Source organism: Sulfuricurvum sp., from assembly GCF_031427015.1.
In the GTDB taxonomy this organism is placed as follows: domain Bacteria; phylum Campylobacterota; class Campylobacteria; order Campylobacterales; family Sulfurimonadaceae; genus Sulfuricurvum.
The window spans coordinates 172,145-229,815 of the sequence record NZ_JASJOW010000003.1 but is presented as its reverse complement, the minus strand read 5'-3'; the positions used below and the strand labels follow the sequence as shown (position 1 = coordinate 229,815).

At 42.2% G+C, this 57,671-nt stretch carries 54 protein-coding genes, 1 tRNA gene and 1 pseudogene (2 of these 56 running past the window's edge); 31 read left to right on the top strand and 25 right to left on the bottom strand.

The window, feature by feature from the left end; translation table 11 throughout:
* The 4 genes in view from ftsY to RMO68_RS06405 are tightly spaced (at most 45 nt apart) and all read left to right on the top strand, a layout consistent with a single transcriptional unit that may run on beyond the window.
* Positions 1 to 725, top strand: the 3' portion of a protein-coding gene (gene ftsY, locus RMO68_RS06420) for a signal recognition particle-docking protein FtsY (RefSeq protein WP_310439898.1). It extends 163 nt beyond the left edge of the window; the window shows 725 of its 888 coding nt (coding positions 164–888); the start codon falls outside the window, past its left edge; the stop codon is at positions 723 to 725.
* Positions 725 to 2,077 carry a DNA repair protein RadA gene (radA, locus tag RMO68_RS06415; protein ID WP_310439897.1) on the top strand — a complete coding sequence of 451 codons (1,353 nt, stop codon included), beginning with the start codon at positions 725 to 727 and terminating at the stop codon, positions 2,075 to 2,077. The genes ftsY and radA overlap by 1 nt, the downstream gene beginning before the upstream one ends.
* A gap of 45 nt (positions 2,078 to 2,122) precedes the next feature.
* Positions 2,123 to 2,395: a hypothetical protein gene (locus RMO68_RS06410; RefSeq protein WP_310439896.1), complete on the top strand. Its 273-nt coding sequence runs from the start codon at positions 2,123 to 2,125 to the stop codon at positions 2,393 to 2,395.
* The gene (locus tag RMO68_RS06405) at positions 2,386 to 3,066 is read left to right on the top strand and encodes a carbonic anhydrase (protein WP_310439895.1); all 681 of its coding nucleotides are present in this window, start codon (positions 2,386 to 2,388) and stop codon (positions 3,064 to 3,066) included. Before RMO68_RS06410 ends, RMO68_RS06405 begins: the two co-directional genes overlap by 10 nt.
* 3 nt (positions 3,067 to 3,069) lie before the next feature.
* Here the strand turns inward: RMO68_RS06405 and RMO68_RS06400 are convergent, their stop codons facing one another.
* Complete coding sequence (locus RMO68_RS06400; protein ID WP_310439894.1) at positions 3,070 to 3,864, bottom strand: ABC transporter permease; 795 nt, start codon at positions 3,862 to 3,864, stop codon at positions 3,070 to 3,072.
* A gap of 113 nt (positions 3,865 to 3,977) precedes the next feature.
* Here RMO68_RS06400 and fliL point away from each other — a divergent pair, with 113 nt between their 5' ends.
* The 3 genes from fliL to RMO68_RS06385 are packed head-to-tail and all read left to right on the top strand — an operon-like array spanning position 3,978 to position 5,205.
* Positions 3,978 to 4,544, top strand: a complete 567-nt coding sequence (fliL, locus tag RMO68_RS06395) for a flagellar basal body-associated protein FliL (RefSeq protein ID WP_310439893.1) — start codon at positions 3,978 to 3,980, stop codon at positions 4,542 to 4,544.
* Positions 4,541 to 4,903, top strand: coding sequence for a holo-ACP synthase (acpS, locus tag RMO68_RS06390; protein ID WP_310439892.1), 363 nt, complete (start codon positions 4,541 to 4,543; stop codon positions 4,901 to 4,903). Before fliL ends, acpS begins: the two co-directional genes overlap by 4 nt.
* Positions 4,904 to 4,908: 5 nt before the next feature.
* Positions 4,909 to 5,205, top strand: coding sequence for a hypothetical protein (locus RMO68_RS06385; protein ID WP_310439891.1), 297 nt, complete (start codon positions 4,909 to 4,911; stop codon positions 5,203 to 5,205).
* A 1-nt stretch (position 5,206) separates the two neighbouring features.
* On the opposite strand, the gene thiS is transcribed toward RMO68_RS06385, so the two are convergent.
* Genes thiS through RMO68_RS06350 form a run of 7 tightly spaced genes read right to left on the bottom strand, consistent with a single transcriptional unit; the run spans position 5,207 to position 11,784 of the window.
* Positions 5,207 to 5,407, bottom strand: a complete 201-nt coding sequence (thiS, locus tag RMO68_RS06380) for a sulfur carrier protein ThiS (protein WP_310439890.1) — start codon at positions 5,405 to 5,407, stop codon at positions 5,207 to 5,209.
* A gap of 8 nt (positions 5,408 to 5,415) precedes the next feature.
* Positions 5,416 to 5,928: an ankyrin repeat domain-containing protein gene (locus RMO68_RS06375; protein WP_310439889.1), complete on the bottom strand. Its 513-nt coding sequence runs from the start codon at positions 5,926 to 5,928 to the stop codon at positions 5,416 to 5,418.
* 3 nt (positions 5,929 to 5,931) lie between these two features.
* Positions 5,932 to 6,921, bottom strand: a complete 990-nt coding sequence (locus RMO68_RS06370; protein WP_310439888.1) for an SAM-dependent methyltransferase — start codon at positions 6,919 to 6,921, stop codon at positions 5,932 to 5,934.
* Positions 6,911 to 8,131, bottom strand: coding sequence for a TolC family protein (locus RMO68_RS06365; protein WP_310439887.1), 1,221 nt, complete (start codon positions 8,129 to 8,131; stop codon positions 6,911 to 6,913). The genes RMO68_RS06370 and RMO68_RS06365 overlap by 11 nt, the downstream gene beginning before the upstream one ends.
* Positions 8,088 to 9,263 carry an aspartate aminotransferase family protein gene (locus RMO68_RS06360; RefSeq protein ID WP_310439886.1) on the bottom strand — a complete coding sequence of 392 codons (1,176 nt, stop codon included), beginning with the start codon at positions 9,261 to 9,263 and terminating at the stop codon, positions 8,088 to 8,090. Before RMO68_RS06360 ends, RMO68_RS06365 begins: the two co-directional genes overlap by 44 nt.
* Positions 9,260 to 10,996 (bottom strand): molybdopterin-dependent oxidoreductase, encoded by a 1,737-nt coding sequence (locus tag RMO68_RS06355; protein ID WP_310439885.1) that lies wholly within the window; start codon positions 10,994 to 10,996, stop codon positions 9,260 to 9,262. Before RMO68_RS06355 ends, RMO68_RS06360 begins: the two co-directional genes overlap by 4 nt.
* Positions 10,993 to 11,784: an HlyD family secretion protein gene (locus RMO68_RS06350; RefSeq protein ID WP_310439884.1), complete on the bottom strand. Its 792-nt coding sequence runs from the start codon at positions 11,782 to 11,784 to the stop codon at positions 10,993 to 10,995. The genes RMO68_RS06355 and RMO68_RS06350 overlap by 4 nt, the downstream gene beginning before the upstream one ends.
* An 82-nt stretch (positions 11,785 to 11,866) precedes the next feature.
* On the opposite strand from RMO68_RS06350, the gene RMO68_RS06345 reads away from it, so the two are divergent.
* Positions 11,867 to 12,862 carry a chemotaxis protein gene (locus tag RMO68_RS06345; protein ID WP_310439883.1) on the top strand — a complete coding sequence of 332 codons (996 nt, stop codon included), beginning with the start codon at positions 11,867 to 11,869 and terminating at the stop codon, positions 12,860 to 12,862.
* A 21-nt stretch (positions 12,863 to 12,883) separates the two neighbouring features.
* Here the strand turns inward: RMO68_RS06345 and RMO68_RS06340 are convergent, their stop codons facing one another.
* Both RMO68_RS06340 and RMO68_RS06335 read right to left on the bottom strand, forming a co-directional pair.
* Complete coding sequence (locus RMO68_RS06340) at positions 12,884 to 14,716, bottom strand: biotin/lipoyl-containing protein (RefSeq protein WP_310439882.1); 1,833 nt, start codon at positions 14,714 to 14,716, stop codon at positions 12,884 to 12,886.
* An 11-nt stretch (positions 14,717 to 14,727) separates the two neighbouring features.
* Positions 14,728 to 15,012 carry a hypothetical protein gene (locus RMO68_RS06335; protein ID WP_310439881.1) on the bottom strand — a complete coding sequence of 95 codons (285 nt, stop codon included), beginning with the start codon at positions 15,010 to 15,012 and terminating at the stop codon, positions 14,728 to 14,730.
* A 158-nt stretch (positions 15,013 to 15,170) separates the two neighbouring features.
* Between RMO68_RS06335 and ppa the strand changes: the two genes are divergently transcribed.
* Together ppa and RMO68_RS06325 are read left to right on the top strand one after the other, a co-directional pair.
* The gene (ppa, locus tag RMO68_RS06330; RefSeq protein ID WP_310439880.1) at positions 15,171 to 15,692 is read left to right on the top strand and encodes an inorganic diphosphatase; all 522 of its coding nucleotides are present in this window, start codon (positions 15,171 to 15,173) and stop codon (positions 15,690 to 15,692) included.
* A gap of 6 nt (positions 15,693 to 15,698) precedes the next feature.
* Entirely contained in the window at positions 15,699 to 15,995 is a 297-nt protein-coding gene (locus RMO68_RS06325; RefSeq protein WP_310439879.1) for a hypothetical protein, read from the top strand.
* A gap of 2 nt (positions 15,996 to 15,997) precedes the next feature.
* Here RMO68_RS06325 and RMO68_RS06320 read toward each other — a convergent pair whose 3' ends face one another.
* On the bottom strand, positions 15,998 to 16,462 hold the full coding sequence (locus tag RMO68_RS06320; RefSeq protein ID WP_310439878.1) for a hypothetical protein: 465 nt from the start codon (positions 16,460 to 16,462) through the stop codon (positions 15,998 to 16,000).
* Between the two features lie 313 nt (positions 16,463 to 16,775).
* Between RMO68_RS06320 and RMO68_RS06315 the strand changes: the two genes are divergently transcribed.
* From RMO68_RS06315 to RMO68_RS06295, 5 genes are all read left to right on the top strand, one after another.
* The gene (locus RMO68_RS06315) at positions 16,776 to 17,303 is read left to right on the top strand and encodes a transglycosylase SLT domain-containing protein (RefSeq protein ID WP_310439877.1); all 528 of its coding nucleotides are present in this window, start codon (positions 16,776 to 16,778) and stop codon (positions 17,301 to 17,303) included.
* 41 nt (positions 17,304 to 17,344) lie between these two features.
* The gene (locus RMO68_RS06310) at positions 17,345 to 17,533 is read left to right on the top strand and encodes a hypothetical protein (RefSeq protein WP_310439876.1); all 189 of its coding nucleotides are present in this window, start codon (positions 17,345 to 17,347) and stop codon (positions 17,531 to 17,533) included.
* Positions 17,530 to 18,477, top strand: a complete 948-nt coding sequence (locus tag RMO68_RS06305) for a DUF523 and DUF1722 domain-containing protein (protein ID WP_310439875.1) — start codon at positions 17,530 to 17,532, stop codon at positions 18,475 to 18,477. Before RMO68_RS06310 ends, RMO68_RS06305 begins: the two co-directional genes overlap by 4 nt.
* Positions 18,478 to 18,479: 2 nt before the next feature.
* Positions 18,480 to 19,853, top strand: coding sequence for a deoxyribodipyrimidine photo-lyase (locus RMO68_RS06300; protein ID WP_310439874.1), 1,374 nt, complete (start codon positions 18,480 to 18,482; stop codon positions 19,851 to 19,853).
* Between the two features lie 76 nt (positions 19,854 to 19,929).
* Complete coding sequence (locus tag RMO68_RS06295; RefSeq protein ID WP_310439873.1) at positions 19,930 to 21,531, top strand: methyl-accepting chemotaxis protein; 1,602 nt, start codon at positions 19,930 to 19,932, stop codon at positions 21,529 to 21,531.
* 44 nt (positions 21,532 to 21,575) lie between these two features.
* Here the strand turns inward: RMO68_RS06295 and RMO68_RS06290 are convergent, their stop codons facing one another.
* Positions 21,576 to 22,877 carry a DEAD/DEAH box helicase gene (locus RMO68_RS06290; RefSeq protein WP_310439872.1) on the bottom strand — a complete coding sequence of 434 codons (1,302 nt, stop codon included), beginning with the start codon at positions 22,875 to 22,877 and terminating at the stop codon, positions 21,576 to 21,578.
* A 214-nt stretch (positions 22,878 to 23,091) separates the two neighbouring features.
* Here RMO68_RS06290 and RMO68_RS06285 point away from each other — a divergent pair, with 214 nt between their 5' ends.
* From RMO68_RS06285 to RMO68_RS06275, 3 genes are read left to right on the top strand one after another with little or no spacing between them, the layout of a single operon-like run.
* Complete coding sequence (locus RMO68_RS06285) at positions 23,092 to 23,826, top strand: class I SAM-dependent methyltransferase (RefSeq protein ID WP_310439871.1); 735 nt, start codon at positions 23,092 to 23,094, stop codon at positions 23,824 to 23,826.
* A 21-nt stretch (positions 23,827 to 23,847) separates the two neighbouring features.
* Entirely contained in the window at positions 23,848 to 25,314 is a 1,467-nt protein-coding gene (locus tag RMO68_RS06280; protein ID WP_310439870.1) for a flagellar hook-length control protein FliK, read from the top strand.
* Entirely contained in the window at positions 25,311 to 25,562 is a 252-nt protein-coding gene (locus RMO68_RS06275; protein WP_310439869.1) for an EscU/YscU/HrcU family type III secretion system export apparatus switch protein, read from the top strand. The genes RMO68_RS06280 and RMO68_RS06275 overlap by 4 nt, the downstream gene beginning before the upstream one ends.
* A gap of 171 nt (positions 25,563 to 25,733) precedes the next feature.
* Here the strand turns inward: RMO68_RS06275 and RMO68_RS06270 are convergent.
* Positions 25,734 to 27,194: pseudogene (locus RMO68_RS06270) on the bottom strand (methyl-accepting chemotaxis protein); the annotation flags it as partial.
* Positions 27,195 to 27,282: 88 nt separating this feature from the next.
* The gene (locus tag RMO68_RS06265; RefSeq protein ID WP_310439867.1) at positions 27,283 to 27,732 is read right to left on the bottom strand and encodes a YcgN family cysteine cluster protein; all 450 of its coding nucleotides are present in this window, start codon (positions 27,730 to 27,732) and stop codon (positions 27,283 to 27,285) included.
* Between the two features lie 92 nt (positions 27,733 to 27,824).
* Here RMO68_RS06265 and RMO68_RS06260 point away from each other — a divergent pair, with 92 nt between their 5' ends.
* Positions 27,825 to 28,283, top strand: coding sequence for a hypothetical protein (locus RMO68_RS06260; protein WP_310439866.1), 459 nt, complete (start codon positions 27,825 to 27,827; stop codon positions 28,281 to 28,283).
* Positions 28,284 to 28,333: 50 nt separating this feature from the next.
* Here RMO68_RS06260 and RMO68_RS06255 read toward each other — a convergent pair whose 3' ends face one another.
* From RMO68_RS06255 to RMO68_RS06235, 5 genes are all read right to left on the bottom strand, one after another.
* Positions 28,334 to 28,690, bottom strand: a complete 357-nt coding sequence (locus tag RMO68_RS06255) for a DUF86 domain-containing protein (protein WP_310439865.1) — start codon at positions 28,688 to 28,690, stop codon at positions 28,334 to 28,336.
* Positions 28,683 to 28,976, bottom strand: coding sequence for a nucleotidyltransferase domain-containing protein (locus tag RMO68_RS06250; RefSeq protein ID WP_310439864.1), 294 nt, complete (start codon positions 28,974 to 28,976; stop codon positions 28,683 to 28,685). The genes RMO68_RS06255 and RMO68_RS06250 overlap by 8 nt, the downstream gene beginning before the upstream one ends.
* A gap of 96 nt (positions 28,977 to 29,072) precedes the next feature.
* Positions 29,073 to 29,149: transfer RNA gene (locus tag RMO68_RS06245), tRNA-Gly, on the bottom strand.
* Positions 29,150 to 29,206: 57 nt separating this feature from the next.
* Entirely contained in the window at positions 29,207 to 29,665 is a 459-nt protein-coding gene (locus RMO68_RS06240) for a DsrE family protein (RefSeq protein WP_310439863.1), read from the bottom strand.
* A 60-nt stretch (positions 29,666 to 29,725) separates the two neighbouring features.
* Entirely contained in the window at positions 29,726 to 30,538 is an 813-nt protein-coding gene (locus tag RMO68_RS06235; protein WP_310439862.1) for an aldo/keto reductase, read from the bottom strand.
* A 110-nt stretch (positions 30,539 to 30,648) separates the two neighbouring features.
* Between RMO68_RS06235 and RMO68_RS06230 the strand changes: the two genes are divergently transcribed.
* From RMO68_RS06230 to RMO68_RS06220, 3 genes are read left to right on the top strand one after another with little or no spacing between them, the layout of a single operon-like run.
* Entirely contained in the window at positions 30,649 to 31,407 is a 759-nt protein-coding gene (locus RMO68_RS06230) for a TerB family tellurite resistance protein (protein ID WP_310439861.1), read from the top strand.
* Positions 31,408 to 31,424: 17 nt separating this feature from the next.
* Positions 31,425 to 31,835 (top strand): rhodanese-like domain-containing protein, encoded by a 411-nt coding sequence (locus tag RMO68_RS06225; protein WP_310439860.1) that lies wholly within the window; start codon positions 31,425 to 31,427, stop codon positions 31,833 to 31,835.
* Positions 31,836 to 31,862: 27 nt separating this feature from the next.
* Positions 31,863 to 32,228 (top strand): hypothetical protein, encoded by a 366-nt coding sequence (locus RMO68_RS06220; RefSeq protein ID WP_310439859.1) that lies wholly within the window; start codon positions 31,863 to 31,865, stop codon positions 32,226 to 32,228.
* Here RMO68_RS06220 and RMO68_RS06215 read toward each other — a convergent pair.
* Both RMO68_RS06215 and RMO68_RS06210 read right to left on the bottom strand, forming a co-directional pair.
* Positions 32,225 to 34,036, bottom strand: coding sequence for a diguanylate cyclase (locus tag RMO68_RS06215; RefSeq protein ID WP_310439858.1), 1,812 nt, complete (start codon positions 34,034 to 34,036; stop codon positions 32,225 to 32,227). The genes RMO68_RS06220 and RMO68_RS06215 overlap by 4 nt on opposite strands.
* Positions 34,033 to 37,587, bottom strand: coding sequence for an EAL domain-containing protein (locus RMO68_RS06210; RefSeq protein WP_310439857.1), 3,555 nt, complete (start codon positions 37,585 to 37,587; stop codon positions 34,033 to 34,035). The genes RMO68_RS06215 and RMO68_RS06210 overlap by 4 nt, the downstream gene beginning before the upstream one ends.
* A 167-nt stretch (positions 37,588 to 37,754) precedes the next feature.
* On the opposite strand from RMO68_RS06210, the gene RMO68_RS06205 reads away from it, so the two are divergent.
* Together RMO68_RS06205 and RMO68_RS06200 are read left to right on the top strand one after the other, a co-directional pair.
* Positions 37,755 to 38,474 carry a PAS domain-containing protein gene (locus RMO68_RS06205; protein ID WP_310439856.1) on the top strand — a complete coding sequence of 240 codons (720 nt, stop codon included), beginning with the start codon at positions 37,755 to 37,757 and terminating at the stop codon, positions 38,472 to 38,474.
* A gap of 6 nt (positions 38,475 to 38,480) precedes the next feature.
* Positions 38,481 to 39,788, top strand: a complete 1,308-nt coding sequence (locus RMO68_RS06200; protein WP_310439855.1) for a diguanylate cyclase domain-containing protein — start codon at positions 38,481 to 38,483, stop codon at positions 39,786 to 39,788.
* On the opposite strand, the gene RMO68_RS06195 is transcribed toward RMO68_RS06200, so the two are convergent.
* From RMO68_RS06195 to RMO68_RS06185, 3 genes are read right to left on the bottom strand one after another with little or no spacing between them, the layout of a single operon-like run.
* Positions 39,785 to 41,047, bottom strand: a complete 1,263-nt coding sequence (locus tag RMO68_RS06195) for a diguanylate cyclase (RefSeq protein WP_310439854.1) — start codon at positions 41,045 to 41,047, stop codon at positions 39,785 to 39,787. The two genes, RMO68_RS06200 and RMO68_RS06195, sit on opposite strands and share 4 nt — an antisense overlap.
* Positions 41,048 to 41,064: 17 nt before the next feature.
* Positions 41,065 to 43,389 (bottom strand): diguanylate cyclase, encoded by a 2,325-nt coding sequence (locus RMO68_RS06190; protein ID WP_310439853.1) that lies wholly within the window; start codon positions 43,387 to 43,389, stop codon positions 41,065 to 41,067.
* Positions 43,390 to 43,432: 43 nt separating this feature from the next.
* Entirely contained in the window at positions 43,433 to 45,712 is a 2,280-nt protein-coding gene (locus RMO68_RS06185; RefSeq protein WP_310439852.1) for a diguanylate cyclase, read from the bottom strand.
* Between the two features lie 147 nt (positions 45,713 to 45,859).
* Between RMO68_RS06185 and RMO68_RS06180 the strand changes: the two genes are divergently transcribed.
* Positions 45,860 to 47,965, top strand: a complete 2,106-nt coding sequence (locus RMO68_RS06180) for a WD40 repeat domain-containing protein (protein ID WP_310439851.1) — start codon at positions 45,860 to 45,862, stop codon at positions 47,963 to 47,965.
* 119 nt (positions 47,966 to 48,084) lie between these two features.
* Positions 48,085 to 50,184, top strand: a complete 2,100-nt coding sequence (locus tag RMO68_RS06175; RefSeq protein ID WP_310439850.1) for a WD40 repeat domain-containing protein — start codon at positions 48,085 to 48,087, stop codon at positions 50,182 to 50,184.
* On the opposite strand, the gene RMO68_RS06170 is transcribed toward RMO68_RS06175, so the two are convergent.
* Positions 50,173 to 51,480, bottom strand: a complete 1,308-nt coding sequence (locus RMO68_RS06170; protein WP_310439849.1) for a response regulator — start codon at positions 51,478 to 51,480, stop codon at positions 50,173 to 50,175. The two genes, RMO68_RS06175 and RMO68_RS06170, sit on opposite strands and share 12 nt — an antisense overlap.
* A gap of 132 nt (positions 51,481 to 51,612) precedes the next feature.
* Between RMO68_RS06170 and RMO68_RS06165 the strand changes: the two genes are divergently transcribed.
* The 5 genes in view from RMO68_RS06165 to RMO68_RS06145 are tightly spaced (at most 50 nt apart) and all read left to right on the top strand, a layout consistent with a single transcriptional unit that may run on beyond the window.
* Positions 51,613 to 52,800 (top strand): HAMP domain-containing sensor histidine kinase, encoded by a 1,188-nt coding sequence (locus tag RMO68_RS06165; RefSeq protein WP_310439848.1) that lies wholly within the window; start codon positions 51,613 to 51,615, stop codon positions 52,798 to 52,800.
* A complete protein-coding gene (locus RMO68_RS06160) occupies positions 52,790 to 54,514 on the top strand; it encodes an EAL domain-containing protein (RefSeq protein WP_310439847.1) in 1,725 nt (574 codons plus the stop codon). Before RMO68_RS06165 ends, RMO68_RS06160 begins: the two co-directional genes overlap by 11 nt.
* 50 nt (positions 54,515 to 54,564) lie before the next feature.
* Positions 54,565 to 55,752: a hybrid sensor histidine kinase/response regulator gene (locus tag RMO68_RS06155; protein WP_310439846.1), complete on the top strand. Its 1,188-nt coding sequence runs from the start codon at positions 54,565 to 54,567 to the stop codon at positions 55,750 to 55,752.
* On the top strand, positions 55,749 to 56,429 hold the full coding sequence (locus RMO68_RS06150; RefSeq protein WP_310439845.1) for a response regulator transcription factor: 681 nt from the start codon (positions 55,749 to 55,751) through the stop codon (positions 56,427 to 56,429). The genes RMO68_RS06155 and RMO68_RS06150 overlap by 4 nt, the downstream gene beginning before the upstream one ends.
* Positions 56,422 to 57,671, top strand: the 5' portion of a protein-coding gene (locus RMO68_RS06145) for an EAL domain-containing protein (RefSeq protein ID WP_310439844.1). 409 nt of this gene lie beyond the right edge of the window; the window shows 1,250 of its 1,659 coding nt (coding positions 1–1,250); the start codon lies at positions 56,422 to 56,424; the stop codon falls past the right edge of the window. The genes RMO68_RS06150 and RMO68_RS06145 overlap by 8 nt, the downstream gene beginning before the upstream one ends.

Below are 57,671 nucleotides of genomic sequence, written 5' to 3'. Positions count from 1 at the left end.
AAAACGATATTACCCGTGAACAGCTCCGCTCCAAACTTCTTGCTACACTCAATTTTGCCCAAAACACCCTCCCCGATAATCCCGATAAACCGACCGTTACTCTAATTATCGGTGTAAACGGTGCGGGAAAAACGACAACCATCGCCAAACTGGCGCAACACCATCTAAACAACGGTGAGCGGGTCATCCTTGGAGCAGGCGATACGTTCCGTGCCGCTGCTATCGAGCAACTCACGAGATGGGCGGATAAACTGGAAATTCCTATCGTATCTTCCCGACAGGGGCATGATCCGAGTGCCGTAGCCTATGATACCATCGAATCCGCAAAGGCACGGGGGTTTGAACAGGTCATCATTGACACCGCCGGACGGCTCCATACCCAAACCAATTTGGGTAATGAACTTAAAAAAATCGTCCGTATCTGTGATAAAGCCCATAGCGGAGCACCGCACCGCAAAATTCTTATCCTCGACGGTACACAAGGCTCATCCGCCATCGCCCAGGCCAAAGCCTTTAACGAGATGGTGGGAGTAGATGGAATTATCATTACTAAACTTGACGGAACGGCAAAAGGGGGATCGGTATTTTCCATCGCCTACGCCCTATCGCTTCCGATTCTCTACATCGGAGTCGGTGAACAACCGGAACATCTAATCCCGTTTGACAAATACGAGTTTGTTGACGGTATTTTGGATGCAATATTCGCAGAGGAACTAAACCCTTAATGGCTAAGAAAAAAAATGTTCTCTTCGAATGTCAGAATTGTGGGTTTACCACTCCGAAATGGATGGGAAAATGTACCAACTGCGGCGGATGGGATAGTTTTGTTGAACTGAGCGAACAACAACAAGAGGTGATAAAACTCACTTCAACCTCCTCCCCATCAGGCAATGTCAAAGCAAAAGAGATAACCCAGATCGTCGAAGAAAATACCGAGCGATTCACGAGTGATGATGCCGAACTCGATATGGTTCTCGGCGGAGGAGTCGTTCCCGGCTCGCTCGTTCTAATCGGAGGAAGCCCCGGGGTAGGGAAATCAACCCTGCTTCTGAAAATCGGTTCCAATCTGGCAAAGCAAAACCGCAATGTCCTCTATGTATCCGGTGAAGAGAGCGAAGGACAGATCAAACTCCGAGCAAATCGGTTAGGAGCCAATGTCGATAATCTCTACCTCTTAGCCGAAATTCGACTGGAGCAGGTGCTCGCAGAATTGCATGAGCGTCCCTATGAATGTATCATCATCGACTCAATCCAAACCCTCTATTCTGAAACTATTGCCTCTGCCCCCGGATCAGTTACACAAGTACGCCAGATTACCTTTGATCTGATGCGTATCGCCAAAGAGCGCCGCATCGCTATCTTTATCATCGGGCATATTACCAAAGAAGGTTCCATCGCAGGACCACGCGTATTGGAGCACATGGTTGACGTCGTCCTCTATTTTGAAGGGGACAGCGGCCATGAACTGCGTATATTACGCGGATTTAAAAACCGTTTCGGCCCCACCAGCGAGATAGGGGTATTTGAGATGCGTCATGACGGATTGGTCTCGGCGAAAGACCTCTCTTCACGCTTTTTTAACCGTAATAAATCCCAAAGCGGCTCGGCTCTCACCGTCATCATGGAAGGTACCCGCCCTATCGTCCTTGAAGTGCAAGCCCTCGTGAGTGACACCCATGCCCCGAATCCGAAACGTCAGGCAACAGGGTTTGAAAACAACCGTCTTAATATGCTCCTTGCCCTGCTGGAGCGTAAACTCGAAATACCCCTTAACAGTTATGATGTCTTTATTAATATCACAGGTGGGATCAAAATTACCGAAACCTCTGCCGATTTGGCAATTCTTGCCGCCATTATCAGCAGTTTCCGTAACCGTGCTATCTCCAAAGAGACGGTTTTTATCGGCGAAGTTTCTCTCGTTGGCGATATCCGTGAAGTATATCAACTTGATCAACGCCTGAAAGAAGCAGCCTCTCAGCAGATCACCAAAGCGCTAATTCCGAAAAAGCCGATTGAAAAAACTACCATTAAATGTTACGAAATTGACGAAGTTAGCAAACTTTTGGAGTGGTTTTAACCTAAATTTTCGTATAATAAACTCATCATAAACGAAGGATACTCTATGCCAGTATGTTCTATTTTTGCCGATCATAAATCCGAAGAGCGATACACCAAGCTCTCACTCGCTTATTCAACCGAAGAAGAAGAAAGAATGATCGAAAAAGCGATTGCAGAGTCTACTCTCCTTTGTTCACTTAAACCTAATATTTATGGCGGCTCCGTGACCGAGGGGAAACGGATGATAACCATAGAATATTATGATGATTGTGACCGTGAAGGGGGCAAAGTATATGAGGCTATTATCAAATATTTAGGAATTGAACAGTGCCACTAAGAAAAAATGCTGCTGATCAAAGTGTTCAACGTCTAAAAGAGTTTGCTGACGGTAACGAGACGTTTCAACAAACTTATTTTAAAAAACACGAAGCTCAGCTTTTAAATCTCGTCAAAGAGGGACAAAATCCAAGAGCTCTTTTTATCGGGTGTTCCGATTCGCGTGTTATTCCCGATCTGATCGTCCAATCTAATCCGGGGGATCTTTTTGTCGTCCGTAATGTCGGCAACTTTGTCGCCCCCTACAAACCCGATGAAGATTTCCACTCTACCGCGGCAGGGATAGAATATGCTGTATTGGTCTTGGAAGTATCCGAAATAATTATTTGTGGTCATTCGCATTGCGGTGCTATCGAAGCACTCTATAAATCTTCTTGTAATACCTCAATGATCCATACCGCTAAATGGCTTACTCTCGGAGAAAAAGCAAAATCGATGGCAATACTCGCATTAGGCGACAATGCTCCACGAGAAGAGTTATTACGCGCTACCGAACAACTCTCTATCGTAACGCAAATCGAAAATCTTCTCACTTACCCGTATGTAAAAAAACTGGTGGAAGAAGAAAAACTGTTTATCCATGGCTGGTACTATGATATTGAAACCGGTGCCATCGAATACTACGATCCGGATACTTATCAGTTTCGGCCTCTAAGCGAATTGGGAGATTGATTCCTACCAATCTAAATATAAGAATAGGGCGGACATAAAATAGTTGGTAATAAAAATTGCCACTGCCGAATAGACAACGGCATAAATTGTCGCTTGCCCTACTCCGCGTGCTCCACCGCTAGTGTGATACCCGATGTAACTTCCAATCGAACTGACAATAAATCCAAATACAGCCGCTTTAAAAACCCCGGTCATAATATCATCGAAATCACCCAAACGCATTAGTGTCTCCTGATATGAAATCGGATTAATTCCAAGCACACTGGTAGAAATCACATACCCCGAACCGATAGCGATAAAATCAAACCAAATGACCAGTAGCGGTAAGGAAATGACTGTGGCAATGATACGCGGCGTTATAAGATACTCTTTAGAATTAACTCCCAAAATATCAATAGCATCTATCTGCTCACTTACCCGCATTGTTCCAAGTTCTGCCGCCATCGCACTGATAGAACGGGAAATAAGCATCAAAGAGGCAAATACGGGACCGAGTTCACGGGAAATCGAAAAAAATACCGTATAGCCGATAAAGTTTTCAGCACCGAATTGATGAAATCCGTTATAAAGCTGAATCGCCAATACCATACCGGTAAACAATGCCGTGAGAGTAACAACTCCCATACATCCCAATCCGATCACTTCTATCTGTGTTAAGACTATTTTATACCGCTTAAGTGCAAGCGGATAGAGTTTAAAAAGTTTTAATTGAAATAAAATAAACAAACCAAATTTCTCAATTGTTTCAAAAACTTGGAGAAACGGACGACCGATATAACCTAAAAGTCTCTCTACCATAAGGATTTCCTTCTTTTCATCTGCTAAGTTTACCAAAATTTCCATTATGACACGTGGCAAATTTCATAAGTTTCTCGCTACAATAAAGAATTAACTTTACCTAGGAGCTATGGATGGCTGAAAAAGAAAAAGAAGATCACGAAAACGAAGAAGGGAAGAAAAAATCGGGAAATATGCTCCTGATTATTATTGTTGCCGTATTAGTACTTATTTTAGTAATCGGAGGTGTCGTTGCCGCACTCATGATGGGCAACCACGATGCTGAAGCCGAAGCCGGACATGGAGCCAAAACAGAAGTTTCCGCCGATGCACATTCAGAAGAAGGTAACGCAGCCGAAAGCAATTCACACAGCAGCGGCAGTGAGGCAACTACCGAAGTCGGACTCATGTACCCTCTTGATGGATTTACCGTTAACCTTTTAAGTGAAAGCGGCCGCCGTTATCTTAAATGTGAAATCAATCTTGAACTTGAAGGTGAAGAACTTTCACCGGAATTGGATACCAAAAAACCGGTATTTCGCGATATTATTATCCGTATTTTGAGTTCTAAATCGCTTGAAGAGATCTCTACCATCAAAGGCAAAGAGAAACTCAAAGAGCAAATCGTAAACGATTTGAATATGCGTCTTAAAGACGGCAAAGTGAAAAACGTCTACTTTACCGACTTCGTGGTGCAATGATCGGCATCGACCTCATCAAACTCGATCGGATGAAACGCTTTATTGAGCGTTTCGGAGATCGGGGTCTTCATAAATTTTTATCCGAAAATGAAATTCTTTTGGTCAAAAGTTATCGTAATGCAGCAGGTTTTTGGGCAGCCAAAGAAGCGTGTTCCAAAGCTCTCGGCTGCGGCATTGGAAGCGAATGCGGTTTTCATGACATCATCCTCTCTAAAACCCAAAAAGGGGCTCCATTGATTACCCTTTCCGAAGAGGTCACCCAACGATTCGGAGTCACAGCCCTCTCCGTTTCCATTACCCATGACGGAGATTACGCCATAGCCGTAGTCGCGTTAGAGTCCTATTTATTACTAAGGTAAATCCAATGCAAGAGCTTATAAGTATCCAAAAATACGCGGCAAAACATCATATCAGTATTTTTAACGTTATCAAAAAAACGATGAACGGTGAATTACCCACCGTTATCAAAGAAGAGAACGGCAAAGAGGTAACCTACATTGCTCTCAGTTCATCCTCAGCCCATGCCTCAATCGAATCTAAAGATACAAAGAGAGAAGAAGCGGCAGATATTGATTACAAAAAAGCGTATGAAGATTTGAATCAAGAGTATCTGATTTTAAAAACAAAGTATCAAAAACTCGTCGATATGCTGGAAGGGTAAATCACCCTCCTCCGACAAAATCGAGCAGTTCGATCGTGTCCCCCTCTTTAAGAAGAGCACTCCCCCATGCGTCTTGTTTGACGATCTCCATATTGAGAGCTGAGGCCATTACACGCTCCTCAACCCCTAAAGATCGGATAAGATCAAGCATAGTTGATCCATTAGGAATATCACGAATTTCACCGTTTACTTTTATTTGCATACTTGCTCCTACATTGACATTTTAATAAGTTGGGCGATTTGGAAATTTTTCTTCGCAATCGCAAAATCGTATGCAGTTGCGCCGTCATTGTTTTTGAGAGACGGATCCGCTTTTGCTTTGAGCAAAAAATCGACTACTTTCTCATTTGAGCTAAACGCGGCCTGATGCAGCGGTGTAATCCCATCATTATTGGCGAGATTAACATCGGCATGACGCATTACGACAAAGGTTACCAACTCCAAATCTTTTTTCTTGACCGCTAAAATCAATGGGGTATTACCTTGAAAATCCTGTGCATTGATGTCAGCACCGTTATCGATCAACAGTTGGGCTATCTTTAAGTCACCCATCTTTATCGCAACATGGAGAGCCGTAAGCCCGGCTTTGTTTTGTTCGTCAACACCTTTATGCATTCGTAAATGGGTACGTGTTTTTTCGATATTACCTTCAAATGCGGCGTCATGCAATACGCCGGCGAATACCACACCGCTTACCAACCATAAAAGCATCCACAAACGCATCATCTACTCCTTCACAAATCGTATCATTTTAAATCGTTCACCCATCAATGAAGGGGTGATTAGAATTTTTACTTTTTCGAGTTCTTGGGTATAAATTTCATCCTCGGCATGTTCTTTGAGCATTGCCAAAAGATCTAAAATTCCCATCTCCACCAACGCTACAAGTTGTGTGGCGTACTGAGCGCATTTGATCCCTTGAGATTCATATACCTCTTTGACGTGGGTAAAGTTGACATCATAAGTGATGTCGCTTTTCCCAAATGCTTCGGAGCGATTAAGCGCTTCATCAAATAGGGGAAATGTTTGATGTTCTTGATAAACACGGATGGAAAAATCGCTTCGAGCTGCAAGCTCTCCATAGTCAAAACTCATAAACTCAAAACGTTTTGCACACTTCGCCATCGCATCGGCAAACGATTCGTAGCCTACCGCTATCTCACCCCGATCTTGCTTATATTTTTCTGCCAATCCACTGATTTCAGGATCGTCAATATCGAAAGTAATCTCGTGATTTTTTACCTGCGCTATTTTTCCTTTGTAAAAAAGTTCACAAGGAAATGCATCAAAAATCTCATTCGCGATAAAAAAAACAGACGCTTCATCCAATTGAGATAAATCACTGTAGTGTTCTAACATAACTGCGTTGCCGAACGATTCGTCAAAATACGATTGTTGCGCGTTGCGGAGATTCTCAAACCGCTCAACAATCCCGAACCGAAGCGTTTGCAATAATTGCGGACGAAGGGTATGAAGAAACTCGATAATATCCGCCAAAAGGTACCCGTGATGGGCACCGATCTCACAAATTAGAGAATCACCGCGTAAAAAACCCTCATCAAGACGTTTAATGATATGATTGGCTATCGCTCCGCCGAAAAATTTCGATGTACTCACCGCCGTATAAAAATCCCCTTTTTTACCGATAGGACGATACGAAGCATAATATCCTTCATTACCGTAGAGCCATTCACTCATATAATCACTAAATCGCACCGTTCACCTTTTCATACAAATTGAGGAGTTCCAACTGCCGATCAACATCAATAATCTGAGTCTCGATCTCTTGAATTTTTGCCGAATTTGCGAGCATATTTACATCGTATTCTGTCTTGTATCCTGCTCGAAAAAGCTCACGCGTATCGCCCAGCAGTTTTTCGTAGAGTTTTTGGTTTTCCCGTGCCAACGCCATTTTTTTATCACTATTGGCTAGATTATGACGCACTTGCTGATACAAAGAACGAAGTTCTCGCTTTTTATCCGCCATCATAACGCCCGATTTCAACACATCGATTCTCGAAATTTCCATCTCACGAAACTCATTAAAATCCAGTGGCATAGAAGCGCTCACCCCATAAGTCGTATAACGGCTTTGCGCATGAATAGGCATAATACTCCCCGCAAAAGCCGGATTTTCGATTTTATTCCAGTTATACGCACCGTTGAGACTTATTTGCGGAAGATATTTAGCCCGTATCATATTGGCATTCCATCGATTTTTGTTAATATCGCTTTGCGCTAAGGCCAAATCAATCGCTTCAGACTCAAAACGCTCAACTTCGATCAAAGATAGCTTTGGAATCGTTGTCGTAGTGTAAGGGGCATCACTGATGCTCTCATACGCACTAATGAGCCGCTCTTTGAGCGTCTGCATATCGTACAATCCTTGAGTAAGGAGATTTTTTTCAATGATAGCATTATCCAAAAAACCGGAATCAAGTTCTCCGTGCAAATAGCTTTCTGTTTTCAACTCCAAATTGAGCCCCGAATTAGCAATCAAAAGTTCCTGTTTCGCCAAACGTAAATCACTTTGACGAATCTGCATCAGGAGTGACACGGCTTCTTTAATGAGCTTTTGGCGCGCCGCATCAATCGAGAGATTCGAATAACGGCGAGATGCTTCGGCAAATTTGATCCCGTAATAAATCCCGCCGCTTCTAAAAATAGGCTGGTCAATCGAAACCGTACCGTTCTCCGTCGTGCCGTCTCCATCATATTGATCACTTTTACTGTATGAATAGCGGAGTATTACCGGTTGAAGCCACGAATCACGAAGTATGTCGCTTTGCAAAGATGCTTTGCGATAGTCGAATCCGAACTGCTCCTCTTTGAGAGTAGAGAGGATCGGTTCACTCCCTAATAAAGGATATCCCGCTACGAGACTACAAAGAAGCCATCGCTTTTTCAAGACGTGCAAACCCTTCATCGATATCTCCTTTGGTAATCGTAAGCGGTGGAAGGAAACGGAGCGTATTGCGGCCTGCTTTAAGGACAATAACCCCTGCTTCACGCGCGGCATTTATGATTTTACCCAAGGTATCCGCATCAACAACACGAAGCCCGCGCATCATCCCGAGTCCCACATGGCTTAAAAAGATTGCCGGATGAGCGTTTGCAAATTTTCCTAACGCTGTTTCAAAATAGATAAGATGCTCATCTAATCCGCCGCTTTCTTTAAGCTCTTCAAGGATATCAAGCACCTCGTTTGCCGCGGCAGTTGAGAGATAATTTCCTCCAAATGTCGAACCGTGATCACCCGGGGCGAAAATATCTTTTTTGCTGGTCATCACGACACCGATAGGAACACCGCCGCCAAGCCCTTTTGCTAAAGTAATAACATCAGGTTCAATCCCGTACAGATTAGAAGCCAAAAACTCACCCGTGCGATAGATTCCCGTCTGAACTTCATCCACCATCAATAAAACATCTCGAGATTTCAGCATGGCCGCCAATGCTTGAATTTTAGCGCGATCTTGAGGCTGTACTCCCCCTTCTCCCTGTACCAATTCAATCATTACCGCAACCGTATGATCATCGATCAACGATTCAATCTCATCAATCGTTTTAGCATACACAAATCCATCAGGAAACGGCCCGAAATAGTTATGCATTGATTCTTGCCCCGTTGCTTTAAGGGCGGTAATCGTACGACCGTGGAAAGAGTGATCTAACGTAATAATTTTATAGCGCTTCGGTGTTCCTGCAACCTCTCCGTATTTTCGGGCTATCTTAATCGCCCCTTCATTGGCTTCGGCACCGCTGTTTCCGAAAAAACATTTCATATCGTAACCGCTTAGTTGGACGATGCGACGTGCACATTCGGCTTGAGGTTCGATGTAATAGAGATTTGAGACATGGATTACTTTATTGACTTGATCGCATATCGCTTTTGACAAACGCTCATTAGCGTGCCCGACACTGCAAACCGCAATACCTGCGGCAAAGTCGATATACTCTTTCCCTTCACTGTCGATCAAAGTCGCATTTTTCCCTGCTACGAAACTGACGTTTTGGCGTCCATACGTCGGTAATACGTAATTGTCAAAATTTTTAGTCATTTTTTAGTTACCTTTATTTTAATTTCTTGATACACAGCGTTTTCTCCCTCATAACTAAGGTACGGAGGAGTTAGCACGTTAACATTGGGTGTGCCTGAATAGATCAATAGACAATCGCGCCTTAAACACTCATTATGTTTTACTACCATTTCAACACTTCCAAAAGGTGATGAGAGTTGAACCGTTGTCCCCTCATCAAATCCTGCTTCAGGATGGAGCGAAACTCCATCCGCTCTTCTAAACTGTGAATTAAGTCCTTTGAGATATTTTAATGTGATAAGATTAAATCCCTCATCTTGATTGATATCCAAATCGACTTCATCCAAAAACTCAAATTCACCGCTTTCAAATCCCTCTTCATACGGAATATTAGGGGCATTTTTACGATACCCCACTCCCTCACGCATTTCCATCTGACGACGAAAAAAGTCTAAATAATAGGCTTCATTTTCGATGTTTATTTCAAAGGCTTTGCATAATCTATCGGTGAGTGCGTATTCACTAATCCCGATCTCACGCTCAAGTATCTGAGGCATCTCTTGGAGAGTATAATCCCCGTACGAACTGCGAAAATCATTTTTTTCCAAAAACGTTTTTGCCGGTATAACCAAATCAGCTTCTTGAGAAGTCTCATTTTCGTATAGCCCGAAATAGACGCTAAAGCCCGCATCCAAAAATGAACGTTTTACCGCTTCAGAACTCGGCATCTGCGCAAGAGGGTTAGCACCTTGAATGAAAACGCAATTATACTTCGAAAAATCGACAGTCGGTTTACTAACTCGATGAACCATAGAGTTAAACGGCAACTCTATGCCGCTCAGCGAGTTCCCCAAGTAGCTGACACCGCATCCGGGTTTCCCGAAGAGACCCATTAAGGCTCCAAAACTGTCAATCGCTCGAAGTACATCGGAACCGTTTCGATATTTTTGGACACCGACACCGACTAAAATTGCCGTCTTTTTCCCCCGTATAAGTTCGAGTATCGCCCCGATTTCTCCTAAACTCATATCGATAGTATCCAGAGTTGCTTTGATCCTTACCGTTTGGGTTAATTCGTAAAATTCACTGTATTCCGATCCGTATTCTTCTAAAAATTCCGTATCATGCAAACCTTCGATTATCGCAAAACGGCTCAATAATAGCGCTAAATGTAAATCGCAATGGGGTTTTATTTGAATATGTAAATCAGCTTTTTGGGCCATTGCCGTTTTCAACGGATCAATCACGATGATGGTTTTCCCTTCCAAAAAGGGCAAAAGGTGCGAATGCGTCGTATGTGGATTACGCCCCCAAAATACAACAACTTCACTCTCGCTTATCATCTGCGGCGTTAATACTTCGTTTCTCCCGCGCCCTAGAAGAACTCCCGCTTCACCGGCACCGTCACACAAAGAACCTGACGTTCCGACTGCTTTAATGGACGCAAAAAAATGTTCGCTTATGCGCTGCATCAAACCGACATTTCCACTCCCGCGATAATAAAGCGCTTGATCTCCCTTTGTGTTTTTTAACACACCGATGAGTGCTTCAATTGCCTCTTCCATAGAGATTTCTTTACCGTGCAGTCTTGGAACGAGCACACGTTCTTGTTCGCTAAAATGGTTAAGATTTGGACATAAATAACCGCGTGTTATCGGATGAGATTTATCTCCCTTTAACTTTCCGTTCTCATCGACAACGACTCGACAGGCATCGTAACAATCCAAAGGACACGCCGTTGTGGTAAAACTCATTTAAATTCCACTTTCATCAACTGAGAAAATTGGCCCGGAGGCGCTATCAAAATTTCGGCACGATAACTCGATAATTTCGAGGCATCGGCAATTTTCCATAACCGATTAATCTTGTACAAACTCTTTTGCCCGTTAAGATAAATTTTTTTGCTTTGAGCTTGCTGTGCTTCTTCCGCGCTTAGATAAAGGGTCAATTTTGCTTTACGTACATCGGCAATTTGTGCCAATAACGTTCCCGGATTTACAAAGGCAGAAGGCTTAACAGTAAGCTGATAAAGGACAAATCCGGGCGCACTAAGATGTTTGTCGGCGATACTTTTTTGCAGTTGCGAACGGCGAAGTTTCAAGTCCCCTAACTGGATAGTGAGCGATTCAATCTCTTTTTGAATACTTAAAAATGAGTTTCGGCTGCTAATAAGATCAAAATACTCACGATCTTTTTCGACGGAAGATTTGATTTTAAGCTCTTTAATGCGATCAAAATTTGCTTGTTTCATATCAATGATCTGCTGATAATTTTGTCCCATTTTAAGGTTATGTTCCAGCGTCTTTTGCACTGCGCTTATTTTGGTTTCGACACTGTGCAGCTCTATTTTATCGAGCTTGTCATCCATCACGATATAGGGCTTCTTGCCGAGTATTTTCCCCTGATGTGCGGTATCGGTATAGAGTACTTCTGCCGAAACGTTTGAAGAGACATTCAAAATTTCGTAAGGCTCAGCCTTAGCGTAATATTCTTTGGCAGATAGCTGGATAAAAAGGATCAAAATAACAATAAAAAAGCGCACATAATTCCCTGTCTAATCAATTTAACTATATTTTACACCGCTCACCCTTTAGAATTTAGTAAAAAAAACCCACGATTTGGATATGATTAAAGAATATAAATATTTTGAGGTCACTATGTCTCTTTTAGAACACGTCGACGCTGCAACAAACTTAGCCAAAAACAATGAAGTACAACTCTTGGTTTTTAAAATAGATATTGCTGAAGAATCTCCTTACTATGCTATCAATGTTTTTAAAACGAGAGAAGTGGTTGAGTCAAAACGTCATCATCTTACTCAAATTCCGGGTGCGCATCCGCTCCTAGAGGGAACCATTGTTTTACGTGAACTTCAAATACCGATTCTCAATCTTCCGAGATGGTTGGGGATTGAACTTGAGGATGAAAAGAGAAAAGCTTCTAATCTCCTAATTTGTGATTTCAACGGAATTATTATCGGGATTCGTATTATGTTTGCCTATCGTGTTATTAAAAAGAACTGGAATGAGATGCATTCTCCCGACAGTTACCGTTTAGGTGATGATGGACTTATTATTAACGATACACGACTTGATGATGGAAGCTTATGTCTCATCCTTGACTATGAAAAACTCTTAGCCGATGTCATTCCTCAAGCGATGGTGAATGTTGAAAACGCAACCAAGGCTCTGCGAAATATTACTATTCCCGATAAACTTAAAAACGGTGTCGTACTCATCGCAGAAGATTCCAAAACAGCACAGCGTCATTTACGTCAAATTTTCGAGCATGCTAATGTTGCGTATCAAATGTTTAACAACGGAAAAGATTTGGTTGACTTTATCATGAAACACCCGAATCCCTCTTCTATTCCTGCTATTATCACCGATATTGAAATGCCTGAAATGTCAGGTTTTACCGTAATTCAATACTTGAAAGCCAGACCGGAAACAAAAGCTATCCCTATCATTGTAAACAGTTCCATGACCGGAGAAAATAACAAACGCGAAGCCGCTTCATTAGGGGCAGATGGATTTATCGATAAAACAAAAAGTGAAAATATTCTCGCACTCATCATTGAAAAAATGGGTGAGGTAAGTACAAAACTTCTCCCTCGATAAGGGAAAAGAGAAGAAGAAAAATTATTCTACTACTGCCAATACTTGGCCTGCTTCGATTTTATCATTCACATTTACATTGATTGATGTTACTTTACCATTACGTGGAGCAACAACATCGATTTCCATTTTCATCGCTTCCAAAATCATAATTTTATCGCCGGCATTGACACTGTCACCAACTGCAGCAATAAGCTTGAATACTGACCCCGGAAGTTCAGCACAAATTGCATTTACATTTGTTGCCGGAGCCACTGGTGCTGCCGAAGGAGCTGCTACTACTGTCGGAGCTGCTACTGGTGCCACTGGTGCCGTACTCTGAACGGTTGCATTACCACCTACGATTTGTACATTATATTGTTGTCCATCTACGATTACCGTATAAGTTCCATTTGCCATAATAAGATTCTCCTGTAGTGTTGATTGAATTGTTTCTACTGCCGCTTTCGGGCTATTTTTTCGAACATTGACGGTTGCTTCCCCTTTGAGGAATGCAATCCCTTTAACATCACATGAAGCGGCGATGAAAATATTTTCATCTGTTACTTCAATGCCTTCATCGCTTAATCGTTTAGTCCAGTAAGCGATTGATTTTGTTTCATCACGATCGGCGATGTCAATTGCATGATCAGTAGTCGGTTCAAGTTTAAGCTGCTCATGTGCAATACGGACTACCATAGGATCAGGCTCAACCGGCGTCTTACCGAAATAGCCCAAAACCATTTTTCCATAACCTGGAGCGATTTTTTTCCACGGTCCCATAAGGGCATTATTAAGGGCTTGTTGAAAATAAAATTGTGAAACCGGAGTCACTGACGTACCGTATCCCCCCCGCTCAACCACTTCACGCATTGCACGGATAACTTCAGGGTAGCGGTCCAACATATTGTTATCACGCATCATTTGAGTATTCGCAGTTAATGCACCGCCCGGCATAGGTGAAAATGGGATGAGAGGCGATACTTGTGTTGCTTCCGGCGGCATAAAATAATCGCTTAAACAATCGCCCAAAACATCTTCGTATTGGAGAATTTTTTCGAGTTCAAGTCCGCCGAGATCGTAATTCATCCCCTTGGTTGCATGAAGCATCGTCAAAATATCGGGTTGTGACGTACCGCCGCTTACCGGAGCCGCCGCCATATCGATACCGTCAATACCCGCGTCAAGTGCCGCGAGATAGGCTGCAACACTCACACCCGCCGTTTCATGGGTATGGAGACGTAAATGGGTCCCCTCAGGAACAAGACGACGCGCCATTTTAATCGTTTCATGGATTTTATGTGGACTCGAAGTACCGCTCGCATCTTTGAAACAGATAGAACTGTATGGGATACCTGAGTCTAAAATTTCACGAAGCGTTTTTTCATAAAAAGCAACATCGTGTGCACCAACACATCCAGGAGGAAGATCCATCATTGTAACTACAACTTCATGTTTCAACCCATGATAAGCAATACGTTCACCGGAGTATTTAAGATTTTCGACATCATTAAGGGCATCGAAATTACGGATCGTTGTTGTTCCGTGTTTTTTAAACATTTTGGCATGCAAATCAACCATTTCACGACTACCCGTATCGAGCATTACCGTATTTACCCCACGTGCAAGGGTTTGAAGATTTGCATCCGGTCCGACAATGGCGCGAAAGCGATCCATCATATCAAACGCATTTTCATTTAGATAGAAAAAAAGGCTTTGGAAACGAGCACCGCCTCCAAATTCGAAATGTCGGATTCCCGCCTCTTTGGCCGCTTCAAGCGCAGGGAAGAAATCTTCCATTAACACCCGTCCGCCGAATACGGACTGAAAACCGTCTCGGAACGTAGTGTCCATCACATCGATGTATTTTTTTGCCATTTACGTAATCCCTACTTCTTTAGATTATTATGGTGGTGAATCACAGCTGCAAGAGCCGCGATTCCTAATAAACCGCCATTTTGAGAATTTTCCACTTCATGATGGTGGAGTGCAGCTGCAATGGCAGCGACTTTTGCCCGTACATCACTGTTTTCCGAATCATGGTGGTGCAATGCCGCTGCAATCGCCGCTACTTTAGCACCTTGGGCAACCTCACCTGCAAAGTTTTGAGATTCCGGGGCATTTTTGGATTGAAACATTGTAAAATATTTCATTACTTTATTCAGTAATTCCATTTGCTGTCCCCTATATTATATTTGCACGCGTAATCTTTACACGATGCGTGATTCTAGTATAAAGTTCATTAAAATAGATTTACTGTGTACGGTTTCAATGAACCTTTTAGTTTCTTTCGTTACAATCCGCCTCACTATTTTATACACAGAGGTGCCTTATGGATCTAAGCAAAATCGGTTACGGAGAAAATCCGGATAAAGTGAAAGCAATTATTGAGATTGCCTGCGGATCAAACATTAAATACGAAGTTGAAAAAGAGAGCGGCGCCCTCGTCCTTGATCGTGTTATGCATTCAGCAATGTACTATCCTGCAAACTACGGATTTGTAAACAAAACACTTTCCCAAGACGGTGATCCAGCGGATATTTTGATTCTTACCGAGTACCCGATGGTTGAGGGTTGTGTAACGAATTGCCGTTTAGTCGGTGTATTGATTATGGAAGATGAAAGCGGTATCGATGAGAAATTGCTCGCTGTTCCGACTTCAAAAATTGATCCTACCTTCGAAGAGATTAAAGACCTCGAAGATATCCCGAAACATACTTTGGCAAAAATCAAAAACTTTTTCGAAACCTATAAAATGTTAGAACCTAACAAATGGGTAAAAGTAAAAGGATTTGAAAATAAAGCCGTAGCGACTAAAATCCTTGAAGACGCTATTAAAAATTATAAAGAGTAATCAAAAATGATCGATTTCGGCTCCAATGATGTTTTTGCCTATTCCATTTTTGGATTAATTTTAAATTTTGTCTTCTCCATCGCGTTTGGGCTCTATTTAAGCAAAAACATCGGTGTCGAAGAGATGATGCTCTCAAAAGGTGAGCGGGAGCAACCTTGGTGGCTCGCCCTCTCACTGGCTATTCCCTATGCTAAAATGATTATTACCCTCTACCGTGTCGCTATATTACAGCTCTACTTTCTCGATCAAGGCAAAAGTCATAAAGAGTATTGGATCTATCTTACAACGAATGATGATAACTAATACTATTTCTCTTCTTTAATACAAAACTTCCGTATCTGCGTATCATGTAACCCTGTTTTCTGTATCTGAGCACCTTGCTGTGCACGTTTTAATTTTCCGTTCCACTCACTGTTATTAAATTTTGGATCTATCAATGCCAAACCCTGCCGTAGGAGCATCTCACTGTAGCTCTCAGGCCCGTTTGCGTAAAGTACGCACCCCTCGCTAATCGTTTCATAATGGTAAGACTGCTGAGTGTATAAATGTTCACGTGCAAATTGTTTATCATGCGGATGAGATTTATAATAGGTTTCAATAGCTGCGCGGCACTCTTGCGGACTGGCACCGTTAAGGGCCATCTTTTCCAACGTCATAATTCCAAACGGCTCACACATAACGGTAGCATTTTGATAGAGCAATCTCTGCTTCGAATTATTCTCTATGGACGTTAGCAGCCCAATCGTAATTTCTCCATACAAAGGTGTCATACAAATTACTATCCCAAGTAATCGGACAAAAAATGTTTCATTTTTACTCATGAGCTACTTTTTTAACCTTTTTTTTGATACTTTTAGGAAACTTTTTACCTTGAAACTTAAACGCATAGGTAAGTTTATAACTTAATTTAACAATTAAAACCCATAAATTGGCTCAATCTTAATCACAGGTTTCCCGCTGTGCGGTAGCATACATCCCTTTTCTATAACTTTTTCTTAACTGATTCATTTAAGAAGGTCACACCATTGTTATACGCTCACTTGTACCCTAAAATTTCACATTCCATTTTACGAGGTATAACTTTTGAGATTTCTTTCCCTAATGCTACTCTTTGCTCTATCACTTTTAGCTGATGCAATGACCCCTAAACAACTCCATGTATTACAAACCGTACGAGACGTCGCCAAATCGATCCCTGATAAACACGGAAATACCTATGAGAATACTGTTAGTGCCATTTGTTTAACAGAAAGCAGTGCAGGTAAAAATACCATTGGTGATTTTAAACATAAGAAATCATTTACAAAAGCTTCTCTCGGTCCTATGCAAATTCAAGTCGCAACCGCACGACATGTCTCCCAAAATGTCAAAAAACTCCGTTGGCTTAATAATCTAAGCGATGTTCAATTGGCAGGACGGTTATTGGGAGATATCAAACTTTCGGCAAAAATAGCGACACACTACGTTATCTTACTTCAAGAAAAGCGACTTGACCATTTTTATGCTATTAGCGGCTACAACGGAGGATTTCACAATCGTCCTTATTACAACCGCGTTATGAAAAACATGGAAGTGGTAAACCGTCTTATCTCTTCGGGCAAGCTGTCATAATTTTTAAGCTATAATACCTCGATAGAGATTCGGAGGTTTTTATGGAAGACGAAAAGCTTAAAATGGTATTAGCACTTCTAAGCGGTATTATTTTTAGTTTAGTGTTTATTCTTCTTGCCTTTATCCTCCCTATCCATTCTCCAAAAACACCTCCGAAAACCATGGGTTCGGAGCTCCAAAAACTATCCCAAACCTACAAAGAAAACAAACTAAGACCGCCTCCAAAATGAAAATAGCCGTATCTTCTTGTTTGCTCGGTGAAAAAATCCGTTTTGACGGTGGGCATAAACATGATCACTTTGTAACCGACGAGCTTGGCCGTTTTGCCGAATTTGTCCCTTTTTGTCCTGAACACTTGGCTTTTGGTACACCACGCCCTTCTATCCGGCTTCTAAGGTCTGAGAATCAACTCTACGTACAATCCAATAAAGACCAAAGCGATCTGACACAACGGCTCTTTGAAACCAGTTGCAATGAGCTTTCGAGTATTTCAAATGAGCCGCTCAGTGGAATTATTTTCAAATCCAAATCCCCGAGCTGCGGTATGGGAAGTGCTAAAGTTTACCTCGAGAACGGTTTTTGTGAAGGAAAAGAGGACGGTGTTTTCGCCGCCATGTGTAAAGAACGTTTTCCACTATTGCCGATGGAAGAAGAAGGACGGCTCCAAGATGCATGGCTGAGAGAAAATTTTGTTATGCAGCTATTTGCCTTTGACGCCTATGAGCAATTTAAAGCCTCTGCGCCTACTCTCGGCGAATTAGTCCGTTTTCACACACTCCATAAATTTCTCCTTCAAGCCAAAGATGAACAGCTTTATCGGGAACTTGGCAATATCGTAGCCAACCACACTAATCTCTCTATCGATGTTCAGTTAGCTCTGTATGAGTTTGGTTTTAAAACGGCCATTTCTCGTAAAAGTTCAATCAAAAAAACGCGTAATGTTTTGGAGCATTTGGCTGGATTTTTCAAAAATAATTTGACAAAAGATGAGAAAAAGATTTTGCACAGCCACATTAGTGATTTTGCCGATAAAATCATCCCTCTGATCGTCCCTCTCTCGACCATCGCCCTTTACGCCCAAAAGTATGAGAATCGTTATCTTCTCGAACAAACATTCCTTAGCCCCTATCCAAAAACACTGGCCTTACGTTCTCATATCGATGCCGGAAAATAATTATGCGACGGATTCTATGGTTTCGTCGTGATCTTCGAGTGGATGATAACCCTCTCCTTTCCCTTGGGGGAGAAGTTCTCCCCATTTTTATTTTTGATATCGACATTCTCTCTGCTTTACGAACAAATGATCGGAGAGTCACCCTTATCTATAACGCTCTTATCAAACTCAAAGATTCCCTGCAACAACAAGGACTCAATTTAGCCCTCTTTTACGGAAAACCTCTCGATGTATTTCAATGGCTTTTATCACAGGGAGAGTATGATGAAGTCTGTGCATCCGGTGATTATGACACGTATGCATTAGAGCGTGACCGTAACGTATCCCACCTTCTCCCGTTTACTTATTTGCACGATACCTATATCTTCACTCCCGATGAAATCCTAAAAAGCGATGGAACACCTTATCAGGTATTTACCCCGTTTTATAACCGTGCAAAATCACTTTTTACGGCTGAGCATATGCGCCATTATTTCCCTTCAGATCAAAAACTTATTGCTTTTGATTATGAACCTTTGCATATTCTCCATGCAACATTGCACTCCGTATCCGTTTTAAACCTTGAAGCTATTGGATTTATACCTCAAATGCTGACAACAGCACAATTGTCTTCACCTGAAGAAAAACTCTCTATCTTTGCCGAAAAAATCGAAAATTATTCAAAAAATCGTGATTATATGGCGCTTGAAGGGACTTCAGGTCTAAGCAGTGATCTTCGATTCGGGACGATTTCCATTCGTAAAGTGTTACGATGGCTCGTAACGCAAAAGCAATCGGAAGTGGATACGGAACCTTTTTTCAGACAGCTTATATTTCGAGACTTTTATGCGATGCTCCTGTACCATTTTCCGCATCTTAGCCAACAGAATTTTCGCTATCCGTTCAAAGGAATTCCCGATGAAACGTATTTTCATGCGTTTTGCACAGCGCAAACGGGAGTCCCTATCGTCGATGCCGGAATAGAAGAACTTCTGCAAAGCGGTGAGATGCACAATCGTATCCGGATGATTTGCGCTTCATTTTTTACGAAAAACCTCCTTTTGCCTTGGCAATGGGGCGAAACGTTTTTTGCCGAACATTTGAATGATTACGATGCGGCAAGTAATATTCTCTCATGGCAATGGAGTGCCGGGACGGGAGTCGATCCACAGCCTTATTTTCGTATCTTCAATCCCTATACCCAAACTTCCAAATTTGATTCTAACGGTACCTATATTTATAAGTGGCTTCCTCGGTTGGGTCATGTCGCGCCAAAAACACTCTGTAACGAAAATTTATTAGCTCCGTTATCACTCAGTCACTACCCTCACCCTATCGTTAATCATAAAAACAGTTCGTACCGTGCATTAACTTATTTTAAAGCTATTCAAAACTAATTAACTCCCTTGTTTACGTCTTCAGAGGGTCATTATGTGATATAATTGCAACAAAATTGCAACAATCGGAGTGTATATGAATTTTTCAACGATCAAAGGGAAGTTAATTGCGTTAATGGTACTTAGCTTTATCACTTATGCAACATTGGGCTATCTAGCATATTCTAATAATAAAGATGCTACAAAAACGGCAGAACGTATGGTCTTACTCGGAGAGATACGGTCCTATACGAATAAAGCTGCTGTAGAACTTCGCGGATATCAACTTCTTTATACTACAGAAGTATTAGATAGTTACACTGACGCAAATAAAAAACTTGATGAATCTATTAATAAACTTTTAAAAATTACCCGTTCAGAAGAGAATAAAAAACGATTAACTAAAATGATTTCAGATCACCAAGAGTGGATCAAATTAAATGAACCTCGTATCCAAATCATCGGGGAAAATGAAAATGAAATCCATACCTACGAATTTGCTTTAACCGAAGATGGCAAAAAACTTAGAGAAATCACAAAAATATCGACTGATCTTTATCACAATTTTACTGAACAGCAAGAAGAGTTAGTCAAATCAATGCAAAAGAAAAATTTGGAAACACTCGATTCTAATGCCCTAACTGCAGAAATTATTACTGGCGTTAGTGCGACTGTGATGATGATAATTTTTTACTTTATCATTCAAAATATTATTACTTCAATAGGACGTCTTGAAGAAACTATTGAGGCTGTAGCGAAAAATAGGGATTTTACACGAACGACAAAAATTGAAGGAAATGATGAGCTTTCTAATATGAGCCGTAATTTAAATGAACTTGTCAGTGTCTTGCGTCAAGCGTTTAGCGGTATCCGTTCCGCGTCAAGCGAAAACCTTTCGGTATCGGCTGAACTCTCCGCAACCACCCTAGCTATCGGAAGAGCTGCGGAAGAAGAAGCAAAAATCGTTACCCAAACTACGGTAGAGTCCGATAGAATGAAAGAGACAATGAAAGCCTCTGCCGTAGAAGCTCAAAGCGTGCGTGAAAAAGCTCTCGGCGCACGTAATAACCTCCAAGAAGCGCAATCGGCTCTTCATAATACAATCGAACAGCTCTCCATTACCGTACAAATGGAAGGGGAGATTAATGATCGTCTGAACTCCCTCTCTCAAGAGGCTTCACAAGTTAAACAAGTCCTTACCGTTATCGCCGACATCGCCGATCAAACGAACCTTCTCGCACTCAACGCGGCGATTGAAGCGGCACGTGCGGGTGAACACGGACGCGGGTTTGCGGTTGTTGCCGATGAAGTTCGTAAATTGGCTGAACGTACTCAAAAAAGTCTCGTCGAAACCAACGCAACGGTTAACGTCATTGTGCAATCAATTAATGACATAACAGACCAAATGAACCACAATACAAAACGTATCGAAACCTTGGCAGAAGCCTCGGCAGAAGTGAATAATCACACTGAAACTGCGGTAGTAGCATTAGCCGATACGGTAAATGCAATCGAAAAACTCTCTAACGATACACAGCATAACGCATTGACTACCGAATCAATCATCCAAAAAATCGGTAATATCAATGAACTCTCGACTTCAAATGCTAGAAGTGTAGAAGAGATCGCCGCTGCAGCGGAACATCTACACCAAATGACCGAACAACTTACCGCTCAAATCTCTGTTTTTAGAACGTAACTCTCCATTTTTTCTTTCCCCTATAGGGGAAAAACTCTTTTTGCTTAATGACGTCGGTCATTATCTCGTCGCTTTGGTTCATGGCGGCCGCTATCACGCTTTTGCGTCGGTTTAGAGCTTCGATCACCGCCGCCGTTTCCGCCACGGTTTCCACCACCACCGCCGCCTGCGCCTCCGCGACCGCGTTGAATCGGCTCGGCTTTGATCGAAGGATCAGGTTCATACCCCTCAATAATACTGCTGTCAAGTTTTTTATTGATCAGTTTCTCTATCCCGCGCAAATAATCGGCTTCATCGACACATACGAGTGAAATCGCTTCCCCTTCGCATCCCGCACGTCCGGTTCGTCCGATACGGTGAACATAATCCTCCGCAATGTTAGGAAGCTCGAAATTCACGACATGAGGTAATGCATCGATATCAATACCGCGTGCCGCAATATCGGTCGCGACAAGAACCCTAACCGAACTGCATTTAAAATCATTCAAGGCTTTTGTCCGTGCCGCTTGACTCTTGTTTCCGTGAATCGCGGCTGCGGTGATACCGATCTTTTGAAGATATTCGGTAAGTTTGTTCGCCCCGTGTTTGGTACGGGTAAAGACGAGAACCTGTTCCCATTTATTTTTACCGATCATCTCTCCAAGGAGTGCACTTTTACGTTTACAGTCAACGAGGATAACGCTTTGTTTCACCAGTTCGCTTGAGGTATTACGGCGTGCTACTTCTACTTCCGCAGGATTGCGGAGCAATGTGTTGGCCAATGCTTTGATATCGTCCGAATAGGTTGCGGAAAAAAGGAGATTTTGTCTTGCTTTCGGCAAGATCGTAATGACACGGCGGATATCACGGATGAATCCCATATCGAGCATTCTGTCCGCTTCATCAAGGATAAAAAATTCAACGGCGCTCAAATCAACCGTCCCCTGCCCTACATGATCGAGCAAACGTCCCGGAGTGGCGATGAGAATATCGACTCCGTTACGGAGCATCGTGATTTGGGGGTTGATCCCTACTCCGCCGAAAATAACTGCACTTTTGAGAGGAAGGTATTTACCGTAAATTTTTACGCTCTCGGCTACCTGTGCCGCGAGTTCGCGTGTCGGGGTGAGGATAAGAGCACGAATTTTTCGATGCGGTTTTGAGGTTTTTTTATCACTCAAAAGTTGAAGCATCGGCAAGGTAAAGCCCGCTGTTTTACCCGTTCCCGTTTGTGCTCCTGCGAGCATATCGCGCCCTTCTAAGATAAAAGGGATAGCTTGCGCTTGAACAGGGGTCGGGACCGTATAGCCCTGATCGTGAATTGCTTTGAGCAATGACTCATTTAAATTTAAATCGTTGAATGTCATAAAAGTGTTCCTTAGGTGGTTCAGCCCAACCAAAGTCGCAACTTAGGACGGTTTTAGGCAAGTGGGGAAAATTAGGTGGAAAGTGCAGTTTAACGCAAGTTCGTTAGCAACGCCAACCGTAGGCGTAAATCATTGTGCGCATTGTAGCACAGGAGTGTCCGAATACCAACGAATTATGTTAAAATCAACCGAAAAATAGAGATAAGTGATATTTATGGCTCAAACAAACCATTTCGATTCTATTGCAGAGGTTTTTAACCGTATTTGGTATTTCTCCGATGATTACAAAGATTTTGTTATTCACCATATACGAGAGGATCTCTCCCTCACACCTGAGGATATTCTCGTCGATATCGGTGGGGGAACCGGAACCTTTACAAGCCGCTTGGCAGATGAAGCCCATCTGACTCATGCCTATTGTGTTGAACCTTCAAGCTCCATGTGCAGCGAGGCGGCAAAACACGAAAACATTACCGCCGTCTGCTGTGATGCAGATGATTTTTTAGCATCACACACCCCTTTTTCCAAAATGTTGTTCAAAGAGGTGATCCATCATATACCCAACCGTGCAGAGTTTTGGAAAACGCTTTATGCTTCGTTTCAAAACGGGGGGAAATTACTGATCATAACTCGACCTCAGGAGATTAAATTTCCTTTTTTTGAAGCGGCCAAAGTCGAATTTGCACGGAATCAGCCCCCTTTTACTATGATCGAAGCTGAACTCAAAGCATCCGGATTTGAGGTTAACGTCATACCCAGAAGCCACACCTTCACCCTCTCAAAAGAGAGTTGGTATGAGATGCTTCGACACCGTTTTATGTCTGATTTAAGAGTCTTTAGCGATCAAGAGATCGAAAAGGGGATAGCAGAGATCGAAGAGAACCGAAAGGGAAATGAAACCATCGATATTATCGATAATCTCATCTTTATAACGGCAACGAAAACATAATTCTGTGTTATCATTTAAGTCATGATAACCATCACACCCGAAGCGCGACTCAATATTATCCTCACAAATACCAATAAAGCCCTCTCGGAAGCAGTTAAACACGCTACCCCTGAGCAGCTTGAAACTCTCAAAGAGGGAAAAGATATCAAATCCCTTCTCACCTCCGTATTTCAAGATAAAGCCACTTCTTCTAAATCAGATCAAACGCTTCTTGATTTGCTCAAAAACTCTACGGCATTTAAAAATATGGGGAGCTTCAGCGATGATTTAAAGTCACTGGTGGGTGAACTTAAATCTTCTTCCGATGTAACGCCGAAAACAGCCGTATTGGAAAAATTTCTCAAAAATATCGCGACTCTTGACCCGCAAACGCTTAAAAGTCAGATTGCCGACAGTGGTGTTTTTATGGAGTCTAAATTTGCTTCGGCACTCCAAAAACTCCCCGACCTAACCCAAACCCTCGAAACTCTCAAAGCGGCTCTCTCCAAAGTCCCTCTGAACGAAGCTAAAACGCTGCAGACTCATATCACCGCCCTATTAGGAAGTACTGCACTAGCGCAAGCGCCCCTAAACCAAGAAAGTGCCGTTCAACTCACCGATACAATCAAAAAAATATCCGATTCTCTCCAAAATTTTCTCTCTAAAAGTGACCCTCTTTATTCCAAAGAGGTTGCCTCGCTTGCTCAAAAACTCGAACAGCTCAATGCTCTTCAAGAGATAAAAACCACCCTCTCTCAGATTTACAGTACCCTTTTAACCAGTAATACCCCCGCCAATCCCCTTCTCGACTCCATCGAGAACCTCTTTAAAAATCTGAGTACATCAACCGATGAGGATCTAAAAGCATTTACTCTACAACTCAAAAATGCGGTACACAATGGGGAAAACACTACCCTTGAAATCACCCATATGGTCGCAAAACTCGGTGAGTTTACCAATCCCAAAGAACTGGTTCTCGAAACATTTCTCAAAGAATCTCTGTCGAATGATCTCAAATCCAACCTACTCGCATTAAGTGAAGAGCTTCAACACTCCGCCGATCCTGCAGCTTCTAAAGTATTGGAGCAGGTTGACAAACTCTTAATACAAATCGACTATCATCAACTCATCTCCCATTTGAGTTCATCCAACTCGATCTATTTCCCTTTTGCATGGGATCAGCTCGAAGAAGGCTCTCTTGCGTTTAAAAAGACACCGGATAAAAAATTCTATTGTGAAATCAATCTGAAACTCAAAGAGTACGGTGAACTCGATCTTATGATGGCTTTGTATGAGGGGAATCAGATTGAGATCCAAGCTCATACCGAAAAAGGGGAATTAAAAACACTCATACATGAGAATCTTGCAACTCTGCGTTCACAACTAATCGATGCGGGTCTCACCCCTCGTTCGCTTCGAATCTTGGAGAGAAAGGAGATTAAAACGCCGCTCAATGATCTCTACCGTACCTCTGAGGGTTCGGATCTCGGATTTGAGGTTACGGTATGAAAAAAGCGGTTGCGCTGCGCTATGACCCTGAAAAAGAGCATGCGCCCAAGGTAATTGCAAAAGGAAAAGGGGAGAGTGCGGAAAATATCATTAAAATCGCTGAACTCCACAACCTCCCCATCCATAAAGATGAAGATTTAGTGGAGCTTTTGAGTAAAGTGGAGATCGATAAAGAGATCCCCGAAAAACTCTATGTTGCCGTAGTTGAAGTTTTCGGATTTATCTACAAAATTACCAACCCGAAATAAATACCCTTACGCGTGAAAACGACTGAGGTTTTGGTTAAGCCCTTCTGCAATTTTATAGAGATGCTCCGCCGTCGTTGCGATCTCTTCTACCCCTCGCGCATTCTCACGCGCCAAATCGTTCATCGTTGAAAGCCGTTGGGAAATTCCTTCAACCTCTTTCGTGTTACTATCCGCATCTTGGACTAGCTTTTTGATCGCATCGCTCGTTTGTTTCACCACATCCGCCGTATGCCCGATTTTCTCCCCGACAAGTTTTGATTTCTCTCCAAGCGACTCAATGCTTTTTGCATTGTGGCCCATTTGTATCGATGCCTCTTCGATCGAAGAGACAATAATCGAGATAGTAGCATCGGTCTGAGTCAAACTCCCTTGTGTCCGCTCGGCAAGTTTACGTACTTCATCGGCGACCACGGCAAATCCTCGTCCGTGTTCTCCCGCCCGTGCGGCTTCAATCGCTGCATTCAAGGCTAGAAGATTCGTTTGATCGGCGATATCGCCGATGACGGAGAGAACTTCTCGGATCTGACGGGCATTGCTGGTGAGTTCATGGATTTTCACTGCAAATTCAGCTTCTACTTCGACACTCTGGCGAATCATCTCAATCATAATCATCAATTCATCTTGTGATATTTTTAACATTTCGCTCGCGGCAACAACCTCTTTGCACGTTCGCTCATTTTCCCCTTTGGTAATACCCAAAAGGTTGATGATCTGTTCCGTCGTGTGATAAATCACATCCATTTGATTCGACTCATCTTCCATCCGACGCCCAATAGCCATCGAAGTTTTGGAAAGTTCCGTCGCGACCGAAGCATTCTCATCGGAAGAGCGTTTGGCATTTTGCACCATGCTTTGAATGACGCCGATAAAAGAGTTGATAGAGTTTGCCGCCAATGCCGGTTCATCCGTTCCCTCAATTCCGAGCCGTTTAGTCAAATCACCGTTACCGCTGGCTAGCTCTTCCGCCATTGTCTGCATTGTTGAGAGTTTATTGACGATTGAACGCTGAATTGCAACCATTAACATAAGCATGATAATGACTAAAAACGTGATAATGATCCCTTTTTGGATCACCGAATCCATAAATTCATTTTCGACGTCATCGACGTACACACCCGTTCCAACGATCCATCCCCATGCAGGAAATAAACGTACAAACGTTAGTTTCGGTAAAGGGGTCTCCGTATTAGGTTTCGGCCACATATAGGAGACATATCCCTCTTTCTCCGCTTTGGCTACTTTTGCAAATTCAACAAAAAGCGCTTTCCCCTCAGGATCTTTAATATCAGAGAGATCGGTATTATCCAATGCCGGTTTAATCGGGTGCATCACCCCCTGCACTTGCTCATTTAGAATAAAAAAATACTCTTTTTCATCATAGCGAAGGTTTTTAATGTGCTCTTTTGCCGCACTTTGTGCCGCTTCAAGACTCATACGTCCCGAACTTACTTCACCTGCATAATACGATAAGAGTGAGTTAACCGTATCGACCTGTGTCGTAAGCATGGTTTTTTTTGCATTCATAAGCCCACTTTTTGTCGCAACAAGAGACTCTATAGCAACTCCAAGCAATGATAGCGAGACCAACAGCGAAACGATCATTAATTTCGTTTTGATTGTGATTTTATCCATCAAGATTCCCTTCTCTAGCGCAAATAATATCTTTCTATATTATAGAAAGTTAACATAGCATGAGTATAGCATGAATATAACATACAGGCTAAATCGACTCCTCGACAATATAATCTTCCAAATCAATAAACTCATTATCCAAAATCGGGTTTAGGGCATACATTCCGTGCGGACGTACCGTATGAGGATCTTTAGAAATCAACGGATGCCAAGCGGGTAAAGATTTCCCCTCATATATAAGTCGATAGGCACAGGTTTCAGGAAGCCAGTCATACTCGGCTACCCTCTCCACGCTCAATCGCATACACCCCTCTACTTTTTCAAAACGGTTTGCATAATCACTGCATTGTCCCGCTTTAATGTCATAGCACTCACAGGCAACACGGGTCAAATAGATCGGTGCAGTGTCGTCCTCTTCATCCTGAAGTCGGTTTAGGCAGCATAAGCCGCAACCGTCACAGAGCATCTCCCACTCTTGGGGATTTAATGCTTCGAGTGTTTTCGTTTCCCAAAAAGGGGCAGTTTCATGTTGTTTCATAGTAGAAAAATAGCACAATTGGGATTAAAATCGCCCAATCGAGCGGTTCAAAGGGCAAATTAGATATGATTGGCAAAAGAAAAGGATCATTTATGGATAATGAACAAACTTTGAGTGAACTATTGCGCGAATGCTCTGATAAAGTCGGAGGCAAAAACTTTTTCCTTACTCTCGCCGAAACCATCCGCACTACGCGTGAGGGGATCATCGTCGGTGAAAAAAAACAAATCAACTACTCCAACGGTGTGATGACATGGAATAAAACGCTCCATGCCGATAACTGGAGACTTCTTGTCGAGTCGGCAAAAGTACGAACGAAAGACGGCAATATTCTCTTGGGCGCAGAGGATAAACGGCATAAAAGCATCCTCAACATGATCCGTACCCTCAAACCGTTAACGTTTACCGTTACACCGACGAACAGTGCGGATGGTGAGGGGTTTAGCTTTAGTGCGCTGGAAGTGATCGATGATAAAACGACACGAATATCACCGCTCTTTAAAGCGATGTTTGTAATGCCGCTCGATGTACTGAAAAAGAATATGGGGTAATCGGGGTCAGACTACCCGCGTTTTTATATATTTTTTGTGCTAATAGAAAATTATCTAGTTTTAATATCCAGATATTTTTTTGCTATTTGTTCAATAATCTCTTCAAATATAGAAAAATCATCTCCAAGAGTATCCCAAAGAACTTTATCATCTAATCCAAAATAATGGTGTGTTAGCACATCTCTCATTTTGGCAATTTCATTCCACGGCACAGTGCTAAATTCATCTTGTATATCTTTGGGTATCTGTTTGACCGCTTCACCGATATTTTCAAACGCTTTTGCCGTTGCATACACTTTTTCAGTATTATCCGTAAACTCTTCAAACGTGATATTTGCCGTAAATTTCCGAATGTTTTGACACTCAGCAAGAATATCTCTGAGATAAAATTTCCAATCCCTAGACATAAATTATGTCCTTATAAATATAGGGTTTCAGGTCGCTTTTGATAGTTTCGGCTCTGACCAAATCGACTTTATGATTGAGATATTTTTCAAGATCAGCGAGATATTTGAGATATTTAAACATCGAAAAGGTTTTCCCTTTTTCGATCTCATATACAATGTCAATGTCGCTATCATTCTTCTCTTCACCACGTGAAAAACTGCCGAATAATCCAACAAGTATCAAACCGTCTTGCTGATAACGGGGTTTTAGCGTTTTGAGTATTTCAAGAATTTCGTTTTTGTTCATACAGAACTTTCCCTTTGTCTCTCACATCATACAAGAATTATTATATCGGAAAATTGGTGCGAGGTGTAAAAAAGTGGGTTGTTTAAAAAGAGAGTGTGGAGCGGGAAACGAGACTCGAACTCGCGACATTCAGCTTGGAAGGCTGACGCTCTAGCCAACTGAGCTATTCCCGCATCACAAGGGGAATTCTACCACCCGTTGGCTTAATCATTCATTTGATTGTAAATATTTTAAGGGAGCGGAATATAGGTATATCCCTTACTTTGCCATTTTACAAGTCCCACCATCGCCGATTTAATCGGTTTGACAAACGGATAAATGTCTTCGGTTAAAATCCCCCGTTTATTCATCCCAACCTGACATATCTCCAACGTCACTTTATATTTACCGGTTATTTCCAAGAGTCTTTTATGGAGTTTCTCTTGATTCTCTGCCAACGATTGATCCACACCGTATTGGGTGTTTTCTAGATTTTGGACAAAAAATTTATACGCATCTCCATGGATTACGACCGCTATTTCAACACTATCACCCTGCGCGATAAAATAATCCGCCGTTCCGGGGACACCCCCTAAAAACTGTGTCGTAAACGCATCCATATTTCCGGTTTTAAGATCAACCATGATTTTTTTTGTCTCGGCAAATAGAAAAGTTACCGTTAAAAACAGCAGTATAAAAGCTAAACGCATCAGAACCGTCCTCCTTATTTAGAATATCCTATCAGACAGGATGCCCGAAGATTGTAAAAGTTATATAAAAAGGGCATTTATTGCGGCGATCTCATCCCCTTTTAGGGTAAATGAAAAAATCTCTAAATCCTCTTTGATATGGTGCTGTGAAGTCGATCCGATCAACGGAACAATCCCGATTTGCGTGAGATAACGATAAAGAATTTGCGCTTCGGTTTTATCGTACTCTTGGGTTAGCGCAAAGAACTCTCGACTCGCTAAGATATGGGGGTTAGCGGTTAAAGACCAAAAGCTCTGGTACACGATCCCTACCTCATCACACCACTGCCGCAGTTCAACATCGTATCCGCTATCGGCGTAAAAGCGGTTTTGGACGACGGAGGGTTTCACCTGTGCATCCGCATAAAGACGTTTGAGCAACTCCAAATCGTAACAGTTGCTAATCCCCAGCTGAAGAGCGCCTCCGCTATGAAAAAGGATCTCCATCGCTCCCCATACTTTTGAAAGATGGGCATAAGGAAACAGCGGTGAATGAAGTACCAACGAATCGACGTATTCGCTCTTTAGATTCTCCCTAGAAACGCTAAAAGATTGTGCGACCTGTGTCTCTAGCGGGGCATTGGGATCATACGGAATACGCTGCGGATCTTGTCCTGCGAGGGGGGTGAATTTACTCTGGAGAAACAGCTCTTCGCGCTTAATCCCCTGAGCCGAGAGCCGCCCTAACGCCTCCCCTACCCCTGCTTCATGGTAATGTTTGGGTTGACATGCCGTATCGATACCGCGAAAACCGCTCAATATCGCCATCTCAACCAAATCTGCCGTTTGTTCTTTTTTCCACGCCGTTCCGTAGATAAGAGGTGGCATTTTCATCTTTTAACCCTTCTGATTATCTTGTTCATACCATTATAACCTACCTCAAAACTTCCTACAGTTACTTTTTAAGGGTACACTGTCGCTTACTTTTAATCTCAGGATTTTCAATGACTCAAATGATCGTCTTAGCCGTTGTCGTTCTCCTCTTTTTCTGGCTCTCCCGAAGCTTTTCTAAAAACCAGCATACCTACTCCAAAAGCCAATTTTCAGGATTTAAACTCACCAAAGAGAACCTCGCTTACAGCGAACTCGGTCTTTTTGTCGCCCTAAGTGCCAAAGTGGCTAAAGCCGACGGACGTGTCGATGAACTCGAAGCGGAACTCGTCAGTAATATGTTCAATGACATCAGTCTCCTCTTCCCCAATCCCGAAGCAACCAAAAAAATGCTCAAAGAGATATTCGATGAGGAGAAAAATGCCCCTCATAATCTCGATCCGGTAGCGCAGGCACTCTATAAAGCGTTGGAAAACGATCCGCACAAACGTCAAAAGATGATGGAGTTTCTCGTCAACCTCACCTACATCGACGGAACCCTCAGCCATGCGGAAGAGGAGATGCTTCGTCTCATTTCCAAACACCTCCATTTTGGCGAAGCTGATCTCGCCGCTATGCTTGAGCGTTTCGGTTCTTATCACCGCCATAGCGTCAAAGAGAGTTCTATCGATCAGGCCTATGCTCTCTTAAATCTCACATCTGCATCAACCAACGATGAAGTCAAAAAAGCGTACCGCTCACTCGTGCGTGAATATCACCCCGATATTATCAAATCACAAGGGGCATCTGACGAATATCTCAAAGAAGCAACCGAAAAAGTGCAAGAGATCAACGCCGCCTACGAGATGATTAAAAAATCACGCGGTATTTAAAAACAACAAGGATTTTTATGGAAAAAAAACAACTGCTTAATATCGGATACTGGATACTCTTTATCGCCATTCTCGGCTACCTCGCCTATTCAAAAGGGTGGATATTCTCTAATTTTGAATCCATTACCCCCAAAGAGGCGCAAGCCCTTATCCAAAGCGGTGAACAGGTAACCGTGCTCGATGTCCGCACCCCCGATGAGTTTACCAAAGAACATATCGAGGGGGCGATCCTAATCCCGTTGCAGACGCTGGATAAAAATCTCGCTCTAATCGCCAATGTAAAAAACCAAAAGGTCATCGTTTATTGTCACAGCGGTAACCGAAGCGTGAGTGCTTCACGACTCCTAGCCGATAACGGTTTCACCCCCCTCAACGTCAGCGGCGGAATCACGGAATGGAAAGCCCAAGGGCTGAGTGTCACACACTAAAATTATCACCCCCTAAAGGAATGCGCAATGCCATTATCAGAGAGCCAAAAACAGATTATTAAACAATCAAGCGAGCTTTATCGTTCCGAGATCACCCAAATCAACACATGGATTTATAAAGAGGCCGATGATGCACGATGTGATCAACTCTATTTGCTTCGTGCCCTCTCGACGATCGAACACGGAGAACGTATCGGCTTGTTTGATGAGACACGTATTGAAGAAGATCTTGAAGAGATCGCGCATGAAGTAAATCTCTACTTTCCCGAAAAAGATGATGCGGAACTCTTCGATGACCTCTCGATTTTAGAGGATGACGTTAGAGAACGCTATTTTTCAAATCCCGCTCAGGAAAAACAGGCCATTTTAACGGTGTTAAAACTCAGTTTTTAATAAATAACTTTATTACGCCCGTTCTCTTTTGCTTCATAGAGTCTTTCATCCGCCCTTTTGAGAAGCTCTTCCCCCTCCTCGTTCTCTTCGAGTGTCGCCACTCCGAAAGAGCAGGTAACATTTCCAACCGTCTCAAACTCCTCGGTATCAATCGCCTTTCTAAGCATCTCGGCTACACTGATCGATTCTTCCAATGACGTATCCGGTAAAAGGAGAACAAACTCCTCTCCTCCCCATCGGGCGATAATATCACTTTTGCGGGTTCGTTGCCGTACGATAGATGCGATCTGTTTGAGAATCATATCCCCTTGTAAGTGTCCATATTGATCGTTGACATTTTTAAAATGGTCAATATCAAAAAAGATCACCCCTAATGGTTTCTCGGTTCGGTGTGCAATATTAACCGTATGTTGATACACCATTTTAAAATGGAGCCGATTGGCAAGCATCGTGAGCGGATCCGTCATCGTTTGGAGTTGCATCATCGAAATATCGTTAAAAATGACGACGTAACGTCTCTCTTCATTTACTTTCAAAACGGAGATACGAACTTCAAAAACCGTCGTTACCCCCTCAACCGTTATCTTGGCTTTATGGGTTTGGAGAGGATGCTCAAGCATGTATTCCGTCCAACGCTGATCATCATGCACAGGCATCAGATACTCATCGGTATCCCCTGTTTCAAAATACTCACACACGCATAAATGATCCCTTTTAAACGACGCAACGCTCTCATAATGCAAATACTCTAAAAAAGAGCTATTGGCGGCGATCAAATACTCCCCGTCCGTCACGATAACCGGAGAAGGGACCGAATCGAGTATCATTTGGCTGTAGCGTTCTTGAAAACTCATTTTTGCGGTTATTAGAGAATAGCCGCGATCAACCAAAAATGCAATAATAAAAATCAAAAGAAGAGCAATAAGTGCCGAGGCGACGATCATATGACGCAGATGCCCTTTAAAATCACCCGTAGGGCGAACAAACATAATGGCGCCGACGGAGCGGGCTCGATAATCTTTAATTTGGAGAACGTTCACCTCATACGTCTCTCCGGTATAGACGATAATGCCGTTTTGAAGTTTTGAATAGTTATCTGCGTATTTTCGTATAAAGGGGCGATAGGATGAGGGGATATCAATCCCGATATATTCATTAATTATGACCGAATGCCCCATCCGACCGAATGTTCCCAAAGCATTTTTGTGCACAAAGAAAAAAGAGTCATATCCGGCAAAGCGGCGAATTTTATCGGTGAAATACGGTGCGGCTATACCGAACTCAATCGACCCGATGTAAGTACCCTGATTAAATACGGGAATAAGGATACGAAATGCCAATCCTTGCCGCCCCTCTTCAAATCCGGCAATACTTTGTGCACTTTTATGTGCGTAAGCTACCATAGAGCGTTTTGACGCGATATTATCGCCATACACCTGCGGCTGATGCAGTCTGAGCAGCGATGTCCCGTCGGCATTATGAAATTGCATGACGGTAAGCCACGGGTTCTCATGCTGCAACACCTCCCAATCCGGTCGTATAAGATCATAGAGTTTGTCATGATCTCGTGCGGCGAACGATTCTATGATGCCGGGAATACGGAGATTGGCTTCGGCTCTTGAGTGATACAATCGGATCGTATCTTCCAATGTTTCATTATAGGTTCGATGAACATGCTGATACGCTTCACTCAGCCGACGTCCATTTTCTTCTTTTTCGTGATAAAGATTGTAAAACGTAATAATCGAGGCTACCGTCAGTATCAAGAGACTCAAAATTAAAATAATTTTATGTTTTAAATTTTTCATCTCTTCTCCTGCGGGTGCCGAGCGATCCAATCACGCTGATACGCCTCGAATGCGTCCCTATCCAAAGGACGACTAAACCAATATCCCTGATAAGCATGACATCCCAGTGCCAAAAGGGTATCTAACTGCTCTTTCGTCTCTACCCCCTCAGCAATAACCGAAAGTCCCATACTCTCCGTCAAAGCAATCGTCGATTTGCAGATAATGGCATCATTCGGATCACTTAGGATATCACGAACAAATCCCTGATCGATTTTTAGTTGATCAAGAGGGAGCCGTTTCAAATACGAGAGTGAGGAGTATCCTGTTCCGAAATCATCCAATGAGAAACAAACACCTATCGATTTAAGACGATCCATTTTTTCAATAACCTCTTCCACATCTTGAACCAATAAACTTTCAGTCAGTTCAAGTTTCAGCCGTTTAGGATCCGCCCCGCTTTTTTGGAGTGTTTTCACCACTTGATCCACAAAATCTTTTTGATTAAACTGACGAACACTTACATTTACGGCAACGCACAAATCACAAAACCTCTCATCCTGACTCCATTTCGAAATCTGAACACATGCCGCTTCCAAAATCCACTGACCTAATGGCAATATCAGTCCCGTCTCTTCCGCCATCGGTATAAATTCGGCAGGAGCTATTACACCCCGCTGCGGATGATTCCATCGAACCAATGCTTCTGCACCGAAAAGGGCGCCGTTCGCATAGACCTGAGGTTGATAATACAAAATAAACTGTTCCTCCTCAATCCCCCGTCGAATCTCCTCTTCCAACAGAGCACGTGCTTTCAAAGAGGATTCCATGATAGGATCAAAAAAGCTTAATCCGTTTCTCCCCGCCTCTTTGGATTTGTACATCGCTAAATCAGCTTGTTTCATCAATTCATCGTCACTGGTACTATCACCGCGAAAGAGGGTAATACCGATACTGGCGGTTGATTGGTATTGTCCCCTCTCTAAATCATACGGTTCTCCCAACACAGATAAAATTTTCTCACTGATCAATTCACACGTTGCGGCGGCGTATTTTTCTTCACTCCCCAAATCACTTAAAAGAATAACGAATTCATCTCCTCCCAAACGGGCGACCGTATCCCCCTCACGTACACATTTTCGGAGTCGTTCACCGGAGAGTTTGAGGAGATTATCCCCCACTCCATGCCCTAACGTATCGTTCAAAAGCTTGAAATTATCCAAATCAATAAAAAGGAGCGCCCCAAATTGATTATTTCGAGCGCTTAATGCCATTGACTGCTTGAGCCGATCAATCAACAATATCCGATTAGGCAGCTGAGTAAGAGAATCGAAAAACACCAGTTGTTCGACCTTTTCTTCGGTCATTTTGCGTTCACTGATATCCTGAACCGTTCCCATTGAGCGCAAAGCGTTCCCCTCCTCATCAAACTCACTTATCCCGCTCTCATGTACCCATCGGATACGCCCATCATCCATCAAAAGACGATGCGTAACGTTGTAAGGTTCTTTTGTTTCAAGTGAACTTTGATACGCATTCACTACCATCTCCCGATCTTCAGGATGGATACGATCCATCAAAATGTCATAATTGACTTCACAACGGTTCGGATCGATCTCAAAAATACGATAGACTTCATCAGACCATACCAACGCTTTACTCTCTAAATCAAATGACCAGCTTCCCATATGGGCAAAATGTTGCGCTTCGTTTAGTCTTTGGGCCGTCAAACGAAGAGAATTTTGCATCTCTTTGTGTCGGGTAATATCTTCGTATGTCCCTAAAATCCCGATGATCTCTCCATGATTGTTTTTAAGCGGTACTTTGGATGTACTGAGCCAAATCGTCTCTCCGTTTGGGGTCGTTTGTACTTCTTCATAAAAAAGTTTAGCCTCCCCTGAAGCCATCACGGCACGATCGTCTTCCCGATACGCATCCGCCTCTGCCGACCATCCCATTTGATAATCATCTTTTCCGATAAGTTCATTAGGTTTTTCAAGTCCGGCATCATGCGCAAAAAGGGTGTTGCAACCCATATACCGTAGAGTACGGCTCTTCCAAAAAATCCGAATGGGGATAGTATCAATAATCGTATAGAGAAGATTATGCGATTCGATAATTGCATCTTCCGCTTTTTGCCATTGTGTGATATCCGTATCATTCCCTCGATATCCGAGCAGTCGTCCATCCTGAGCAAGGAGAGGAAGAGCATTGGTCATAAGCCAAACAATGCCCCCCGATTTGTTCATCGAGCGATTTTTATAATTACTAAAAGACTCTTTTCGCGCAAAAATTTCAAGAGCTGCATTTTTAAACGCTTCTCTTCCGTTTTCAGGATGAAGTTCATAAAAATATTTTCCAATGAGTTCATCAGCGTGATACCCTAAAACTTCATAAACGACATCACTGATATAGGTAAATTTTCCATGAGCATCAACCTCCCATGCAAATGTCCGACTATGACGGGCAAGCTGTTCAAGGCGTTGCTGACTCTCGTACAGATAACGCTGCTGATTTTTGATCCCCTCATCGGTTCGACGAATAAGCAGATAAATAAAGCTTATAACAAATCCGATAAGGATCAGACCCGAGATTCCACCTAACACCGCTTGATCAAAAAATTCGAGATTTTCATGCGTGATGTTGTTCATAATGAACAAATTACCCACCTCTTTCCCCGATACGTCTTTGAGCTCCACCATCGACACTCTATACGTCTTCCCCTCTGCATATACCTCTTTATCGAGCTCTTGGAGTTTATATTGTATGCCTGTGGAATCGTTTATTAACGCGAGAAAGGGTTGAGGGATTTTCTCCATTGAAGAGTAGACTAACGCATCATTCTTGAAAAGATTCCAGTTCCCCTCACGCGAGAGCAACCGCATCCCCTCTTCCCATGCAGCGCGGTTGAGATACTCTTTATGTAAAATAACCGCCAGTTGAATATCGGATTGAAAATGGAGATGCTTGATCACATCTTCGATCTCTTTGCCTAATTCGATGTATCCGATCAGCTCATTATCTACAATCACAGGCTGTACTACCCGTAAGGTCAGCGTTCCCATCGGGCCGACTTCGATGCCTGATGAAATTTTTCGGCTCCACTCCGCTTCCAAAGCGGTAAAACGATCAATAACATCCCCTTTTTTGATAGGGTTATGTATCCGTGCCAGACAAACACGATTTTTATCCATAAAATAAAAATGGGTAAGACCATTCTCCTCTTTCATTTTTTCAAATATCCCGTGCCATTGGGCAAAAAGGGCTCGGCTGTTACCCTCGCGCAATGCTTTTTGAACGCCAAGATCAGCGGCTATAGGTTTAATTGCCAAAGAGAGTGCTGAAGATTGCTGATGGAGTAATATCTCCATGTCATGGTTCATCTCGGAAATATTGTCACTGGATTTGTCATGCAAAAAATGACGGTACTGTTGATAGAGTAAAATGCCGCTTCCGATAACACACAAAAGTATTAATATACTCAAGGGTGTCATCAGCTGACGCATTAGCGGTTTAGGCTGAATCTTTTGACGATCATACGTTTTCCACATAAACCTATTGAGTTCTTTCAATCTTAATTACCTTGTTCCAAATACGGTACTGTTTTTATTCGTTACAAGAGTACCTCTTTGATCCTTTGGGGATACTTATTTGCGTTCAAAGCCTCCCTTTCGAATAAAATTCCAATTATTGACTAAAAAAGACACTTTGAAGACACTTTTTGATTACAATTGCCTCCATGAATACTCACCACATAATTAAACTTTGCGACCGATGCTATTGGGACACCACTACCGAAACCATAAAATTGCATAACGAAAATGTACCGTTAACCTCTAATATGAGAAAAGTTTTAAAACTCCTCATCACCAATTACAATAAACCCATCAGCAGTATTGACATATTTTTTCATATATGGGAGAACTTTGAAAATGAGTATAAACCTAGAAATGTCCGTAATTTAATCAGTAACATTCGCAAACGTATCCCCTGTCTCTCGATCGTCAACTATTACGGCGGAAGCTATATGTTGAAAAAGAATCGTGAAAGCCACCCTCTATTTAGTGAGAATTTAATTGATATTCTCGATCAAGCCCAAAACGGTATTACGATATCCGATCCCAACCAAAACGATAACCCTGTCATTTACGTGAATCATGCTTTTGCAAATGCTTTCGGATATACCCCTGAAGAGGTGATCGGGAAAAATTGCCGTTTTTTACAAGGGGATGATCGCAATCAGCCTGCTCTCGAAGAGATACGTCAAGCTATGCAAGCTTTCAAAGATGTCACCGTAACGCTCCGAAATTATCATAAATCGGGTCAACTCATCTACAGTGAGGTAACGATAAGCCCTATTTTCGATAAAAAAACACACAAACTAAAATATTTTTTGGGGATACAAAAAGATGTCACCTCGCTTCAACAATTGATACAGCAGATTAAAGGGATGGTCTAAACAGCCATGCTAAAAAACTTTACCCTTCTCTATGTAGAAAATAACGAAGAGGCTATTGAGACCTTTCTAAGTGCATTCAAAGAGCATTTCAAGGCTATTTTTATCGCTAGAAACGGTGATGAGGCGATGAGCATTTTCGAATCCTCTCATCCTGATATTCTCCTGTGCGAGATTCAAATACCTGACATAAACAGTTTTGAGATGATCGAGCGTATGCGTGCAACGGATCCCAATCTTCCGGTCATTATTAATTCTGTTTTTAGCGATACCCCGTTACTGCTTCAGAGTATTGCACTGCACGTCGATAATTATATTTTAAAACCGACGGACATAGAGGTTATGCTCAAAGCGCTGGAAAAAGCGGCGCGCGTTTTAAATCTCGAGAAATCGTTGGTACGTTCACATAGGATGATGCAAACTATCATCGATGAGATACCCGATCCTATCATGTACATTGAGCTTGATTTCAGTGTCAGTATGATGAATAAAGCGGCCAAAGAACTGGGGGGAGAAGATGTCAATGCACTCCTTCCGAAATGTTACAAGATATCGAATACGACAAGCGGTGCCTGTGCTGACGGCTCCCCACTCTGTCCCATCGAGCATGTTTCCAAAACGAAAAAACCCTCTACTCAGCGACATATACATACCGATAAAAAAGGGAAAAAACATCATATTGACGTTGATGCTCGACCGATATTCGATAGTGAAGGTGCCGTTGTCGCCTACCTCGAAATTCGCCGTGATATCAGTAACTATCTCGATGTCCAAAATCAATTGCTCCATGAAACCAAGAAACTGACCCATATTTCCATGCATGATTCTCTAACCCATTTGCCTAACCGCCGTCTTCTTGCCGACCGTATCAATCACGCAATCGATCGAAAAACCCGTACCGGTGGAGAGTTTGCAATCTTTTTTATCGATCTGGATCATTTTAAAGAGATCAATGATACGTTAGGGCATTTGATCGGGGATCAGCTTTTGATTCATGTAGCCAAACGGATACGGCAAATGACCCGAAAAGGGGATACGGTTGCCCGCAACGGAGGGGATGAGTTTGTCCTACTCATCGATGACGGTATTTCCAAAAACCATTTTACTACGGTTGCTGAAAAAATATTACAATTATTCAAAACCCCTTTTCTCATCCAAGATACAGAGGTTTACAGTGCATGCAGCATCGGTATCAGTATTTTCCCCCAAGACGGGGAAACGGCAGAAACTCTACTCAATCACGCCGATATCGCTATGTACGCATCGAAAGAAGCAGGCCGTCAGCAGTTTGCTTTTTACTCACCCGCTCTCGTTTAAACAACACAGAGTTTATTGCCTCCGGCTGTTTTCGCCTGATAAAGCTGTGCATCGGCTTCGTTTATCGTCTCCGCAAAAGAGTCTTCGTGTTCCACGATCGCACCGATGGAAACACTCACAAATATCTCTTCTCCCTGCGTGTTTATCAGAGGTGTACACGCTATCTTTTGACGGAGATGTTCTAAAACATCCAACCCGTTTTCACGCCCCGTATCTTTAAGTACAACACAAAACTCTTCCCCCTCAAATCGGGCTACGATATCGTGATACTGTAACTCGGAACGAATAATCTCAGAGATGTGAATAATCGCATTGTCGGCACAATCATGACCGTAGGTAGCATTGATACTTTTGAAATTATCCATCGCGATCATCGCCGTCACAAAGGTTTCATCTTGAGCGCCCGCCGCTTGAAAATAGCTCTCCATAACCGTGAAAAAATGGCGACGGTTGTAGAGTCCTGTCAAAAAATCACGATGGGAGAAGTTGGTAATCATGTCGATATTTTCCAATGCCTCAATCGCATTGCATATACGGCATGAAAACTCCTCTTTACTGAACGGTTTGTTGATGAAATCGTTGGCACCTCGTTTGAGGAACATAGCGGAGACATCGGAATCCTCGGTGGAGGAGAGGACAAAAACACACAGCTGGTTCTTAGTGTATTTTTGGCGAACGGCTTTTGTCAGCTCCAACCCGTCCATAACCGGCATATTGTAATCGGTAATAATGATTTTAATGTCAGGGTGCTGTTCTAAAATCAAAAGCGCTTCTTCGCCGTGGGCAAGGGCAAAGACTTGAAAAAAGAGGTTCTCCACCATTTTTTTCATCTGATTGCGGAATACCGATGAGTCATCGACCACCATCACTTTATGATGACGGTTTTTGAGAAGTCTTTTAATAATATCAATGACGTAGTCGATATCATCAAGACCCCCTTTGTGGACATAATCGATAATCTCTTTTTTTAGCATCGCTTTTCGAAACTCTTTATCGATACTCCCAGTCAAAACAATCGAGGGGATGTTTTTTTTGAGGATTACATCAACCACTTCACCGTTAGGTGCATCGGGGAGATTAAGATCGAGAATGGCTAGCGTATAAGTATACTTTTTCGTAAAAAGCTCCGCTTCTGCCAGCGAATAGGCGATATCAATCTCTACGTTTAATTCACTTTTTACTTTTAAGCTGATCAATTTTGACAAGGTTTTACTATCATCAACCAATAAAATACGTTCCGTTATTATTTTTTTATCCATTTTTTTCCTTTATTCTCTTAAGCGACGGTTGCTGCGACTCTATTTTTTCCGCCCTCTTTAGCCTTATAAAGAGCATCATCGGCATTCTTAAAAAGTGTCTCTTTCGAAATTTCATCTTCGACCGCTTTAAATGCCATTCCGATACTGACCGTAACATGTTTGGCCGCCGATGAATAGGCATGCGGTATCTCCAGCTCTTCAACCGCTTGAATTAAACTTTTTGAAACCTGCAAAGCCCCTTCAAAATCGATATCTTTCAGTACAACAACAAACTCTTCTCCACCGTAGCGTGCGACTATATCACTGGAGCGCTTAAGAGATTTCTGAAAAACTTCAGCTATTTTGATCAGGCACTCATCCCCTTTTATATGACCGTAATGATCGTTATACGATTTAAAACTATCGACATCAATCATCAATACTGCCAATGTTTTTTTATCTCTTACCATCTCTTTATACTTTTTATCATACATCTCATCGAAAAAGCGGCGATTCGGAATTTTCGTCAATCCGTCAACCATCGCAAGTTCTAAAAGTTCCTCATTTTTGAGTTGTAAGGAGGCGTTTGCTTCTTCAAGTTTTAACTTTGTCTCCTGAAGCTCTTGGTATAACAAAACCTCTTCGGTAATGTCCTGTACCGTTCCTCTGGAAAGTGTTGCCAAACCCGCAGTATCATAGTCGGTATCTCCGACTTCCCGAACCCATTTGATCCTTCCGTCTTTCATTAAAAGCCGATGTTCAATAATATATTTTTGCCGATCTTGCAAAGAGTTCAGATACGCTTCGTTGACACTTTGACGATCATCGGGATGGATCGTATCTATAAAAGCGGTATAAGAGGGTTCAAAATGCAAAGGGTTGATTTCAAAAATACGGTAAATCTCTTCGGACCAAATCAGAGTATTAGTAACCAAATCGAGTTCCCAACTCCCGATATGTGATATCGATTGCGCTTTTTTAAGGCTTAATTCACTTCTTTGCAGTGTCTCTTGCAGCTCTTTTTGTTCTGTGATGTCTCGAAAAACGATAATAGCCCCATCATTTGCAGAAGCGACCGTGAGACTAACGGGGAAGTATGTACCGTCATAACGGATTAAAAGCTCTTCGCAGCTTCGGGTTTGTTGATCATCCAATGTGAGATAAATCGGACATTTTGATTTATTATAGGCTTCAGGGGAATCTTTCTGATGATGAAAGAAAGTGTGCTGATCCTCTCCTAAAACCTCTTTTTCCGTGAGTCCGATCATTTTAAGCGCCTGAGTATTAATCCACGTACATTTCCCCTCTTTATCAACACCGTAAACGCCGTCTCCAATGTTGGAAAGGAGCGATTCGAAGAGTTTTTTTCTCCGTCTCTCCCGCGTAAAATAGATCAAGGTAAGTACTAATGCCCCCACTGAAACTAAAATCACCGCTTTATAGTGTTCCCAAATATCCAAATAGGTAAATTCGGGAATTGTATCAAATGGAGGGAGACGCAAATGACGAGCGAGGTCTTCGACTTCCAAATAATCGGCAGGGAGGCTAAAGCCGTAAATCCCTTTTTTGAGCAATACCTGATTCGTCGGTTGTAGTGAAAACAACGCTGCGACAAACGCTTTTGTATCCGATTCTTCCGTATGCGGAAGGGCGAAAACAGGCCACTCTGGATAAAGTCTTGTCGATACGCGGTAAGGATGGTTAGGCCATTTTTGCTCATGGACAATTCGAATATCATCCGCCTTTATCTCACCGTTTGAAATCATATCTTCTAAAATACCGTCACGGATAAATCCGACTTCCGCTTTTTTAAGGAGGACATCTTGGACTACTTTTTGATGTGAATCATGCGTTTGGAGTATCTTATTGTTCTTTTCATTGATCTTGATCCCGTTTTCATACAACTCATATACTTGAGCCCTAAATCCCCCCATGTGTTTTAAACTCGGAGTTGAAATCGATTTACCTTTGATGTCACGAATATTTTCAATCATACTCTCGGGACGGACGATAATAACTCCGCCGAGCCTGCTGGTAGGCTTTCCATCCTCACTCACACTGATCAGTGTCGCGATTGCCCCGCTGAGCGCATATTGTTGACGTACAACAAGAAAATGGGTCGGATTAGTGGTAACGATATCCAGTTGGTTTTTAGCAATTTTCTCGTCCATCTCCTCTTGTGTAAGGATTTCAAGGAGAACTTCTTTATCTAATTTTGTATTTAAATAATCGACGAGAGGCTGATATTTGGCGCGTGTTTTTTCAACGCCGGCATAAGCGAATACGCCAAAACGGATCTGATCTTTTGCAGATGCGGAGACGAAGATAAGAAATAAGAGCAAAAAAGATATCGATTTATTCATATAGGGAACACTTTTGATTTAATTTTATCATGATACCCAATTCTCACGACTCTACCTTCAAAACTGAGCACACTCTATTACGCCCCCCGGCTTTCGCTTCATATAGAGCCTGATCAATTTGGGCAACACATTCATGGATACTTTCATTATGCGATAACTCTCCTACACCGATGCTGACGGTGACATTAATAGCACCGCGATAGTGGTGTGTTTCAACCTTTTTGCGGAAACTTTCTGCCACTTCTTTTGCCTCATCAGAAGTCGTATGCGGAAGAATAACCATAAACTCTTCACCGCCCCAGCGCCCGATAATATCGCTCTGACGGAAATTATTTTTCATAAGAGTGGCTATCTCTATTAAAATTTCATCGCCTATCTGATGCCCCATCGTATCGTTTATTTTTTTAAAGTAGTCTACATCGATCATCATGATCGCACAATGATGATTCCGATAGCGGCTGACTTTTTTCTCCTCTTCCATCAATCGCTGATCGGTTTTTTGACGGTTATAAAGCCCTGTCAACTTATCGGTAACCGAGAGTTTTAAAAGTTTTCGATTGTAACGATTAATGATGTAATGACGCCATAAAAATGCCGCAATAATTAATCCGAAAAGAATCCCTATTTTCATCATCATTTCATTATCGATCCATGGAACCTCTTCGACCGTCGATACCCATCGATTATAAATATCCTGCATATCGGCTTCGTCGGTATTCGTCACTAATTTTTCAAAAATAGAGTTGAGCAACGGTTCATCGTTTCGGGTTCCAACCCCCAGCTGCACTTTACTGTCTTCCAGACGCATCGATACTTTAAGCTGTCCGGTATGCTCTTTTTGAATATAAGAGGAGATCACCATAAGGTTATCGATGTAACCGTAAAGCTCTCCCCGCTCTACCATAGAGAGCCCCTCTTTAATCGATCCCACCTCGATGATTGTGAGATTCGGATAAGCCATTTTAAGCTGTTCCGTAATCGAATACCCTTTTACCGCCCCCAGTTTTTTCCCTGTCAGTGTTCCGATATCATCGATAAACGGTTGATCCATCTTTGTCGCCATCACGATAGGGAGGGTAACATAAGGGGAGGTAAAATCCATATACACCAGTCGGCTCGGAGTGCTAGAAGCGAGTGAAAAAATATCACACTTGCGTTCTCGTGCAAATTGAAGCGTCTCATCCCATGAACGGGTAGGAACCAGTTCTATCGAGATTTTTAGCTCACTTTCAAAACGATGCATCACATCCGCAGCAATCCCAATATGTTTTCCGTCACGAATCGCTTCGAACGGGTACCACTCCGGATCCACACACATCAAAATCTTTTTTTTGTGAAGGAGATACCCCTGTTCATCAGCCGTTAAATTGAGTTTTTTCGAAACATTTTCCGCAACGTCACGTAATAAAAACTTCCCTAATTTCTGTGTCGGGTCAATAATTCCGGCACGGATCAGCTGTTTAAACAATCGTGTTGTCAGCTCCGTATCGGCTTCACCGATTCGATAAAGATCCCCCAACATAAGTTGATGGATCACTTGTGCTTCATAGTGCAGTGCTTCTTCGGATTTTTGGACACCGTAATGAGTTTTGAGAAGCGTGATCATCTCCTTAGGATTTTTAATCGCATATTCCCATCCGCGATTCGTCGCATCTACCATCCGCTGTGCACGATCTGAATGTTCTATCGCCTCTCTTTGGGAGGTAAAAAGATTCCCCGAACTAACAACAAATCCATACTCTACCGGATCGATAATCGTGTATTCGACCCCTGCACGATCCAGTTCGTAAAGCTGATTCGAACGAAATGCGCTCATCGCGTCTACTTTTCCGTTAATAAAATCATCGACTCGAAACGTGTGCTCTACAAAACGGGTATTCTCCACAGTGATCCCAAAATGGGACATCAAGAGGGATATTGCACTATTTTTGCGTTCGCTATCCGTTACCATGATCGTTTTCCCGATCAAATCGATAGGTTTTTTTATCCCTTTTCGTGCGACGAAAATCAAAGGAGACTGCTGCATATACGTCGCCATCAAAACGATCGGTTTAATTTTCCCTTTTTCGATGGAGAGATTTGAGTTATAGACACCGTAAGTCGCTTTGCGTTGAAGTACCTCATTCACGACATCAATACCGTTTCGATATTCGCGGAACTCGACATCCAATCCCACTTCACGGTAAAACCCTTTTTCCTTTGCAGCAATAAATCCCGCAAATTCGAACTGATATTTCCAATCCAGTTGAAGAGAGACTTTTTCGAGAGAATTTTGAGAAAAAAGTGATGACGCCATCATAAAAAATAATAATAAATATTTCATTCAACCCCTACACACTGATTCTTAATTATTATAACGGAAATTGATATAAATATGGATCAAAATTCTTCTTTAAACGGTAATTTTGCAACACATTTGCGACACTAAAATGAAACAATTAACGTATGGAATCCGTTTGGAGGTAATACAATGTTATTGTCATACACATCCTTACATGCATTAAGAAGTATAGTTGCATCAACCGTGAATGAATCGGGACTTATTCTCATCGATTCGACACCCATTATTTATCGCTATTCGCTTGATGGACACTACCAAAAACATGCAAATATGAAAGGGATTCAATCCTATCCCAACCGTTACGGCAACTCAGTCGCCATTACTAACAACGGTAAATTCGGCTTGGTTTGCGATCCTTCTAATGAACGTGTCCTTTTTTTATCGCTTGATCCCGTAAAACTTCTCTCAACCGTTCCGATGGCCAAACCGGATATCGTCCGTTTCAGCGATGACGGCCGCTTCTTCGCCATCGGAAATATCTCCGGAAGATTAAAAGTATATGATTCTCTCACCTACAAAACGTTGGATGAATTACAGCTCCCCGATGGAATTGTTTGTGCCGCGTTTTCAAAAGACGGAACAAAACTCGCTATCTCGACCATGGATAAAAAAGTCCATTTATTCTATACCCATACCCAAAAAATAGGGCATGTTTTTCGTATAGACGACATTGTCGAAGCAATCATCTTTTCATCAGACAATAATAAAGTCTTAGGATTTAGCCGTTCAGGTTCTACCTACGTATTTAATATCATGCTTAGACAACAGTTTTTGGGTGATCCTTCCATGGAGTGGCCGACTCATATTGCCAGCGGATTTAACGAATATGCTCTCTTGCTCGGTTCTCGGAGTAATCAGCTCTTGATTTACAACCGTTCAGACGGAATAAAATTAGGATCAATAAGTTTCGATCATTGGGGAATTACCTCTGTGAGTGCATCGTCCGACCATGTTTTTGTCGGTTTTTCCAATGGAAACTGTATCGTCATTGACTTGCATGAAGCCGTCCAAGAAGCCACTAAAGCTCTCGAATCGGGCAATATAGCCAAGCTCTGTGTTCTCGTAGCAGAGAGCCCTTTGGTTTTTGTAAACAATGATTTGTGCAAACAAATCGAAAAACATCATGAAACTATTTTTTGCTTTTTACCCTCTACGTCTGATGAGAAAAAAGGGTATGAAGCGATCGTCTCCCTTATCATTGCAGACGGTGCGATACGCAAAGAGCTCATGAAAACCCTCTATGATTCCAAAGAGATCACACCGTTTATGGATAATATTTCTCAGGGAAATGCGCAGCAAGCGTGCGAAACGGCTGACAGTGCACCTTTATTAGGGCATCTTCGCGAGTTTCATGAAATACGTTCCAACTGTCTGAATAACCTAATGCATGAAATCAAACTTTTGGAAGTCGACGCTGTCAAATTCAAAGAGTATATCGAATCCGTACCGGATGCCTGTACGGAATGTGTTCATGAACTTATCCCCAGTACAGAGATTCTCGAAACAAACTATAAAAAGCTGGTTTCGTACGCTTCGGCTAATAACTACGCATCGCTTATGGAAATCACCGAAAAATTCCCTATTTTACGTCAAACAAAAATCTATCGCCGTCTCATGAATCACGGAGAATCGATGATCGATAAAATATTGATGATGATTGCCGCAGGTAAAATGCATGAAGCAGAAATGCTTGCCACAAATTTAACACGCCTCAAACCGTTTGCCTCCACCGGCAATGATTTTAAAACCCAGATTAAAGCGTTCGACGCATTTGAAAATGCCGCAAAAGCGAACAATCTCGTTAAACTCTACGCATTGGCATCTGAACACCCTGCTCTACGGACTACCGAAATATTTAGACTCCAAATCGAAGCGCACAAAATCAATATAATGACTCCCGCTCTTGTCTACGCTAAAAAAGGAGATGTAGCCAAAACGTTGGAGATCATTGCTCCATACGCCACAATAGGTTTTTTTGAAGAGAAAAATCTAGGCTTGCTCAAAAAAGCGTTGGTTCACGAGATTGAACTCTATGCCCCCTTAGGAGAAGAGCGCGCTTTACTGGATAATTATCATAAATGTTTCGGATGGGATGAAGATTACGATCAAGTGTGTTTAACCTTAGGTGTTCCTCCGAATGAACACAAAAAACTCGACGAAGTATCGTCTGAATGCAAAAAATTGACAACCTTTTTATCCGGAGACAAAAAGCGGAGAAACCTTTTAGCTTCCTAAATAAAAGTGATCAAAAATTTGCCACACAAATGCAACACTAACGCGTTAGTATAGTAGTTGAAATATAAGTGTTTCCTATAAATATTCGGTCACATCGGGAAGCGCAAAGATAGGGTCCCATGATTAAAGTAACCAAGTCATTTGAAGCGGCAGGGAGTATTATCGCTCTCCATGCTAATCAAAATTCAATCTTTTTCACGGATAACAAACACTTTTTATATTCCATCGATAAATCTACATGGGTACTTCGCGCCCATATCATCTCCGACAATTCAGCATCTCCCCTCCACCCTTATCAAAAAAGTTCGGCTTTCGGAACACGGGGGTCCGGTATTTACAGCGTTGACACTAACGGAAGTTGTGCCGTATGCTACACTCTCCCACCCGTCTCTTCCGAAGGGGTTGCTAACTCTATCCGAAATGTAACGGCATCGGCAAAATCCATCTCAGGGGAAAAGATCTTCCTCTACGGTCATGATCAGAGATCGGAAGTGATGACCTTCGGAGGAGAAAACGGTGAATATATTTTCACCGGTGGAACCGATGGAAAAGTCTATATGTACAGTTCCGCAAATGCCCATCTTTTAATGTCACTCCGCTCGCTTCCCGATTACATCGCTCACCTTACCGCCAATGAGAGCGGACGATACCTCTCCTACAGCGCTTATGATCACTCGCTTCATGTCATCGATATTCGCTATCAAACCGAAATTCTAAATACCTATCTCGGGGACGTCATCGAAGACTCTTTGTTTTTTAAAGACTCCCGCTGTTTGTATGCGATCAGCCGTGACGGCGTATCGTATATTTTTGACTTACGAGAACACACCGTCCTTAAAAAAGCGATCTTCCCCACTTGGCCTACCTGTTGTGTCATAGACAGTACGTTTCGTTATGCCGTTGTGGGAACACGCGGGGGTTATGTCCATATCGTCAAACTTTCCGATAATACGATCTTCGCTAATGTAAAACTCGATCAAAAAGGGATTTCATCGCTTTTAATCAATGATAATTATTTACTCGTCGGATTTAATAACGGATACGTCTATGTGGTAGACTTATTCGCCTACATAGACGATTTTTCCCAAGCCCTTGCGGAATACGATTACCCCTCTGCCAAAAAATGTCTTGATAAAAATGTTTTTCTCACCATTCATCCTATGTCTCAAATGTTTGAAGAAGCTTGGGAGAAATTACTGCATGAGATACGTGAGCAATTCTCAGTCGGAAATACCGCTAACGCAATGGAATCGGCAGCCCCTTTCTTGTCGGACGTATCGCGTAAAAAAGAGTTCGACTTTCTATTTCAAAAACAAAAAGAGTTTGAAAAATTTAGACAATTGGTCGAGAAAAAGCTTTATCCGGAAGCGTATGCTCTGCTTGAAGTCTCTCCGTATCTCCATAAAACAGACAGTGCACGAAAACTTGAAGCTGTTTTTACGAAAACGTTTGCGCAAGCTAAAAAAATTATTGCCGCCGATCCGCTCCGTAATTTTCCGAGAGCGCAAGAACTTCTTAAACCCTTCGGTAAAGTTGCTTCGAAAAAAGAGATTATTTTCTCATTAATCAAAAAATACCCTGTCTTTTTAAAAGCCGATAATTATGTCAAAGAGAGAAATTTCAAAAGCTATTTTCTCCTAACCGAAGAGCACCCTCTTCTCAAAAATGAAGATATTTATAAAAAGCTGTGTACGATTGCCGAAAACAATATCGAGAAAATCCAACTCTATATCAATACTCAACGCTACAACGAAGCCGTCGAAACCATAAAACAGATTGTTCCGTTTCTCCCCTACAAACAGCAGCTCTCACGTCTCGCGCATCAGGTGCAAATACGGAGAAAACTAGCGCAATTGATTCAAGACAACAAAATGGCGGAAGCGTATGAACTGGTCGGAATGTACCCTGCTCTCGAATCGGTTGATTTTTTTGTAGAGTACGAAAAGGTTTTTGATAAAGCGGTCTCTATCGCCATGATCTCTGTCGGAAGAGGGGATATCCAGCAGACCCAAAGTATTCTCTCCCCATTCAATAACGTAAAACGTTTCAAATCGAAAATCCGAGAGTGCATACGGCAATCCGCCTACAACCGCCTTGACTCCCTTTTTCAGAAACGTGAACTCACTTCCGCGCAGCCTATCGTCGCTTTCTATCTCAAAGAGTTCGGTAAAGATAACGATTACGAACGTTTGACAAAAAAATACGGACTAAATGAATAGCCCCTCAAACGCTTCATCACTCAGAGTATTCGACTGAAACGAAACGATTTTATTACGTCCGGTACTTTGTGCACTTTGCAAATTTGATTCGGCGATTTGAATAAGTTCATCTATACTCAATACTTTTCCCTCATAGGAACCGCCGGAAACGGTAAAAGAGACTAAGATGTCTTGAACCTGCGTAAGACTTTTTGCCGCTTTTACCCTGAGGGTTTCGAGCGCATCGTCAAAAATATTACCTTTGATATCTATCGCTAAAACACTAAATTTTTCATCTGAAAAACGTGCAATCAGCATGGGAGACGGAAAGCTTTTTTGAAGCATCTCCGCAAAGTTTTTTTGGATCATATCGCTCCCGCAAAAACTGCTTTCTTTATGGATCTCTCGCAAATTATCTATTTCAAAAAAAGCCAGTGCAACCTCATAATCATGCCGCTTCGCCTCCTCTAACATCCGCTCTGATTGTTCTAAAAAGTATTTACGGTTATAAAGCCCGCTTAAAAAATCTTTGGTTCCGTACTCTTCGTAATAATCAAACATGTCTAACAGTTCAAGATTTGAATTAACCCGCACAAAAAGTTCTTCTTGTTCAAACGGCTTATGGAGAAAATCGTTGGCTCCGTGTTTAAGAAATTTTGCACTTAGCCCTTGTTCATCCACTCCGCTGAGAGCGATAATACTGAGAACATTTTTACGATAATGCTGTCGAAGACGCAACGTAAATTCCAATCCGTTCATATTCGGCATATCATAGTCGGTAATAATCAGCGTAATATGGTTGTTTTTATCTTCTAATATCATCATTGCTTCCAGCGGGTCTTCCGCTTCAAAAACGTTAAGATGAAGTTTTTTGAGCTGTCTGCTAACCAAACTCCGCATACTTTTGGAATCATCGACAATCATGACATGGGTCATGTAATTTTTTAAAATGCGTTTGAGGGCGAAAACAACGTACGCGATATTATTGGAGTTATTTTTCAAAATCAATTCAAAAATATTTTTAGAAATAAGATCGCTGTGCAGGTGCGAATCGGTCGTCCCCGTTAATACAATCGTCGGAATCCCTAACGCAATACTCAGATCGATTGCTTCCCCGTCTTTTGCATCGGGCAATACGACATCAACAATGGCCGCATGAAAAAAAATATCGTTTACAATCTCTTTCGCCTGAGCAAAACTTTGTGCTTTATGGATGGTGATATTCTCGATATCTTTGAGAATCGCTTTTTCGATAATACTCAATACAAATGCACTGTCGTCGATAATTAAGATATTTTTATTACTGGTATTTTCCATATCATTTACCCTAAAAAGACCTTTCTCTAACAACATTACCAAACTTTAGCACCTTTGTGTTGCAAATGTGTGGCAAACACTATTCCAACGAAATGCAACGTATTTGCAACACTAAATCATTATAGTGTACCTATGAAAACACTGAATGATCCTTTCATCGCGTACGAGTGTGTCAACGCCATCGGCAACTCTCTTAATTTGGATGAAATGCTCACAGAAGTACTTGAAACTTTTGTGCGATGTGCCAAAGCGGAGGGGGGGAAATACCTCGAAAAGAACATACATAATGCAACCTTGGCCCATTCCGGAAAAGAGATTTCCCCGTCTGAATCTTTTGAGTATGAGACCGATTCCTTTTCAATCCATGAAACAAAAGAGGGAAAAATCCTGAACATTCCTGTAAAACAAGGGCATTTTCTTTTTTTATTTACCCCTAAAAGCGATATTGACGCATTCGCAACGTTGTTCTCGGCATTCCGCATCAAACTCTCTAATGCGATTGACGCATGCCTCAGTGTCGAAAAACTGTGCAGTTCAAATCTGAGTCTCTCACAACAGATCGATAAGGAAAAAAATAGGAACCACGCAACCGAAAAACTGATGATTTCGCAATCACGTTTGGCCATTATGGGTGAAATGATCGGAATGATCGCTCACCAATGGCGTCAACCCATTACCCTCATCGGAATGCTGACCAACAATACCCTGTTGGATGTTCAGTTAGGGGATATTAAAGAAAAACAACTCATAAGCGATTTGCAGCTGATAGACAAACAAATCCATTTTCTCTCCCGAACCATCGATGATTTTCGGAACTTTTTTCGTCCGAATAAACTTCCGAAAACCGTTACCTTCGGAGAAATAGGGACAGAGTTGACTACCATAATGGGAAAAAGTTTTCTGAATCGTCGTATCTCCCTTATCTTTGAAGGAGAAGATGATACACCGTTTATTACCTACAAAAATGAGCTTTTGCAAGTTTTTATCAATATTCTGAACAATTCAAAAGATGCTTTTGCCGATCAGCATACCGAGTATCCGGTGATACGGTTTCATTTGGATGAAAATGAGCATTCATTCTTGTTTTTTATCTCCGATAATGCGGGGGGAATTCCACAAACCATTATCGCACGTATTTTTGAACCCTACTTCAGTACGAAAAGTGAAAAAAACGGAACCGGTTTGGGACTCTATATGTCGGCAATCATTGTTGAAAGGCACCTCAAAGGGAGTATTATTGCTTGCAGCGATGAAAAAGGGACTACTTTTGCCATTAAAATTCCGAAAAACAGTCCTACAAAGGGGTACGATGTCTACTAATACCGATCTTTTCGGAACGTCACTCGAAGCGCTGCTTGATATCGGAAAACAACTCAGTGTCCTTTATGTCGAAGACGATCCGTTGATACGAGAAGAGTTTGGTAATCTTTTAAAGCGTTTTTTCGCTCGGGTGGATATGGCAAGCGATGGCGAAAAGGGGTTGCACGCGGCACTACGACACCCGTATGATCTGATTATTAGCGATATCGAAATGCCGTATATGAATGGGCTGAGAATGGTCGAAAAAATCAAAGAGAATCAGCCGACTCAGGCAATCATACTACTCTCGGCGTATGAAGAGTCTCCTATGCTTCTGCGCGGAATAGAGTTAGGGATAGAGGGGTATTTACTAAAGCCCTTACAACCGCAACAAACCCTAGAGCTTCTCTATAAAGTTGCCTCACGTATCCTTTCCAAAAAAGAGAGTATCCATTATAAGAAACATCTCGAAGAGCTGATAGAGATAAAGAACAATGAGTTACTTCAGTTCTACATGATCGATCGTACCACGGGGCTCTATACGCTGGGACAATTTGAGCAGGATATTGTCAATCGCTCCGATGTGTCGCTTGCCTTGTTTAAAATTAACGATTTTAAAAATCTAAACGACTTTTACGGGTATGAAGTCGGCAACTCGATTCTTCGCCAAAGTGCCGATTTCTTACGTGAGATGATTTCCGGTCTCGACGATGCGTCCCTCTACCGTATCAGCGGAACCCATTTTGCCCTTCTGACACCGATGAACAGCTATGATTTGGAACGGTTAGCCCGATTAACCATTTACATGTTTGAAGAGCGTGAAATTCAGGTAGATACCGAATTCATGTATTTGGAGATGACCATCGGTATTGTCGATAAAAGAGATGAAGTCTCTCTTTCCAATGCCGATATTGCCCTCAGAGAGGCTGAACGTTTGGGAAGAGTCGTCGTCTATACCGATGATAAATCAAAAGACAAATTACGCTCGGATAAACTCAAATGCAAAGACGATATCAAACGGGCATTAAAAGAGGATCGTTTTCACCCCTATTATCAGCCGATTATCGACAACCACACCAAAAAAATTATTAAATATGAGGCATTGGCACGTTTGGTAATGCCGGAGGGGGAGATCATCACTCCCGCTTTCTTTTTATCCGTTGCCAAAGAGACAAAAACCTATAACCAGATCAGTCAAATGATTATCCAAAAAGCAATGGATGATTTTAGAGATTCTGAATGTAAAATCAGCATCAACCTCTCCATAAACGATATCAAAAATCCTCTGACTCGCAAGTTTCTTTTCAAAAAAATCGAAGAGTTTCCGGAACCGGAACGTTTAGTCTTTGAACTGCTCGAATCCGAAGGGATCGATTCGTATGATGAACTGGGTCATTTTTTAAACCGTATCAAACACTACGGATGCAAAATCGCAATCGATGATTTCGGGTCGGGATATTCGAATTTTGAACATCTGGCAAAACTGAATATCGATTACATTAAAATCGACGGTTCGCTGATCGTCAATATTGAAAAAGAGTTCCTCTCCCAAACTATCGTTGAAACTATCGCATCGTTTGCTCAGAAAATTAACGTCAAGACGGTCGCTGAATTTGTCGGAAATAAATCGGTTGAATCGATGCTTGTCTCGATGGGAGTCACCGAGTCACAGGGATATCTTTTCGGGCAAGCGATCCCCTATAACCCTTCAATGCGTTTTATCCAATCTCTCTAAGATAAGAGTAGTTAAGCTATAATCATTTAATACAATCAAAAGAGATAGATATGAACAATGCTGTCATCGCATTAAAAGGGCTCGCAAAAGAGAAACGTTTACTCATCGTAGAAGATGATAAAAACGTTTGTGAGAGCCTCAAACGTCTTCTTTCCCATTTTTTTACAACCATCCATACCGCTTTCACTCTCAAAGATGCGCTTGAATCCTACGATGAGCTACAAAAATCATTGCAGCCGTTTATCGTCATCAGTGACATCCATTTGGGAAGCGATAGCGGGATTGATCTGATTCGCCGTATTAAACAAGATGATCCCCACCAAAAAGTCATCGCTATATCCGGTACGGAAGACCGGGAGATTTTTATCGAATCGATCCGCTACGGAGTAGATCGGTTTGTCCTTAAACCTATCGACCAAGACGATCTCTTCAATGCCCTCATCACACTGCTGCAACGGATTAATTATGATCTTGAGCTTGAAGCATCCCGTAAAATGCTCGAAGACTCAAAAGAGTACGCCCTTAAACTCCTTGACGAACAAGATCAGTTCTTAAAAAATGCGATCCATGAGATCCACACACCCCTCTCCGTGATTATTACCAATATCGATCTTCTCCGTATGAACGGGATTGATCATGAGTTTCTTAATGCAATTGAAGCGGGTTCTCGAATCATTCAGCACAGCTATGAAGATATGACTTATCTCATGAAACGAGATCGGGTGCCCGATCACAAAACGACGATTAATCTGGTCGATTTTATTCATGAGCGTGTACGCTATTTCACCTGTATCGCCGAAGTCAACGAACTCTCTCTTGCCCTTCGTACCGGTCAGCCGAATCTTCCCTCAATCCATGTCAATGAGCTGAAACTCTCCCGTTTGATCGATAATACCCTCTCCAATGCAATCAAATACTCCTACCGCCCCAGTGAGATCAACATAACGGTAGGAATTCGCAAAGGGGAACTCTTTTTTGAAGTTCGTAATTACGGGCCGCTGATTCAGGATAAGAAGAAGATTTTTCGCCGCTTTCACCGTGAATCGGATCACAAAGGGGGATACGGCTTAGGGCTCAGCATCGTCGCCCATATTTGTGACGAGGAGGAGATTGAAATCGAGATCTCTTCAACGACTCTGCGGGGGACCTCTTTTCGCTATATCTTCAAAAATGCGACGCTCTTGCAACACAATTCATCTACAATAGTATCACTAAAGCAAAATGGAGTCGATGAATGAGAATCTTGCTTCTGGAAGATGAATTCATGCTGGCACGTTCCATCAGAACCTATCTTCTTGCTCGCGGGCATCTCGTCGATCATTACGATAACGGCCAAGAGGTTTTAGAAGTGATCGAAACACTCGAACACGACTTTTATATTCTCGACATCAACACCCCTCTTGTCGGCGGACTAGAGTGTCTAAAAGTGATCGCGGTGAAATATCCGAAAACTCCTAAAATCATCATCAGCGCCTACCATGACGTAGAATATATTTCCGAGGCATTCTCATCCGGATGCAGTGATTATCTAAAAAAACCGTTTAATCTCAAAGAGCTCGACATACGGATAGCACACCTCACGAGTCAGATACAACCCCCTACGAAAACGGTCTATGATCCGATGATCCACCTTAGCCGGCATTACACGTTCAATAAAGAGAACAACTTTCTTTTTTATGACGGAATCATCCAAAAATTTACAAAACGGGAGCTCTCGCTGATTACTATGTTTGTCAGTAACTTAGGACAGATTATGACCGATGAGAGTATCCGTTCTTTCGTATGGGACGGAGAAGAAGCAGAACCTTCTACCATACGTTCTTTAGTCAATCGAGTAAGAAGCAAACTCAAAGAGGAATTAATTGAAAATATTCGCGGATTCGGCTACACAATGAAAAGGTTAGATCATGCCTAACGAAATCCAAAGACTCAAAGAGGGATCCGAATCGCGTAACGTCTTGATTATCGATGATGATCACGAACTTGCCGAATCGCTCGGACGAATACTCAAAGTCTTTTTTAAAGAGTGCATCATTGCCTCCGACGGTGAAGAAGCCTATAATCTCTTTAATGCAAAACATGAAAAAGGGGAATCTTTTACCGTAGTTATCACCGATTTAGAACTCCCTAAAATGGGCGGATTACGCCTGATAAAACAAATTCGCTCCCTTAGCTCCCAACAACCCATCCTCATTTTATCGGCCCATGATGAAGCTGAATACATGGCCGAAGCAATCCGACTGGATGTTGAGGGGTACCTCATTAAACCCCTTGCCATGCCGAAATTGTTTGAAAGCTTAGAAAAAATTTTCTCCTCAACGACCAAAAATAATACGATCGTATCTTTCGATACCGATCCGGTAACAGGATGGAAAAGCTTTCAAGAACTCGCTAATAAAATCCAGACGTTAGAAACAACCCCGTTCACGTTGCTACGGATCAGAGTCAACCATCTCAATAATATTTTTAAATTTGTCGGGGAGGTCTTTGCCAATGAATACATCACAGAGCTTTCCGCCCTTTTACAAAGTATGTCTGTCGATACGGGAGGGGAATTTTACCGAATCGGAAACGATGAGTTTTGTCTCGTCTTGGAAGATAAAGTGATAGAGTTAGCGAGCACCATCGCTTCGAGTATGATCTCCGTCGCACGATATTTTCACACTTCGGAAAAAGGGATTGTCCTAAATTCCAGTCTCTCTATCGGTATTGCGTATGGAAAAGAGCAGATATTGCTTAACTCGAAATTGGCACTTGAAAAAGTACCCGATCGTATCGGCGGCGGATACAGCGTTTATACCCTAAGCGATCAAGATGAAACCTCCGCATTGGTTAAAAGCCGAGAAATTCTCCGAATGATATTTGATGCGCTGCATGAAGAGAACATTGTCCCGTTTTTTCAACCGATACGCCATACAGAGAGTCTCGAAATTTTTGCGTATGAGAGCATTGTTAAAATTCGAAAAGAGGGAAAACTATACGGCCCTGAAACCTTTTCATCGCTTGCCATCGATATGGGTCAGGTAGGGATGATTACCCGTTCGATGATACGGCATACGTTTGAACTCATCCACACCTTGCCTTCTCAAAAGCCGGTTATCCTAACCTTGAGTGATTTTGAACTCAACGATGAATCTATCTTCTCCTATATTCAGTT

What these genes read in the sequence shown, in the direction of transcription:
- radA (WP_310439897.1), top strand. Translation starts at nt 725, where the DNA reads ATGGCTAAGAAAAAAAATGTTCTCTTCGAATGTCAGAATTGTGGGTTT.
- RMO68_RS06410 (WP_310439896.1), top strand. Translation starts at nt 2,123, where the DNA reads ATGCCAGTATGTTCTATTTTTGCCGATCATAAATCCGAAGAGCGATAC.
- RMO68_RS06400 (WP_310439894.1), bottom strand. Translation starts at nt 3,864, where the DNA reads ATGGTAGAGAGACTTTTAGGTTATATCGGTCGTCCGTTTCTCCAAGTT.
- fliL (WP_310439893.1), top strand. Translation starts at nt 3,978, where the DNA reads ATGGCTGAAAAAGAAAAAGAAGATCACGAAAACGAAGAAGGGAAGAAA.
- acpS (WP_310439892.1), top strand. Translation starts at nt 4,541, where the DNA reads ATGATCGGCATCGACCTCATCAAACTCGATCGGATGAAACGCTTTATT.
- RMO68_RS06385 (WP_310439891.1), top strand. Translation starts at nt 4,909, where the DNA reads ATGCAAGAGCTTATAAGTATCCAAAAATACGCGGCAAAACATCATATC.
- thiS (WP_310439890.1), bottom strand. Translation starts at nt 5,407, where the DNA reads ATGCAAATAAAAGTAAACGGTGAAATTCGTGATATTCCTAATGGATCA.
- RMO68_RS06375 (WP_310439889.1), bottom strand. Translation starts at nt 5,928, where the DNA reads ATGCGTTTGTGGATGCTTTTATGGTTGGTAAGCGGTGTGGTATTCGCC.
- RMO68_RS06365 (WP_310439887.1), bottom strand. Translation starts at nt 8,131, where the DNA reads ATGAAGGGTTTGCACGTCTTGAAAAAGCGATGGCTTCTTTGTAGTCTC.
- RMO68_RS06360 (WP_310439886.1), bottom strand. Translation starts at nt 9,263, where the DNA reads ATGACTAAAAATTTTGACAATTACGTATTACCGACGTATGGACGCCAA.
- RMO68_RS06355 (WP_310439885.1), bottom strand. Translation starts at nt 10,996, where the DNA reads ATGAGTTTTACCACAACGGCGTGTCCTTTGGATTGTTACGATGCCTGT.
- RMO68_RS06345 (WP_310439883.1), top strand. Translation starts at nt 11,867, where the DNA reads ATGATTAAAGAATATAAATATTTTGAGGTCACTATGTCTCTTTTAGAA.
- RMO68_RS06340 (WP_310439882.1), bottom strand. Translation starts at nt 14,716, where the DNA reads ATGGCAAAAAAATACATCGATGTGATGGACACTACGTTCCGAGACGGT.
- RMO68_RS06335 (WP_310439881.1), bottom strand. Translation starts at nt 15,012, where the DNA reads ATGGAATTACTGAATAAAGTAATGAAATATTTTACAATGTTTCAATCC.
- ppa (WP_310439880.1), top strand. Translation starts at nt 15,171, where the DNA reads ATGGATCTAAGCAAAATCGGTTACGGAGAAAATCCGGATAAAGTGAAA.
- RMO68_RS06325 (WP_310439879.1), top strand. Translation starts at nt 15,699, where the DNA reads ATGATCGATTTCGGCTCCAATGATGTTTTTGCCTATTCCATTTTTGGA.
- RMO68_RS06320 (WP_310439878.1), bottom strand. Translation starts at nt 16,462, where the DNA reads ATGACACCTTTGTATGGAGAAATTACGATTGGGCTGCTAACGTCCATA.
- RMO68_RS06310 (WP_310439876.1), top strand. Translation starts at nt 17,345, where the DNA reads ATGGAAGACGAAAAGCTTAAAATGGTATTAGCACTTCTAAGCGGTATT.
- RMO68_RS06305 (WP_310439875.1), top strand. Translation starts at nt 17,530, where the DNA reads ATGAAAATAGCCGTATCTTCTTGTTTGCTCGGTGAAAAAATCCGTTTT.
- RMO68_RS06300 (WP_310439874.1), top strand. Translation starts at nt 18,480, where the DNA reads ATGCGACGGATTCTATGGTTTCGTCGTGATCTTCGAGTGGATGATAAC.
- RMO68_RS06295 (WP_310439873.1), top strand. Translation starts at nt 19,930, where the DNA reads ATGAATTTTTCAACGATCAAAGGGAAGTTAATTGCGTTAATGGTACTT.
- RMO68_RS06290 (WP_310439872.1), bottom strand. Translation starts at nt 22,877, where the DNA reads ATGACATTCAACGATTTAAATTTAAATGAGTCATTGCTCAAAGCAATT.
- RMO68_RS06285 (WP_310439871.1), top strand. Translation starts at nt 23,092, where the DNA reads ATGGCTCAAACAAACCATTTCGATTCTATTGCAGAGGTTTTTAACCGT.
- RMO68_RS06280 (WP_310439870.1), top strand. Translation starts at nt 23,848, where the DNA reads ATGATAACCATCACACCCGAAGCGCGACTCAATATTATCCTCACAAAT.
- RMO68_RS06275 (WP_310439869.1), top strand. Translation starts at nt 25,311, where the DNA reads ATGAAAAAAGCGGTTGCGCTGCGCTATGACCCTGAAAAAGAGCATGCG.
- RMO68_RS06265 (WP_310439867.1), bottom strand. Translation starts at nt 27,732, where the DNA reads ATGAAACAACATGAAACTGCCCCTTTTTGGGAAACGAAAACACTCGAA.
- RMO68_RS06260 (WP_310439866.1), top strand. Translation starts at nt 27,825, where the DNA reads ATGGATAATGAACAAACTTTGAGTGAACTATTGCGCGAATGCTCTGAT.
- RMO68_RS06255 (WP_310439865.1), bottom strand. Translation starts at nt 28,690, where the DNA reads ATGTCTAGGGATTGGAAATTTTATCTCAGAGATATTCTTGCTGAGTGT.
- RMO68_RS06250 (WP_310439864.1), bottom strand. Translation starts at nt 28,976, where the DNA reads ATGAACAAAAACGAAATTCTTGAAATACTCAAAACGCTAAAACCCCGT.
- RMO68_RS06240 (WP_310439863.1), bottom strand. Translation starts at nt 29,665, where the DNA reads ATGCGTTTAGCTTTTATACTGCTGTTTTTAACGGTAACTTTTCTATTT.
- RMO68_RS06235 (WP_310439862.1), bottom strand. Translation starts at nt 30,538, where the DNA reads ATGAAAATGCCACCTCTTATCTACGGAACGGCGTGGAAAAAAGAACAA.
- RMO68_RS06230 (WP_310439861.1), top strand. Translation starts at nt 30,649, where the DNA reads ATGACTCAAATGATCGTCTTAGCCGTTGTCGTTCTCCTCTTTTTCTGG.
- RMO68_RS06225 (WP_310439860.1), top strand. Translation starts at nt 31,425, where the DNA reads ATGGAAAAAAAACAACTGCTTAATATCGGATACTGGATACTCTTTATC.
- RMO68_RS06220 (WP_310439859.1), top strand. Translation starts at nt 31,863, where the DNA reads ATGCCATTATCAGAGAGCCAAAAACAGATTATTAAACAATCAAGCGAG.
- RMO68_RS06215 (WP_310439858.1), bottom strand. Translation starts at nt 34,036, where the DNA reads ATGAAAAATTTAAAACATAAAATTATTTTAATTTTGAGTCTCTTGATA.
- RMO68_RS06205 (WP_310439856.1), top strand. Translation starts at nt 37,755, where the DNA reads ATGAATACTCACCACATAATTAAACTTTGCGACCGATGCTATTGGGAC.
- RMO68_RS06200 (WP_310439855.1), top strand. Translation starts at nt 38,481, where the DNA reads ATGCTAAAAAACTTTACCCTTCTCTATGTAGAAAATAACGAAGAGGCT.
- RMO68_RS06195 (WP_310439854.1), bottom strand. Translation starts at nt 41,047, where the DNA reads ATGGATAAAAAAATAATAACGGAACGTATTTTATTGGTTGATGATAGT.
- RMO68_RS06190 (WP_310439853.1), bottom strand. Translation starts at nt 43,389, where the DNA reads ATGAATAAATCGATATCTTTTTTGCTCTTATTTCTTATCTTCGTCTCC.
- RMO68_RS06185 (WP_310439852.1), bottom strand. Translation starts at nt 45,712, where the DNA reads ATGAAATATTTATTATTATTTTTTATGATGGCGTCATCACTTTTTTCT.
- RMO68_RS06180 (WP_310439851.1), top strand. Translation starts at nt 45,860, where the DNA reads ATGTTATTGTCATACACATCCTTACATGCATTAAGAAGTATAGTTGCA.
- RMO68_RS06175 (WP_310439850.1), top strand. Translation starts at nt 48,085, where the DNA reads ATGATTAAAGTAACCAAGTCATTTGAAGCGGCAGGGAGTATTATCGCT.
- RMO68_RS06170 (WP_310439849.1), bottom strand. Translation starts at nt 51,480, where the DNA reads ATGGAAAATACCAGTAATAAAAATATCTTAATTATCGACGACAGTGCA.
- RMO68_RS06165 (WP_310439848.1), top strand. Translation starts at nt 51,613, where the DNA reads ATGAAAACACTGAATGATCCTTTCATCGCGTACGAGTGTGTCAACGCC.
- RMO68_RS06160 (WP_310439847.1), top strand. Translation starts at nt 52,790, where the DNA reads ATGTCTACTAATACCGATCTTTTCGGAACGTCACTCGAAGCGCTGCTT.
- RMO68_RS06155 (WP_310439846.1), top strand. Translation starts at nt 54,565, where the DNA reads ATGAACAATGCTGTCATCGCATTAAAAGGGCTCGCAAAAGAGAAACGT.
- RMO68_RS06150 (WP_310439845.1), top strand. Translation starts at nt 55,749, where the DNA reads ATGAGAATCTTGCTTCTGGAAGATGAATTCATGCTGGCACGTTCCATC.